At 65.4% G+C, this 57,131-nt stretch carries 51 protein-coding genes, 3 tRNA genes and 1 pseudogene (1 of these 55 running past the window's edge); 35 read left to right on the top strand and 20 right to left on the bottom strand.

Translation table 11 applies throughout. The annotated features are described in order from the left end of the window. The 8 genes and pseudogenes from B0I08_RS14110 to B0I08_RS14145 form a co-directional block, all read left to right on the top strand. A pseudogene (locus tag B0I08_RS14110) lies at positions 1-480 on the top strand (L-rhamnose isomerase); the annotation flags it as partial. A gap of 61 nt (positions 481-541) precedes the next feature. Then, positions 542-2,014 (top strand): rhamnulokinase, encoded by a 1,473-nt coding sequence (locus B0I08_RS14115; protein ID WP_106213971.1) that lies wholly within the window; start codon positions 542-544, stop codon positions 2,012-2,014. Positions 2,015-2,102: 88 nt separating this feature from the next. Then, entirely contained in the window at positions 2,103-3,419 is a 1,317-nt protein-coding gene (locus B0I08_RS14120; protein ID WP_245884823.1) for an MFS transporter, read from the top strand. A gap of 103 nt (positions 3,420-3,522) precedes the next feature. Further along, positions 3,523-3,873, top strand: coding sequence for an L-rhamnose mutarotase (locus B0I08_RS14125; protein ID WP_106213972.1), 351 nt, complete (start codon positions 3,523-3,525; stop codon positions 3,871-3,873). Positions 3,874-3,981: 108 nt separating this feature from the next. Then, entirely contained in the window at positions 3,982-5,013 is a 1,032-nt protein-coding gene (locus B0I08_RS14130; RefSeq protein ID WP_106213974.1) for a LacI family DNA-binding transcriptional regulator, read from the top strand. Positions 5,014-5,022: 9 nt separating this feature from the next. Next, entirely contained in the window at positions 5,023-6,651 is a 1,629-nt protein-coding gene (locus tag B0I08_RS14135; RefSeq protein ID WP_106213976.1) for a circularly permuted type 2 ATP-grasp protein, read from the top strand. Continuing rightward, entirely contained in the window at positions 6,651-7,580 is a 930-nt protein-coding gene (locus B0I08_RS14140; protein WP_106213978.1) for an alpha-E domain-containing protein, read from the top strand. The genes B0I08_RS14135 and B0I08_RS14140 overlap by 1 nt, the downstream gene beginning before the upstream one ends. Next, on the top strand, positions 7,577-8,422 hold the full coding sequence (locus tag B0I08_RS14145) for a transglutaminase family protein (RefSeq protein WP_106213980.1): 846 nt from the start codon (positions 7,577-7,579) through the stop codon (positions 8,420-8,422). The genes B0I08_RS14140 and B0I08_RS14145 overlap by 4 nt, the downstream gene beginning before the upstream one ends. Positions 8,423-8,495: 73 nt before the next feature. Here the strand turns inward: B0I08_RS14145 and B0I08_RS14150 are convergent, their stop codons facing one another. Beyond that, complete coding sequence (locus tag B0I08_RS14150; protein WP_146134434.1) at positions 8,496-9,158, bottom strand: aggregation-promoting factor C-terminal-like domain-containing protein; 663 nt, start codon at positions 9,156-9,158, stop codon at positions 8,496-8,498. Between the two features lie 415 nt (positions 9,159-9,573). Here B0I08_RS14150 and chvE point away from each other — a divergent pair, with 415 nt between their 5' ends. From chvE to B0I08_RS14170, 4 genes are all read left to right on the top strand, one after another. Further along, positions 9,574-10,692 (top strand): multiple monosaccharide ABC transporter substrate-binding protein, encoded by a 1,119-nt coding sequence (chvE, locus tag B0I08_RS14155; RefSeq protein ID WP_106213984.1) that lies wholly within the window; start codon positions 9,574-9,576, stop codon positions 10,690-10,692. A 187-nt stretch (positions 10,693-10,879) separates the two neighbouring features. After that, a complete protein-coding gene (mmsA, locus tag B0I08_RS14160) occupies positions 10,880-12,409 on the top strand; it encodes a multiple monosaccharide ABC transporter ATP-binding protein (protein ID WP_106213986.1) in 1,530 nt (509 codons plus the stop codon). Between the two features lie 5 nt (positions 12,410-12,414). Next, positions 12,415-13,608 (top strand): multiple monosaccharide ABC transporter permease, encoded by a 1,194-nt coding sequence (gene mmsB, locus B0I08_RS14165; protein WP_106213987.1) that lies wholly within the window; start codon positions 12,415-12,417, stop codon positions 13,606-13,608. A 108-nt stretch (positions 13,609-13,716) separates the two neighbouring features. Continuing rightward, entirely contained in the window at positions 13,717-14,928 is a 1,212-nt protein-coding gene (locus tag B0I08_RS14170) for an ROK family transcriptional regulator (protein ID WP_106213989.1), read from the top strand. Between the two features lie 16 nt (positions 14,929-14,944). Here B0I08_RS14170 and B0I08_RS14175 read toward each other — a convergent pair whose 3' ends face one another. Both B0I08_RS14175 and B0I08_RS14180 read right to left on the bottom strand, forming a co-directional pair. After that, complete coding sequence (locus tag B0I08_RS14175) at positions 14,945-16,291, bottom strand: MFS transporter (RefSeq protein WP_245884824.1); 1,347 nt, start codon at positions 16,289-16,291, stop codon at positions 14,945-14,947. Positions 16,292-16,296: 5 nt separating this feature from the next. Further along, a complete protein-coding gene (locus B0I08_RS14180; RefSeq protein WP_245884825.1) occupies positions 16,297-16,716 on the bottom strand; it encodes a MarR family winged helix-turn-helix transcriptional regulator in 420 nt (139 codons plus the stop codon). Positions 16,717-16,813: 97 nt separating this feature from the next. Here B0I08_RS14180 and B0I08_RS14185 point away from each other — a divergent pair, with 97 nt between their 5' ends. Then, positions 16,814-17,707, top strand: coding sequence for an alpha/beta hydrolase (locus B0I08_RS14185; RefSeq protein ID WP_106213993.1), 894 nt, complete (start codon positions 16,814-16,816; stop codon positions 17,705-17,707). An 11-nt stretch (positions 17,708-17,718) separates the two neighbouring features. After that, positions 17,719-18,768 (top strand): lipoate-protein ligase LplAB, encoded by a 1,050-nt coding sequence (lplAB, locus tag B0I08_RS14190; RefSeq protein ID WP_106213995.1) that lies wholly within the window; start codon positions 17,719-17,721, stop codon positions 18,766-18,768. 79 nt (positions 18,769-18,847) lie between these two features. Here the strand turns inward: lplAB and B0I08_RS14195 are convergent, their stop codons facing one another. Together B0I08_RS14195 and B0I08_RS14200 are read right to left on the bottom strand one after the other, a co-directional pair. Further along, the gene (locus tag B0I08_RS14195; protein WP_106213997.1) at positions 18,848-19,441 is read right to left on the bottom strand and encodes a hypothetical protein; all 594 of its coding nucleotides are present in this window, start codon (positions 19,439-19,441) and stop codon (positions 18,848-18,850) included. 48 nt (positions 19,442-19,489) lie between these two features. Further along, the gene (locus B0I08_RS14200) at positions 19,490-20,251 is read right to left on the bottom strand and encodes a FadR/GntR family transcriptional regulator (RefSeq protein ID WP_245884826.1); all 762 of its coding nucleotides are present in this window, start codon (positions 20,249-20,251) and stop codon (positions 19,490-19,492) included. A gap of 274 nt (positions 20,252-20,525) precedes the next feature. Here B0I08_RS14200 and B0I08_RS14205 point away from each other — a divergent pair, with 274 nt between their 5' ends. The 7 genes from B0I08_RS14205 (at position 20,526) to B0I08_RS14235 (ending at position 26,953) form a co-directional block, all read left to right on the top strand. Continuing rightward, a complete protein-coding gene (locus B0I08_RS14205) occupies positions 20,526-21,827 on the top strand; it encodes an MFS transporter (RefSeq protein ID WP_106214269.1) in 1,302 nt (433 codons plus the stop codon). A gap of 56 nt (positions 21,828-21,883) precedes the next feature. Then, positions 21,884-23,623, top strand: a complete 1,740-nt coding sequence (locus B0I08_RS14210) for a dihydroxyacetone kinase family protein (protein ID WP_106214001.1) — start codon at positions 21,884-21,886, stop codon at positions 23,621-23,623. Further along, positions 23,624-24,094, top strand: a complete 471-nt coding sequence (locus B0I08_RS14215) for a ribose-5-phosphate isomerase (protein WP_106214003.1) — start codon at positions 23,624-23,626, stop codon at positions 24,092-24,094. It begins immediately after the preceding gene. After that, positions 24,094-24,876, top strand: coding sequence for a triose-phosphate isomerase family protein (locus B0I08_RS14220; RefSeq protein ID WP_106214005.1), 783 nt, complete (start codon positions 24,094-24,096; stop codon positions 24,874-24,876). The genes B0I08_RS14215 and B0I08_RS14220 overlap by 1 nt, the downstream gene beginning before the upstream one ends. Beyond that, entirely contained in the window at positions 24,873-25,664 is a 792-nt protein-coding gene (locus B0I08_RS14225) for a sugar phosphate isomerase/epimerase family protein (RefSeq protein WP_106214007.1), read from the top strand. The genes B0I08_RS14220 and B0I08_RS14225 overlap by 4 nt, the downstream gene beginning before the upstream one ends. Continuing rightward, a complete protein-coding gene (locus B0I08_RS14230) occupies positions 25,664-26,518 on the top strand; it encodes a phosphogluconate dehydrogenase C-terminal domain-containing protein (RefSeq protein ID WP_106214009.1) in 855 nt (284 codons plus the stop codon). The genes B0I08_RS14225 and B0I08_RS14230 overlap by 1 nt, the downstream gene beginning before the upstream one ends. Before the next feature lie 132 nt (positions 26,519-26,650). Next, entirely contained in the window at positions 26,651-26,953 is a 303-nt protein-coding gene (locus B0I08_RS14235) for a hypothetical protein (RefSeq protein WP_106214011.1), read from the top strand. A gap of 13 nt (positions 26,954-26,966) precedes the next feature. Here the strand turns inward: B0I08_RS14235 and B0I08_RS14240 are convergent, their stop codons facing one another. The 5 genes from B0I08_RS14240 to B0I08_RS14260 all read right to left on the bottom strand — a co-directional run bounded on the left by B0I08_RS14240 (position 26,967) and on the right by B0I08_RS14260 (position 32,863). Then, the gene (locus tag B0I08_RS14240; RefSeq protein ID WP_245884827.1) at positions 26,967-27,989 is read right to left on the bottom strand and encodes a LacI family DNA-binding transcriptional regulator; all 1,023 of its coding nucleotides are present in this window, start codon (positions 27,987-27,989) and stop codon (positions 26,967-26,969) included. A 36-nt stretch (positions 27,990-28,025) separates the two neighbouring features. After that, on the bottom strand, positions 28,026-29,477 hold the full coding sequence (locus B0I08_RS14245) for a GH1 family beta-glucosidase (protein ID WP_245884828.1): 1,452 nt from the start codon (positions 29,475-29,477) through the stop codon (positions 28,026-28,028). Continuing rightward, positions 29,477-30,397, bottom strand: coding sequence for a carbohydrate ABC transporter permease (locus tag B0I08_RS14250; RefSeq protein ID WP_106214013.1), 921 nt, complete (start codon positions 30,395-30,397; stop codon positions 29,477-29,479). Before B0I08_RS14250 ends, B0I08_RS14245 begins: the two co-directional genes overlap by 1 nt. Next, positions 30,394-31,464 carry a carbohydrate ABC transporter permease gene (locus B0I08_RS14255; protein WP_425433007.1) on the bottom strand — a complete coding sequence of 357 codons (1,071 nt, stop codon included), beginning with the start codon at positions 31,462-31,464 and terminating at the stop codon, positions 30,394-30,396. Before B0I08_RS14255 ends, B0I08_RS14250 begins: the two co-directional genes overlap by 4 nt. Positions 31,465-31,552: 88 nt before the next feature. Beyond that, positions 31,553-32,863 carry an ABC transporter substrate-binding protein gene (locus B0I08_RS14260; RefSeq protein WP_425433008.1) on the bottom strand — a complete coding sequence of 437 codons (1,311 nt, stop codon included), beginning with the start codon at positions 32,861-32,863 and terminating at the stop codon, positions 31,553-31,555. A 225-nt stretch (positions 32,864-33,088) separates the two neighbouring features. Here B0I08_RS14260 and B0I08_RS14265 point away from each other — a divergent pair, with 225 nt between their 5' ends. Both B0I08_RS14265 and B0I08_RS14270 read left to right on the top strand, forming a co-directional pair. Next, entirely contained in the window at positions 33,089-33,976 is an 888-nt protein-coding gene (locus B0I08_RS14265) for a M15 family metallopeptidase (protein WP_245884829.1), read from the top strand. A 90-nt stretch (positions 33,977-34,066) separates the two neighbouring features. Further along, positions 34,067-34,996 (top strand): amidase domain-containing protein, encoded by a 930-nt coding sequence (locus B0I08_RS14270; RefSeq protein WP_181243426.1) that lies wholly within the window; start codon positions 34,067-34,069, stop codon positions 34,994-34,996. 41 nt (positions 34,997-35,037) lie between these two features. Here B0I08_RS14270 and B0I08_RS14275 read toward each other — a convergent pair whose 3' ends face one another. After that, positions 35,038-35,904, bottom strand: coding sequence for a bacteriorhodopsin (locus B0I08_RS14275; RefSeq protein ID WP_181243427.1), 867 nt, complete (start codon positions 35,902-35,904; stop codon positions 35,038-35,040). Between the two features lie 153 nt (positions 35,905-36,057). On the opposite strand from B0I08_RS14275, the gene B0I08_RS14280 reads away from it, so the two are divergent. After that, positions 36,058-36,546, top strand: coding sequence for a MarR family winged helix-turn-helix transcriptional regulator (locus B0I08_RS14280; RefSeq protein WP_106214021.1), 489 nt, complete (start codon positions 36,058-36,060; stop codon positions 36,544-36,546). Here B0I08_RS14280 and pgm read toward each other — a convergent pair. Further along, a complete protein-coding gene (gene pgm / locus B0I08_RS14285; RefSeq protein WP_106214023.1) occupies positions 36,543-38,171 on the bottom strand; it encodes a phosphoglucomutase (alpha-D-glucose-1,6-bisphosphate-dependent) in 1,629 nt (542 codons plus the stop codon). The genes B0I08_RS14280 and pgm overlap by 4 nt on opposite strands. Positions 38,172-38,271: 100 nt before the next feature. Here pgm and pheA point away from each other — a divergent pair, with 100 nt between their 5' ends. Further along, positions 38,272-39,231 (top strand): prephenate dehydratase, encoded by a 960-nt coding sequence (gene pheA / locus B0I08_RS14290; RefSeq protein ID WP_106214025.1) that lies wholly within the window; start codon positions 38,272-38,274, stop codon positions 39,229-39,231. Here the strand turns inward: pheA and B0I08_RS14295 are convergent. After that, positions 39,228-40,226 carry a diacylglycerol/lipid kinase family protein gene (locus B0I08_RS14295; RefSeq protein ID WP_106214027.1) on the bottom strand — a complete coding sequence of 333 codons (999 nt, stop codon included), beginning with the start codon at positions 40,224-40,226 and terminating at the stop codon, positions 39,228-39,230. The two genes, pheA and B0I08_RS14295, sit on opposite strands and share 4 nt — an antisense overlap. Before the next feature lie 62 nt (positions 40,227-40,288). Here B0I08_RS14295 and serS point away from each other — a divergent pair, with 62 nt between their 5' ends. From serS to B0I08_RS14335, 8 genes are all read left to right on the top strand, one after another. Next, the gene (serS, locus tag B0I08_RS14300) at positions 40,289-41,554 is read left to right on the top strand and encodes a serine--tRNA ligase (protein ID WP_106214029.1); all 1,266 of its coding nucleotides are present in this window, start codon (positions 40,289-40,291) and stop codon (positions 41,552-41,554) included. Then, positions 41,551-42,375 carry an HAD family hydrolase gene (locus tag B0I08_RS14305; RefSeq protein ID WP_106214031.1) on the top strand — a complete coding sequence of 275 codons (825 nt, stop codon included), beginning with the start codon at positions 41,551-41,553 and terminating at the stop codon, positions 42,373-42,375. Before serS ends, B0I08_RS14305 begins: the two co-directional genes overlap by 4 nt. A 73-nt stretch (positions 42,376-42,448) precedes the next feature. After that, a tRNA-Ser gene (locus B0I08_RS14310) sits at positions 42,449-42,533 on the top strand. Between the two features lie 105 nt (positions 42,534-42,638). Then, positions 42,639-42,729, top strand: a tRNA-Ser gene (locus tag B0I08_RS14315). Between the two features lie 384 nt (positions 42,730-43,113). Next, positions 43,114-45,942 (top strand): helix-turn-helix transcriptional regulator, encoded by a 2,829-nt coding sequence (locus tag B0I08_RS14320; protein ID WP_181243428.1) that lies wholly within the window; start codon positions 43,114-43,116, stop codon positions 45,940-45,942. A gap of 50 nt (positions 45,943-45,992) precedes the next feature. Beyond that, the gene (locus B0I08_RS14325) at positions 45,993-46,394 is read left to right on the top strand and encodes a DUF3592 domain-containing protein (protein WP_106214035.1); all 402 of its coding nucleotides are present in this window, start codon (positions 45,993-45,995) and stop codon (positions 46,392-46,394) included. Between the two features lie 48 nt (positions 46,395-46,442). Then, positions 46,443-47,744 (top strand): LCP family protein, encoded by a 1,302-nt coding sequence (locus B0I08_RS14330; protein ID WP_106214037.1) that lies wholly within the window; start codon positions 46,443-46,445, stop codon positions 47,742-47,744. A gap of 105 nt (positions 47,745-47,849) precedes the next feature. Beyond that, positions 47,850-47,922 (top strand) — tRNA-Arg (locus B0I08_RS14335). 63 nt (positions 47,923-47,985) lie between these two features. Here the strand turns inward: B0I08_RS14335 and B0I08_RS14340 are convergent. Genes B0I08_RS14340 through B0I08_RS14365 form a run of 6 tightly spaced genes read right to left on the bottom strand, consistent with a single transcriptional unit; the run spans position 47,986 to position 54,323 of the window. Next, entirely contained in the window at positions 47,986-49,317 is a 1,332-nt protein-coding gene (locus B0I08_RS14340) for a Dyp-type peroxidase (protein ID WP_106214039.1), read from the bottom strand. Positions 49,318-49,319: 2 nt separating this feature from the next. Then, a complete protein-coding gene (locus tag B0I08_RS14345; RefSeq protein WP_106214041.1) occupies positions 49,320-50,003 on the bottom strand; it encodes a hypothetical protein in 684 nt (227 codons plus the stop codon). Between the two features lie 17 nt (positions 50,004-50,020). After that, positions 50,021-51,031 carry a tetratricopeptide repeat protein gene (locus tag B0I08_RS14350; RefSeq protein ID WP_106214043.1) on the bottom strand — a complete coding sequence of 337 codons (1,011 nt, stop codon included), beginning with the start codon at positions 51,029-51,031 and terminating at the stop codon, positions 50,021-50,023. Then, positions 51,028-52,170: a DUF4331 family protein gene (locus B0I08_RS14355; protein ID WP_106214045.1), complete on the bottom strand. Its 1,143-nt coding sequence runs from the start codon at positions 52,168-52,170 to the stop codon at positions 51,028-51,030. Before B0I08_RS14355 ends, B0I08_RS14350 begins: the two co-directional genes overlap by 4 nt. Beyond that, positions 52,163-53,179, bottom strand: coding sequence for an alpha/beta fold hydrolase (locus B0I08_RS14360; RefSeq protein WP_106214047.1), 1,017 nt, complete (start codon positions 53,177-53,179; stop codon positions 52,163-52,165). Before B0I08_RS14360 ends, B0I08_RS14355 begins: the two co-directional genes overlap by 8 nt. Positions 53,180-53,186: 7 nt before the next feature. After that, positions 53,187-54,323 (bottom strand): molybdopterin-dependent oxidoreductase, encoded by a 1,137-nt coding sequence (locus tag B0I08_RS14365; RefSeq protein ID WP_106214049.1) that lies wholly within the window; start codon positions 54,321-54,323, stop codon positions 53,187-53,189. Positions 54,324-54,469: 146 nt separating this feature from the next. Between B0I08_RS14365 and B0I08_RS14370 the strand changes: the two genes are divergently transcribed. Both B0I08_RS14370 and B0I08_RS14375 read left to right on the top strand, forming a co-directional pair. Then, complete coding sequence (locus tag B0I08_RS14370; protein WP_106214051.1) at positions 54,470-55,459, top strand: energy-coupling factor ABC transporter permease; 990 nt, start codon at positions 54,470-54,472, stop codon at positions 55,457-55,459. Between the two features lie 106 nt (positions 55,460-55,565). Beyond that, positions 55,566-55,856 carry a DUF4287 domain-containing protein gene (locus B0I08_RS14375; RefSeq protein ID WP_106214053.1) on the top strand — a complete coding sequence of 97 codons (291 nt, stop codon included), beginning with the start codon at positions 55,566-55,568 and terminating at the stop codon, positions 55,854-55,856. A gap of 36 nt (positions 55,857-55,892) precedes the next feature. Here the strand turns inward: B0I08_RS14375 and B0I08_RS14380 are convergent, their stop codons facing one another. Next, a protein-coding gene (locus B0I08_RS14380; protein WP_106214055.1) for an MFS transporter crosses the window boundary here: on the bottom strand, positions 55,893-57,131 show its 3' portion. It continues 234 nt past the right edge of the window; only the last 1,239 of its 1,473 coding nucleotides appear in the window; its start codon lies beyond the right edge, outside the window — the gene reads right to left on this strand; the stop codon is at positions 55,893-55,895.

A 57,131-nucleotide genomic window follows, 5' to 3' on the forward strand; every position in this document is an offset into this window, starting at 1 on the left:
CAGCTGTTGCGTCTCGGCAAGCTGGGGTCGTTCGACTTCAACTCCCGTTTCTACGCCGATGACGACCTCATCGTCGGGGCAGCGGACCCGTTCCAGCTGTTCCGTATCCTCTACGAAGTCATCCGTGGCGGTGGGCTGGCTGAAGACTCCCCGGTCGCGTTCATGCTCGACCAGTGCCACAACGTCGAAGACAAAATCCCCGGGCAGATCCGCTCGGTCCTGAACGTGCAAGAAATGACCGCCCGGGCCCTCCTCGTCGACCGGGAGGCACTGACCGCGGCGCAACTCGCCGGCGACGTTCTGGGGGCCAACGGGATCCTGATGGACGCGTTCTACACCGACGTCCGACCCGACCTCGCGACCTGGCGACAGTCGCGGGGACTCGAAGGCGACCCGATGGCCGCCTACGCGGCATCCGGCTACCAACAATCCATCGCCGACACCCGCGTCGGGGGCCAACAAGCCTCCTGGGGCGCCTAACCCACACGCCCGGCCACCCGACTTCCACCACTCATTCATTGACACAGACAGGACCGGCACAATGACGAGCCGACACCCCGCGGGCACGGTTGCCGCGGTTGACCTGGGGGCGACGAGCGGTCGCGTCATGCTCGGCCACGTTGCCCCCAACGAACTGCGCATCACCTCGGTCGCGCGCTTTGCGAACGGACCCCTGCAGCTCAATGAGAACGGGCGCCCGGCGCTGCACTGGAACATTGTGGAGCTCTACCGCAACGTTGTTGCCGGGTTGGCGACCGCGGTCGCCGCCGCTCCCGACATCCGCAGCGTCGGGGTCGACTCCTGGGCCGTGGACTACGCGCTGATGCGCGGGGGCCGCCTGACCCAGCTTCCCTACCACTATCGTGATGCCCGGTGCCTCCCGGCGTCCGACCAGGCGCACAGCCGCCTCGCCGCCACCGGATTCACCGCCGCCGACCTGTACGCCGCTAACGGACTGCAGTTTCTGCCGTTCAACTCGTTGTACCAACTGGAGGCTGACGGTGTTTCCGGCTCGCTGGAGACCGCGGACACGCTGCTGCTGATCCCCGACCTGCTGAATTACTGGCTCAGCGGTGCTGTCGTCGCCGAGCGCACCAACGCCTCTACGACGGGACTCCTCGGTGTGCACAGTCGCACTTGGGACGACGACCTGATCACGCGCCTCGGGCTGCCCGCACAGCTTCTGCCGCCCCTCATCGATGCCGGCGAGCCCATCGGAACGCTCCTTCCCTCCGTCGCCTCTGAGATCCAGGCCCCGGGCGAGATCACCGTCACCGCCGTCGGGTCACACGACACCGCGTCGGCCGTGGTCGCCGTTCCGAGCGACCGCGACGACTGCGCCTACATCTCGTGTGGAACCTGGGCGCTGGTCGGCGTCGAACTGAATTCGCCGGTGGTCAGCGACAGCGCCAGACTCGCGAACTTCACGAACGAGGGCGGCGTCGATGGTCGTGTGCGTTTTCTGCACAACGTGATGGGCCTCTGGCTGCTGAGCGAATCGGTGCGCACGTGGGAACGCGAGGGACTCCCCATTGACCTCACCGAACTGCTCGCGCAGGCCGCCGCCGTTCGCGGCCAAGTCGCGGTCTTCGACGCCGACGACCCGTGTTTCCTCAGCCCCGGCGACATGCCCAGCCGAATCGCGACCTACTGCCGCGAGCGTGACCTGCCGGTGCCACGAACACCCGCAGAGTTCACCCGCAGCATCCTCGAAAGCCTCGCGGACGCTTTTGCCCGTGGAATAGCGCAGGCAGAAGACTTGTCCGGACACCCCATCTCGGTCATCCACCTGATGGGAGGCGGATCGCAGAACCGCCTGCTCTGCCAGCTCACCGCCACCCGGTCCGGCTTACCGGTGCTTGCGGGCCCCGTCGAGGCGACCGCGATCGGCAATGTGCTTGTGCAGGCGCGAACCGCGGGAATGGTGACCGGCTCGCTCGAGTCGCTGCGGTCGCTCGTGGCACGCACCTTCGAGCCCATCCGCTACGAACCGGCGAGGTCCATGGCCCAATAACTCCCGCAGCGCTGCATCACATCGAACGCCGCACCCCAGACGAGGGCGCGGACCTCTGCATCAAAGACGAACGCAAAGGAGGACCCCAGTGGTCCGATTTGGAAAAACCATAACAACGGGGACAAAAGCCACGGTCGCCGTGGCCATGTCCAACTACATCGAGGCGGGCTCGATCATCGCGATCGCGACGAGCCTCTCGCTCTGGCAAAAAGAATTCGGGTTCGACAACTTCCTCGTTGGCCTTCTCGCTGCACTGTCGGCCAACGCCTTCGGCGCTGCGGCAGGCGCGCTCATCGGCGGCCCGCTCTGCGACCGGTACGGCCGCAAATTCATTTATACCTACGACCTGATGCTTTACATGGGTGGTGTGCTGCTCGCCGTCTTCGCCGGAAACTTCTGGATGCTGCTCATCGCCTTCGTGCTCACCGGAATCGCAGTCGGCGCCGGTGTTCCCGCGTCGTGGACCTACATCGCCGAGCAGGCGCCCGCAGGGCAACGCGCCAAGCACGTGGGTATGGCCCAGCTGGCCTGGTCGGTCGGCCCGCTGGTGGGGTACCTCCTCGCTGTGCTGGTGCAGCCCCTCGGATTGCTGGGCAGCAGGCTGATATTTGCCCAGCTGTTTGTGGTCGCTTTTGTCACCTGGTGGATGCGCCAGGGGCTGCCTGAGTCGGCGATCTGGAAGGACGAAAAAGTCAAGGCCCCGTCCGCCTCCCTCGTGCAGGGCCTCCGCGCGCTGTTCAGTAAAAAGGCTAATATCACAGCGCTGCTGTTCCTCGTTGGTGTGTACGCGTTCTGGAACACGGTCGCCGGCCAGGCCGGCATCTTCATGCCTCGCGTCTACGAGGCGGCCGGTGTCGAGAGCGAGACCGAGCAATACCTGTTGCAGGCGCTGGTCTGGGGGCTGACCGTTCTCACCACGTACTTCGTGTTCATGAAGCTCGCTGACAAGTACAGCCGCCGGATCCTCTACATCGTGGGCGCGCTGCTGGGGATCGCCGCGTGGGCGGTGCTGGTGTTCGCTGAGCCGACCCTTCCCGCACTGCTGTCCTTCGCCGTGCTCTGGGGTGTCGCCTCGGGAATCGGCGCCCAGGCCTTCTACGGCGTGTGGGCGAACGAGCTCTTCGCGACGCAATACCGAGCCAGTGCGCAAGGGATTCTGTTCTTTGTCGCACGGGTGATGGTGGGCCTGCTCAGCGTCTGGTTCCCGATTCTGCTCACCTCAATCGGGCTGTCGTGGCTCGGGCTGCTCCTCATCGGGCTGCTCGCGGTCGCGCTGGTTGTGGGCGGGGTGTGGGCGCCTCGAACCCAGGGCAAAACGCTCCAGGAAATCGAGAAGGAACGGTATCCCGAGAACCGCGTCGCGTCCGCGTCCGAGTCTGAGCGCGTTACCCTCCCGATGCGCTAACGCACCACAGCAACTATCGACGGGGGATGTCGCGCCAACAGCGTTGCTGGTGCCGCGACATCCCCCATATTTCTCATCGATTTTCCCCAGAAGGATGCGCGTCATGACACGAATCTGCTTCGAACTTCAGGTCAAACCCGGCCACCTCGATGCCTACCGCGCCAGCCACGCCGCGGTGTGGCCGGAAATGTTGGAGGCCCTCGAGAGCACGGGATGGCGCAACTATTCGATCTTCACCCGCCCCGACGGCCTGGTGATTGGCTACTTTGAGACGGACGACCTCGCGGCGTCGCTCGCCGGTATGGCGGCAACCGAGGTCAACGCGCGGTGGCAGGAGGCAATGGCCGACCACTTTATCGACAGCGCGCTGCCCGCCGACCAGACATTCGAATACCTCTCCGAAGCGTTCAACCTCGGGGACCAGCTGACGCGCACCCGAACTGCGCCGGCGTAACCGAACCGGAAGAAACCGACCCCACCCGGTCGGACTCGGTACAGTGGTGAATCGTTCCAGACCGTACTCGGCTCGCCCCGCTGATCGCTGGACGAGGACGGAGAACTCATGGTCACCGCGAATATCCGCGACGTTGCGGCCCTCGCGAAGGTCTCGGTCGGCACGGTCTCCAATGTGCTCAACAAGTCGAAAAAGGTGTCGCCGGCAACGGAAAGCCGGGTGACCGATGCCATCGAGGCACTCGGGTTTGTGCGCAACGATGCCGCGCGACAGCTGAGGGTGGGCCAGAGCCGCACGGTCGGCATGATGGTGCTCGACGTGCGCAATCCCTTTTTTACGGATGTCGCGCGGGGGGTAGAGGAAACCCTCGCCGCCCACGCCCGATCTCTCATCCTCGGCAACAGTGCTGAGGACGCGCAGCGGGAGCTCGACTACCTCGACCTGTTCGAGGAGCAGCGGGTTTCCGGACTGCTGATCACCCCGGTGGGCGACGTCGCCCCGCGGCTGGAACGGCTGCGCAAACGCGGCTCGCCTGTGGTATTGGTCGACCGTTACGAGGGTGCAGCGAACTTCAGCTCCGTCTCGGCCGATGACCGTCGCGGTGGAGCGCTCGCGCTCGAGCACCTGATCGGCATCGGCCGGGTCCGCACCGCCTTCGTGGGCGGACCTCAGGCGATCATGCAGGTGCGGCACCGCCTCGAAGGAGCGCGCACCGCCCTCGAAGCGGCCGGGGGCGGTCCGCTGCGCGTTGTCGAGATGCCCACGATGTCGGCGGAGGCCGGGCGTACCGCCGGCGAGCAACTCCTCGACCTTCCGATCGGCGACCGCCCCGACGCGATCTTCGCGGCCAACGACCTGCTCGCCCTCGGTGTGCTGCAGGCACTTACCCACAGCGGCCTCTCCGTGCCGGACGACATCGCCCTCATCGGATACGACGACATCTACTTCGCCGCCTCCTCCGCCATTCCGCTCTCGTCCATCCGGCAACCCGCCCAGGCCATGGGCCGCGCGGCGGCCGAATTGCTGATTGCCGAGATCGAAGACGGCCCGCCGGCCCACTACGAGCACGTGTTGTTTCAGCCAGAACTGGTAATTCGTGACAGCACGCGCCGAAACAACGCCGCAACACGCGCCGAGTAGGCTTCCTGCATGGGCGACCTGTTCGATGGATATGGCACTGCGGCAACCCGCGGGGCGGGTGCGGTCGCGTTCGACGAGATGTTCTCATCACCGGGTACCGCGCGGCCGTCCTACAAAGAAATTCACGCCACTCTCGCGCGAATGACGCAGGAAGAGTTGCGCGGTCGCACCGACGCACTCGCCAGCAGCTACCTCGCGCAGGGGGTCACGTTCGACTTCGCGGGCGAGGAGAGACCGTTCCCGCTCGACGCCGTTCCGCGCGTCATCGACCAGGCCGAGTGGCAAAAGGTTGAAGCCGGGATCAAGCAGCGCGTCACGGCACTCGAGGCTTTCCTCGCTGACATTTACGGCGGCCAGGCCGCGGTGCGCGACGGGGTCATCCCGGCCGGATTAATCACCTCCTCCAGTCACTTCCACCGCGAAGCTGCCGGGATCGTCAGTGCCAACGGCGTGCGTATCCAGGTCAGTGGCATTGACCTGATCCGCGACGAGGCCGGTACCTGGCGGGTTCTCGAGGACAACGTGCGGGTTCCCTCCGGCGTCAGCTACGTCATCTCCAACCGCCGCGTTATGGCCCAGACCCTGCCCGAACTCTTTGTCAGCATGAAGGTGCGGCCCGTGGGGGAGTACCCGCAGAAACTTCTCAACGCGCTGCGCGCCAGCGCTCCCGATGGAGTCGACGACCCGACCGTCGTCGTCCTCACCCCCGGGGTGTACAACTCCGCCTATTTCGAACACACCCTGCTCGCCCGCCTGATGGGTGTCGAACTCGTCGAGGGCCGCGACCTGTTCTGCTCGGGTGGCCGGGTCTGGATGCGCACCACAGCCGGTCCCACCCGGGTGGATGTCATCTACCGCCGCGTCGACGATGAGTTTCTCGACCCGCTGCAGTTCCGTGCCGATTCGATGCTCGGCAGCCCCGGGTTGTTGCTCGCCGCGCGCCTCGGCAACGTGACGATCGCCAACGCCGTGGGCAACGGTGTCGCCGACGACAAGCTCGTCTACACGTACCTGCCTGACCTGATCCGCTACTACCTCGGCGAAGAACCGAAGCTGGCGAACGTGGACACCTGGCGGCTCGAAGACCCGCTGGCGCTCGAGGAAGTGCTCGACCGTCTCGATGAGCTCGTGGTTAAACCTGTGGACGGCTCCGGTGGCAAGGGCCTGGTCGTCGGCCCCGCGGCATCCCGCAAGGAATTGGACGAACTGCGGGTTCGCTTGCTTGCCGACCCCCGGGGATGGATTGCCCAGCCGGTTGTTCAGTTGTCGACGATTCCTACGCTGGTGGATGATGGGATCCGGCCACGCCACGCGGACCTGCGCCCGTTCGCCGTGAACGACGGTAAGGACGTCTGGGTGCTTCCCGGCGGCCTCACCCGCGTCGCGCTTCCCGAGGGTGAGCTCGTGGTGAACAGCTCGCAGGGCGGCGGGTCGAAGGACACCTGGGTTGTCGGCCAGGTGCCGCTGCAGGTCTCGCGGCACAGCATTCAGGGTCTCGTGGCCGACCAGGCGGCGCCCACCTCGTCGATCCCGATCATCACCGGGGACCACACGCAGGATCACTCGCCGCTCGATGGGCCGCGCTCCGACCAGGACCAGCAACAACAGCAGCAACAGCAGCAAGGTGAGGAGGCCTGATGCTCTCACGGATTGCCGAGTCCCTGTTCTGGATTGGCCGCTACATTGAGCGGTCTGACGGCACGGCGCGCATTCTCGATGTGCACCTCCAGCTGCTGCTCGAGGACCCGTGGATCGAGGAGAACCTGGCCTGCCGCTCGCTGCTCAGTGTGATGGGCGCGGACATCCCCGATCAGCGCGAGCTCACCCGGGCAGACGTGCTGAGCATCCTCGCCGTTGACCGTACCGAGCCGGCATCCATCGCCTACTCGCTGGGCGCCGCACGCGAGAACGCCCGTCGCGCTCGCGAGGTGATCAGCACCGAACTGTGGGAGGCCCTCAATACGACGAGGGCGCGGATGCCGCGGCGGGTGTCCGAAGACAAGGTGCACGAATTCTTTGGCTGGGTGCGCGAGCGGTCGGCGCTGGCCGTGGGCATCATCGAGTCGGCAACGAGTCGGGATGAAGCGTGGAGCTTCTTCACCCTCGGTCGCAGTATCGAGCGGGCAGACATGACCGCCCGGCTGCTGTCTACCCGGTCGCTGACCGAGGCGAGCGGCCCGTCGTGGACCACCATTCTCCGCAGCGTCGGCGCCTACGAGGCGTACCTGCGCACCTACCGGGGCATGCCCAGCGCCCGCAACGCGGCTGAGTTTCTGCTGCTTGACCGGCTCTTTCCCCGCAGCATCCTGTTCTCGGTCTCGCGCGCGGAGCAGTGCATGCGCGACATCGAGCCGCGCACCGACCGCGTCGGCGTCAGCGACCAGGCGCTGCGCCTACTTGGCCAGATCCGCAGCGAGCTGGAGTTCCGCCCGATCGCCGAGATCCTCGAGGACCTTCCCCGCCACATGGACAATGTGCAACTGGCCACCAGCGCCGCCTCCGAGGCGATCCGTCAGCGCTACTTCCCCACGAACGCGGCTCCGAGCTGGGTACGAGAGAACACGTGAATCGTCTACGCATAAAGCACTCCACCGGGTTCCGCTACGAGGGCGAGGTCACCGCCTCCTACAACGAAGCGCGGATGCTCCCGGCGAGCTCCGACGGGCAGCTCGTGCTGTTCTCGAACCTCGACATCCTTCCCATCTCGAGCCAGCACTCCTATGTGGACTACTGGGGAACGCGGGTTGCCTCCTTCGAGATCCTCACCCCGCACAAAGAACTCGCGCTCACCGCGACCAGCCTGATCGAAGTGCGGCACCGCGAGCACCCGGACCACGAAGTGTCGTGGGAAGAGCTTGCGGGACTGGTGGATGCCGGCACCGAGACGGTCGAGCAGCTGAAGCAGACCCGGCGCACTGACCCCCCGGTCGAAGTAGCCGAGCTTGCCCGCGAGATCCGCGCGCGCTCGGAAAACCCGTGCGACGCAGCCCTGGAGATCTCCCGCACCATCGGCGACGCGGTCGAGTACATGCAGGGCGTCACCGGCGTGCACACCACCGCCGCGGAGGCCTGGTCTGGACGCCGCGGCGTGTGCCAGGACATTGCGCATCTGACCCTGGGGGCTCTTCGCTCGGTGGGCATTCCCGCGCGCTATATCTCTGGCTACCTGCATCCGCTTCCCAACGCCGCGATCGGGCAGACCGTCGCAGGTGAATCGCACGCCTGGGTCGAGTGGTTCTGCGGCACCTGGCGCGGCTTTGACCCCACCAACCTCATCGACATCGGTGACCGCCACGTCGCCGTCGGGCACGGCCGCGACTATAACGACGTCGCGCCACTGCGCGGCGTTTACGCGGGATCGTACGGCTCGCAGCTCTTCGTCAAGGTGGAGATCACGCGCGAGGCCTAGCGCAAGGCACAGCGACCGAATCATGCAGTAGCTGGCGCAAGCCCCTCAGAATCGCCGGTGAAAATAGCGCGGGTCAATACGAGCCCTTGGCTTGTGAGTTCGTCCACGCCCCGCACGGGGTCGAGTAGCGTCCGGCGATGTAGCCGATGCCCCAACGAATTTGTGTTGCTGGGTTGGTCTTCCAGTCCGCGCCGGCTGATGCCATCTTGTTGCCCGGGTAGGACTGGGGAATTCCATAGGCGCCACTGGACTTGTTCTCGGCGAGGTGGTTCCAGCCCGACTCCTTCGTCCAGAGCGACACGAGGCAGTCGTACTGGTTGGCATCCCAGCCCTTTGCGGTGACCATCTCCAAGGCAATCGCCTTGGCTGAACCTGGATCGGGTTTGCCCGACGCGGGGCTGGGGGCCGGGGGCGGTGGCGGTGGCGGCTCAGTGATTGTGTATGGGTCGTAAGAAATTGGGGTGTGCAGCGCGTCGACCACCGTAAACGACTGGGTATCTGTGATCGTTTCCCACTCCGAGGGCGGGAGCGCGTCGGCGTAGGCGCCGGAGTAGGGGTCCACCACGATGACCATAACGAGCGCCGTGGCGCCGAATGCAGCGAGAAACCGGGTGACACGAGCCGGACGCCGCCACGTTCTGGGTGAGGGCTGGTTTCGGGTTGACGGTGTGGCACGAACGCGTTGGACGTCGAGCACAGATCCCGCGCGCGAGGCCCCCGCTGAATGTTTACCCATCAGATGGTCAGAGTACCGCAATGAACAGAGCACGAACGGAACGAGGTGACCTCGGCGGTGAACGGGTGGGGCCGCTGGCCACCGGGTGCGCAGCGCTGGTCCTAGAGTCCGGTTTGTGGGCGCTCGCCGTCGCTGTTCGCCGCGGCATTCGCCTCGTGATTTGGCTATCGCGTGACCAGCAGATTCCTCAATTAATCGCCCGCAATCCCCTAGACACCGTTCGACGGCCGGGTATATGTTCGCGGAGTCATCATAAGTAGCACGTGACTGATGCATCGTTACAAAGAGGTAGCGGAGTCAGCCCGTTTTTTGCGCGCCCTGTCGCGCCCGAACTGGCGCATTTTGTTTCCTCTGAAAGACCGCGAGACGTCGCGAGTCAGCTCAATTCGCAGCACTTCAGAGAGGAAAAGCAATCATGTCAATGAAGAAAATGTTCGCTGTCCTGGCGACCGGCGCGGTGGCGTTGTCGCTCGCGGCCTGTGCGAGTGACAGCCCAGAGGCCGAGGGTGGCGGAGGGGAAGGCGCTGCAGAGTGCAACGTCGGCATCTCGATGCCCACGAGAAGCCTCGAGCGCTGGATCAACGACGGCGAGCAGCTCCAGCAGCAGTTGGAGGACGCGGACTGCACGGTCGACCTCCAGTACGCAGACAACAAAACCGACCAGCAGATCAGCCAAATTCAGAACCAGATCGCCGGGGGCGCGAAGATCCTGGTGATCGCCGCGGTCGACGGCGAGGCACTGGCACCCGTGCTCGAAGAAGCCAAGGGCCAGGACGCAACGGTGATTGCCTACGACCGCCTGATCAACGGCTCGCCGAACGTCGACTACTACGCCACCTTCGACAACTACAAGGTCGGAACCCTGCAGGGTGAGTACATCGAATCGACCCTCGGCCTGGCCGATGGTGCCGGTCCGTTCAACCTCGAGCCCTTCGCGGGCAGCCCCGACGACAACAATGCAAAGTTCTTCTTCGCTGGCGCGTGGGACGTTCTGCTGCCCTACGTCGAAAGTGGCCAGCTGGTCGTGCCGAGCGGCAAGTCGCCCGCCGACAACGACGAGTGGGCGAGCATCGGTATCCAGGGCTGGGCGTCCGACAAGGCGCAGGCTGAAATGGACAACCGCCTGTCGTCCTTCTACGGTGACGGCAGCCAGGTGAACGTGGTGCTGTCTCCCAACGACAGCCTCGCCATTGGCATCGAGGCGTCGCTGAAGTCGGCCGGCTACGTGCCCGGCGCCGACTACCCGATCATCACCGGGCAGGACGCAGACAAGGCGAACGTGCAGGCGATCCTCGCCGGCGAGCAGGCGATGACGGTGTGGAAAGACACCCGCACCCTGGGCGACCAGGTGTTCGCGATGATCGAGTCGATCAATGCCGGTGAAGAGGTCGAGGTCAACGACACCGAGACGTACGACAACGGCGAGAAGGTTGTGCCGTCGTTCCTGCTGACCCCGGAGGTTGTGGTGGAAGAAGACGTGCAGACGAAGCTCATCGACTCCGGCTTCCTCGAGGCATCCGACGTCGGTCTCTAGGGCATCGGTCTAACAGACCAATCGTCACCAGCTCGACCGTCACCAGCTCGAACGGTGCCGGCGCCCGGAACTCCGAGCGCCGGCACCCCGGTTTCAGCGACACAGTCACGCACGGCAGTAACGCAAGGCAGCCACGCACGGCAGTAACGCAAGGCAGCCACGCACCGCAGCAACACAAGGAGAGAACATGAGCAACGTCATCCTGCGGATGGTCGACATATCGAAGGACTTCAGCGGGGTCAAAGCTCTCGACGGGGTCTCGATGGAGGTGGAGCGGGGCAAGGTGCACGCGATCTGTGGTGAGAACGGCGCGGGCAAATCGACCCTGATGAAGGTGCTCAGCGGCGTCTATCCCGCAGGGAGCTTCGACGGGTCCATCGAGTTCGAGGGCGAGCCGGTGGCGTTCCGCTCCATCAACGACAGCGAGCACCTCGGCATCGTCATCATCCATCAGGAGCTCGCCCTCAGCCCCTACCTTTCAGTCGCCGAAAACATCTTCCTGGGCAACGAGATCCAGAACCGCGGACGCATCGACTGGAACAGAACCAACCGCGAGGCGCAGCTGCTGCTCGCGCGGGTGGGGCTCGACGAAAACCCCGCAACCAAGATCCTCGAACTGGGAGTCGGCAAGCAGCAGCTCGTGGAGATCGCGAAGGCGCTGTCCAAGCGGGTGAAGCTGCTGATCCTCGATGAGCCGACCGCGGCACTGAACGACGAGGATTCCAGCCACCTGCTCGGACTCATCGAGCAGCTACGCAGCCAGGGCATTACCTGCATCATCATTTCGCACAAGCTCAAGGAAATCCTCCGGATCGCGGACACCGTCACCATCCTTCGTGACGGCAAAACCATCGAAACGCTCGACTCGCACAGTCCGGATACGACGGAGCGACGAATCATCCGTGCCATGGTCGGTCGCGATCTCAACAACATGTTCCCGCCTCGCGAGCCGCACATCGGGGAGGAGATGTTCCGGGTCGAGAACTGGACCGTTCATCACCCGGTGGATGTCGGGCGCACAGTGGTGGACGACGCCTCGTTCAGCGTGCGTGCCGGCGAGATCGTCGGATTCGCCGGCCTGATGGGCGCGGGGAGGACGGAGCTGGCGATGAGCATCTTCGGGCGCTCCTACGGCACGGACATCTCCGGCACCGCCTACAAAAACGGCAGACAGGTCAACCTGCGCACCGTCGACGAGGCGATCAAAAACGGCCTCGCCTACGCAACGGAAGATCGCAAACGCTACGGGCTGAACCTGATCGGCGACATCACCGTCAACGTCTCCGCGGCCGCGCTGTCGCGGCTCACCAAGCTGGGTGTCATCGACCGCAACCGCGAGTACAAGGTGGCGGATTCGTACCGCCACAAGATGAACATCAAGGCACCCACCGTCGCGTCGATAACCGGCAAGCTCTCCGGTGGCAACCAGCAGAAAGTGGTGCTGAGTAAGTGGATCTTCTCCGGCCCCGACATCCTCATTCTCGATGAACCCACCCGAGGTATCGATGTCGGCGCCAAATACGAGATCTACGGAATCATCAACGAACTGGCCGCCCAGGGCAAAGCCGTGATCGTCATCTCCTCTGAGCTGCCCGAGATCATCGGCCTCGCGGATCGCATCTACACGATCTCCGAGGGCCGCATCACGGGCGAAGTCGCGCGCGAAGACGCGACCCAGGAAACCCTTATGCACTACATGACCGCCGGAAGGAACTGAACACCATGAGCCAAACCACTGCTCCGTCGCGACGGAAGCTTCCGAAGCTGTCGATCAATCTCCGCCAATACGGCATCCTCGCCGCCCTCGTGGTGATCATCATCTTGTTCCAGATCCTCACCCAGGGGCGCCTGCTGCTGCCCGGCAACGTCAACAACCTCATCCAGCAGAACGCCTACGTCATCATTCTCGCCATCGGAATGGTGATAGTCATCATCGCCGGGCACATCGACCTGTCCGTGGGCTCGGTCGTCGCGCTGGTCGGGGCGGTGGCCGCCATCTCGATGCAGACGTGGGGATTGCCCTGGTGGGTCGCGATCATCCTGTCGCTCGCAACCGGCGCCGCCGTGGGTGCGTGGCAGGGGTTCTGGGTAGCGTTTGTCGGCATACCCGCCTTCATCGTCACCCTTGCGGGCATGCTGATATTCCGGGGGCTGACCCTGGTTCTGCTCACCGGTGGCACCATCGCCGGGCTGCCCCGCGAGTTCACCGCGGTCGGCGCCGGATGGTTGCCGCCCGCGTTTGGTGAGCTCGGCGGCCGCGACCTGCTCACCCTCGCGATCGGGGCTGCCGCGTCGGTCGGGTTTGTCGTGCAGCAGCTGCGCGCGCGGGCGGCGCTGCGCCGACTCGAGCTGCCCCGCGAGGTGGGCGGCTCCTTCATCGCCAGAATGGTGATCGTTGTTGTCGCCATCATGGCGCTCTCGTGGGCGCTCGCCGGCTACAGCGGCATGCCCATCATCCTGATCATCCTCGCCGGGCTGATCCTGCTCTACACGTTTGTGCTCAACCAGACGGTGTTCGGTCGCCACGTCTACGCGATGGGCGGCAACCTCTTCGCCGCCCAGATGAGCGGAGTGAAGACCCGCTGGGTGAACTTCTTCATCTTCGTGAACATGGGATTGCTCGCCGGGCTCGCGGGCGTCGTCAGCACCGCTCGTGCCGGCGGGGCGGTCGCCGGGGCCGGGCAGAACTTCGAGCTCGATGCCATCGCCGCAGTGTTCATCGGTGGCGCTGCGGTGCAGGGCGGGGTGGGCACGGTCGTGGGTGCCGTTGTGGGCGGCCTGGTCATGGGAGTGCTGAACATGGGGCTGTCGATTTTGTCGGTGGATGCCGCGTGGCAGATGGCCATCAAGGGACTCGTATTGCTGCTCGCCGTGGCCTTCGACGTGTTCAACAAGCGCCGCGGTGGCTCTCGCTAGCATTGCTGTAGCTTTTTGACCACAGCGAGCGATTTGATCACAGCGAGCATTTGACTATGTCGTGCTTTTTGAGCACGGCGAGCGAGAAGGGTGCGCCCCGGCGGTCCAGTGACGACGACAGGCGGCACCCCGAGAGCGCTCGTCGCCGGGGCACACTCGAGCAACGACTTCATGCGCCAGCGCAACCTGTCGGCGGTGCTGACGATGCTGCACCACGACGGGCCGCAGTCCCGGGCCGATCTGGTGCGGCGCACAGGCCTCACCCGCTCGACCATCGCCGTGCTCGCCTCCGAACTCGAGGAACTCGACCTCGTGCGCGCCCTCGGAGCGACAGCGGTTCCCGGCCAGGTCGGACGCCCGAGCGCGCTGCTCGAGGCCAACGCGCAGGTTGCGGCAATCGCCATCCACCCCGAGACCGACGCCATTACCGTCGGCATCGTGGGGCTCGGGGGTGAAGTGCTGCGGCGGGTGCGCTACGACACCGCCGAACCGGCCACGGCGCGGGAGACGGTGCGAATCGTTCGCACCATCGTCGACGGAATGCGCGCCGACCTCGGTGCGGAGTGCCGGATCGTCGGAGCCGGCATTGCCGTGCCCGGCATGGTCAACACGAGCGATGGGCGCGTGCTGTTGGCGCCACACCTCGGCTGGAAGAACGAGTCCATCGCCGCGGCGCTGACACGAGCGCTCGGCGTCTCGGTTGTCGCCGGCAACGACGCCAGCGTCGGAGCGACCGGAGAATTCGCGTTCGGCGCGGCCCGCGGGGTGCAGAACCTCGTCTACGTCAACGGCACCCCGAGCGGAATCGGCGGCGGCGTCATCATCGACGGAGTGCTGCTGCGCGGCATGGGCGGTTTCGCCGGAGAAATGGGCCACACCCTCGTCAACAGCTCGGGCACGCGGTGCCATTGCGGGCGCATCGGCTGCCTCGAAACCGAAGTGAGCCTCGAGCGCCTGCTGCCGTACCTCGGCCGGGAGCACATCGACGAAGACGAACTCGACATCGCGCTGGGTCTCGGCCGCGACCCCGCGCTGCTGCGCGAGTTGGCGCACCAGGTCGACTTTCTCTCCGAGGCCCTCACCAATTTCGTGAACCTGTTCAGCCCCGACACCGTGGTGTTGGCGGGCTACCTCGGGTCGCTGCTGTCGGTGAGTCGAGAGCGGTTGACGGATGCCGTGCGCCTCAGCCCCCTCGGTGGGCACGTGCGCTCGATCCGACTGGAGCGGGCACAGCTGCGTTCGCGATTGATGCTGGTGGGCGCGGCCGAACTGGTTTTCGAGCGCACCGTGTTGCCGGTGCTGCCGAGCGACCCTGGCTAGTCTCCAGCGACGTTGCTTAGCCTCGAGCGACCGTCGCGGCCGAGACTTCGGCGGCGGCAGCGGCCGGAGAAACCTCGGCGCGGGGATTGCCGCGCTGGTCATCGTCGCGCCGGTCGCCGTCATACCTGAGGGAGAAATGCGCTGTCGCGTCGCGATCAAACCGCAGCCGCAGGTGCCGCGACACGTACATCCAGGTGAGGGCGATTGCCCCGGCAATGATTCCCGCAGCGGCGGCAACCCCGAGCGCCCAGCGGGGGCCGAAGGTGTTGGAGACCCACCCCACCAGAGGTGCACCCACCGGAGTTCCGCCGGCGAGGATGGCCATGTACACCGCCATAACCCGGCCACGCAGCGCCGGCGTCGACGTTGTCTGTACATACGCGTTTGCGCTCGTGAGCAGGGTCATCGAACACAGCCCAACAACAACCAGCGAGAACGCGAACGACCAGAGCGTGGGCATCACCGCGGCCGTGAGGCAGGCGAGCCCGAAGGCGAGGGATGAGAAAATGACGACTGCCATCCGCGGGCGGTCGCGCCGCGCGGCCAGCAGGGCGCCGGTCACCGAACCGACCGCGAGAATCGACGAGAGGGCGCCGTAGGTGCTCGACCCCTGCCCGAACTCGACCGTCGCCATTGTCGCGGTGAAGATAGTGAAGTTCAGGCCGAACGTGCCGATGATGAAGACGATGACGAGGATCACGACAATGTCTGGACGGGATCCCACGTAGCGGAATCCGGCGCGAATCTGCCCGCGCTCCCGCGGCGCGCGCTGTGACGGCTGCAGGTTTTTGATGTGCATCGCCTTGAGCGCGACCAGCATCGCGACAAAGGTCGCCACGTTGAGCAAAAACACCCAACCCGATCCGATCGCCGCGATCAGAACGCCCGCCAGCGCAGGTCCGATCAGCCGGGCACCATTGAACGACGCCGAGTTCAGTGCGACGGCGTTGGGGATGCTGCGTTCGGTCACCAACTCGGACACAAAAGCCTGCCGTGCCGGGGCATCAATTGCCGAGACCACGCCGAGGCCCAGCGCGAAGGCGTACACCTGCCACAGCTCGGCGACACCGAGGACCATGATCAGGCCGAGGCCGAGGGCGAGCAGACCCATCGCGCTCTGGGTAATCATCAACAGGCGGCGGCGGTCTACCCGGTCGGCAATCAGGCCCGATATCGGCAGCAGCAGCAATTGCGGGCCGAACTGCAGGGCCATGGTGATGCCCACCGCGACGGCATCGTGGTCGGTGAGTTCGGTGAGTACGACCCAGTCCTGGGCGGTACGTTGCATCCACGTCCCCACATTCGACACGAGCGCGCCGGCGAACCACAGGCGGTAATTGACCACGCCAAGTGAGCGGAACATTGCACTCACGAGTCGGCGAGCTCCCGCAGGATCGGCGCGGCCGCGGCGAGGCTCTGCCGCTGGTCATCCGTCAATTCGGCCAGCCGACGCGAGAACCACGCGTCGCGACGCTGGCGGGTCTCCTCGATCATGCGTCGTCCCTCAGCTGTGAGATCAATAACCACTTTGCGACCGTCTTCGGTGGATGCCACGCGCGAGGTGTAGCCGGCATCGACCAGCGCCCCCACAGTGCGGTTCATCGACGGGGGAGTGACGCGCTCGCGCCGACTCAGCTCGCTCAGGCCGAGCGGCCCGTCCTTCGCGAGCGCCGCGAGCACGGACAGCTGACCGTCACTGATGGTCTCGTCGGCCCGCTCGGCTCGCAGCCGCCGCGAAAGTCGCTGAATCGTCATCCGCAGGTCGCTGTCAAAGTTGTGGTCCGTCACAATCTCCCAGCCTACCAATCGTTAGCATTGTAAATTAGCCGAGCTAACAGAAATTTGGGGACGGGTAGCGGTCGTATTATTGCTGAAGGAGGCTTCTGTGCCGAAATTCACCACGTTCCGTGATGACCTGACGTTTGTCGACGCTCACGGTGTCACGATTCATTACTACGCCTGGCGGGCGGCGAAACCGGTCGGTGTCGTGCAGATTGCGCATGGGCTGGGCGAGTACGCCGGCCGCTACGAGAACCTCGCGCAGGAGCTCGTGAATGCCGGGTATTCCGTCTACGCGGACGACCACCGCGGCCACGGCCGAACCGGCCTTGAGCAGCACAACGGCGACGCGACCAAGCTCGGGCGGCTTGGGCCGGGCGGGCTCCGCGCCGCGGCTGACGCGATCCACCAGCTGAGCGGGATCATCCGTAGTGAACTTCCTGGTGTGCCGCTCGCCGTCGTCGGCCACAGCTGGGGCTCGCTCATGGTGCAGTGGATTCTCAACAAACACGCGGCGGACTACGACGCTGCGGTCCTGACGGGAACGGCGTACCGCGTGCCCGGGCAGATGAAGAGCGGCCCGCTGAATGCCGCGCACAAACACCTCGGCAGCACGGGTTACGAATGGCTCAGCCGCGACCCGCTCGTCGCCCAGGCGTTCCTGGAGGATCCGCTCACGTTCTACGCCGATGCGCGCAAGCTGTTCGGGGTGCGCGACGGGCTGCATCTGTACGGGTTACCGTCCCGCACGCTCGGGAACGATCTGCCGCTGTTGATCATGATCGGCAGCGAGGATCCGCTCGGAGGTGAGCGCAGCGTCCGTGAGCTTGCCAACGCCTACATCCGTCGTTCCCACCTCACCGACGTAAAGGTGACCGTCTTCGCCGGGGCCCGGCACGATATTTTCAACGAGACCAACCGCGACGAGGTGATCGCGGACCTCATCGCCTGGCTCGGCGAGCACCTGGGCGATTCCACACCCGAACACGACGACAAGTAGGGCATCCCGTAATGCATGGTGAATTCAAGGTTCCGGGCGGCAAGCTGGTTGTTGTCGACCTGGAGGTTGCTGAGGGTCTAATCGCCGAGTTCCGCCTCGCGGGCGACTTTTTCCTCGAGCCGGACAGCGCCCTCGACGCGATCAACTCCGCGATCATCGGCCTCCCCGCCGACTCCGAGGCGAGCCGCTTCAGTGCGGCCATCACGCAGGCGCTTCCGCGCGATGCCGTGCTGCTCGGGTTCACCGCGGATGCGGTCGCAACGACAATCCGGCGTGCTCTTTCGCAGGCGACGAGCTTCCACGACTACGAGTGGGAACTGATCCACGGCAAAGCAGAGACGCCGCTGATGCAGATGGCGCTCGACCAGGTTCTCGCCGAAGAAGTAGGAGCGGGTCGCCGCAAGCCCACACTGCGCATCTGGGAGTGGGACAGCCCCGCCGTCGTCATCGGCAGCTTCCAGTCGGTGCGCAACGAAGTCGACCTCGACAATGCCGCGAAGTACGGCTTCGAGGTGGTGCGGAGGGTCAGCGGCGGAGGCGCGATGTTCATGGATGCCGGGTCGGTTATCACCTACTCGATCTACGCACCGAGTGACCTCGTGCAGGGCATGAGCTTCGCCGATTCGTATGCCTTCCTTGACGAGTGGGTCATCGTTGCGCTGAAGGATCTCGGGATCAACGCGACTTACCAGCCCCTCAACGACATCACGAGTCCGACCGGCAAGATCGGCGGCGCCGCCCAGAAGCGGCTCGGTGCCGGCGCGGTGCTGCATCACGCCACCATGAGCTACGACATGGACGGCGAGCGAATGGTTGAGGTGCTGCGTATCGGCCGCGAGAAGATGAGCGACAAAGGAACCAAGAGCGCGGCGAAGCGCGTGGATCCCATCCGCAGCCAGACCGGATTGCCGCGGGCCGAGATCATCGAGAAGATGAAAGCGACCTTCACCGGGCTCTATGGCTCGACATCCGGCGAAGTGACACCGGAGGAGACCGCCAAGGCGCGCCAGCTGGTGGCCGAGAAGTTCGGCACTCCGGAGTGGCTGCACCGCGTTCCCTGAACCGCCGAATCCGTGCCCGCAGAACCGCCGGTCAGCTGCACCGCTGATCAGCTGCACCGCTGGTCAGCTGCACCGCTGATCAGCGCGGCGCACCGGCAGAGTCCGGCAGCGCGCGCAGGAGGTCCAGCTGCATAAAGTCGTCGATCCGCTGCGCTCGCACGGTGTCGTAGTCCGCGTCCGCTGCTTCGGCGGAGGACGTGGTGGTCAGGCGCGCCTGGATGGCGCGAAACATGGCGTCGACGGCGTTGGTTTGGGCCTGAGCGACGAGCATCTCCACGTCTATATCTGATCGCGCGATGTTCCGAAGCGCATCGGCGATGAGCCGGTGGACCTGCGGCCGACGGCGCTGGTCCTCTCGCTTCTGCCGCGCCAGGTCTTCGTCCATGTCGGAGAGGAACTCGGTTGCCCCGGCCCCGCTGAGGCGATTGGCCGTTTCGTCGTTGTCGGCCGCGAGGCGCTGGAGCTCTGCGCGTGCGGCATCCCGGAGAACTTCGGGTTCGTAATCAGCGTGCTCGCCGAGCGCCGCGACGATGATGTGATTAGTGAGCGCCATCCGTGCGGATGCCACGTAGATGAGAGCCCCCTCGTCCACAATGCGTTCGGTGGGGGCAAGGGGCGCCAGCGGGGGATCAACATACGTGCCCACGTTTGCCCGGCGCTTCCTGCCGATCATTCCCGCTCCTCTCCGTGTGCGTTCGTCGCCGGTTGCGATCCCAGGGGTTCAGCCAGCGACGCCCTCGACCGTGGATTGTAGGAGTGTGCGCTCAAGGCGATGCCCCGCCGTCAACATGTGAGCACTCATCGCAGCTTCGACGGCATTGGGGTCGCGCGTGAGCAGGGCTTCATAGACACGACTGTGCTCATCGAGCGCCAGCTGGGCTTCTTCTTCTCTGGCCAGGCCGCGCTCGACCCAGACACGAAGCAACGAGCGGATGCTTTGCAGCAGGTCGAAGAGCACCTGATTGTCCGCGGCCTGGGCGATCAGAAGGTGGAATTTCAGGTCCGCTTCGATGAACCGCGTGCGGTCGCCAAGGTTCGATCGCATCGCGTCGATATGGTTTCCGAGCTGGTGCAGCTGCGCGTCGGTCATCAGCTCCGCGGCCAGGCGCGCGGCAAAGATCTCCAGCTGACTCCGGACGGCGATGAGCTCCTTCGTCCGAGGCGCGCCGAGCATAAGGCCCCAGTTGAGGGTCTCGGGGAGCAGCTCGGAAGCAGAACCGCGCAGGTAGGTGCCCGACCCGGGACGCACGTCGACGATTCCCAGGATCTCGAGTGCGGCCAATGCCTCGCGCACGGCGGAACGGCCGATTCCGAGCGACGATGCGAGCTGACGTTCCGCGGGCAGACGCGTCCCGGGTTCGATCGTGCCGCTGGTCAGGTAGTCGAGCAGACGTTTTGCCACGGCACTCACCGCTGTTCCCGTGTCGACGCGACCGATCGCTGCGGACATCGCGTCAGATGGACTTGCAGGGTAGGCGGGCACGAACGTCACGTTACCAACGAAACGGGGGTCATATCGGCCTATAGCGCATCTCGTAGGAAAGTGATAGATATTTTGGTCCACCAATTCTTTGTAAATTGGTCAACCGGTTGCTATGTTGTACGCGGGCCCCTCGTCGGGCCACTCGCACTTAGTCTTCGCCTGATCTAACAAAGGGGTTACCTTGGCAAACACCCGTGTGGAGACACCGGTCTCCAGCATCGAAAAATCGACTATCCGAAAGATATCGATCCGACTCGTTCCATTCGTTGCGCTGATGTTTTTCATCAACTACCTCGACCGCTCGGCCATTGGCTTTGCGGGTCCGAATGGTATGAACGATGACCTCGCACTCACCGTCACCCAGGTCGGATTCGCATCCGGCGTCTTCTTCATCGGGTACATCCTGCTGGAGGTGCCCTCGAACCTCGCCCTCGCGCGATTCGGGGCCCGCCGCTGGCTCGCCCGAATCATGGTCACCTGGGGCATCGTGGCGGTGCTCTTCACGTGGGTGGGCAGCTTCGAGCACCTCGCGATCCTTCGGTTTGCGCTCGGTGTTGCGGAAGCCGGGTTCTTCCCCGGTGCCATTCTGTTCCTCAGCCTCTGGGTACCTGCTCGGCATCGAGGGAAGATCCTCGCGCTGTTCTACCTGGCCCAGCCGCTGAGCACGGTCATCGGTGCCCCGTTCGCCGGTCTGCTGATCGGCGCCGATGGATTCCTCGGCCTTGAGGGCTGGCGCGTGATGTTCCTCGGCGTCGGACTGCCCGCAATCATCGTCGGACTGATCGCGTGGTTCTACCTCAAAGACAAGCCTGCCGACGCGAAGTGGCTGAACCGCGAAGAGCAGGAATGGCTCACCGCTGAACTCGCCTCCGAGAGGGCAAAGACCGAGGCGCTGCACGTCGTCAGTGGCAAGAAGCACGGCGGTTTCAAGCAGGCGTTCACCAGTGGTCGGGTCTGGATGCTCTCGCTGATCTACTTCGGGTTCATCTATGGCCTCTACACGCTCGCCTTCTTCCTGCCGACCATCATCGCCGGGTTCCAGGAGATCTACGGTGTCGAGTACAACGTCTTCGAGCGTGGTCTCATCACCGCGATCCCGTACGTCCCCGCGGCCATCGCGCTCTGGTTCTGGACCCGTGACGTGTCCAAGCGCGGCCTGAAGACCTGGCACATCGCCGGGCCTGCGGTCGTCGCAGCTGTTACCATCCCGCTCGCGCTCTTCGCCGGGTCGCCGGCCCTCACCATCGCGATCATCGCGCTGACGGCGATGGCGATCTTCGCGGTGCTGCCGAACTTCTGGACCCTGCCGACGCAGTTCCTCACCGGAGCCGCGGCCGCAGCGGGAGTGGCGCTGATCAACACCGTGGGAAACCTCGCGGGATTCGGAGCCCCGTACATCACGGGAGCGGTTGCCGATGCAACCGCAGACGCCGCCGGAAACCCGCAGTACTTCCTGCCCATGGGCATCGTCGGGTTCTTCATGCTGATGTCCGCCGTGCTGATGGTGCTCCTCGCCCGTGCCGGCAAGAAGAACGCACCGATCAACGGCGAGTCCGTTGTAACCGTCGCGCACTAACCCACTGGGGTCGCCGTGCCGCACGGCGGCCCCTCGCAACAGCTCTGGAGAACACCATGACCCGCCTCTATAACGATCCGGTCGACTTCGCCGATGAGATGATCGACGGCTTTGTCGCCGCGAACAAGAACCACGTCCGCCGGGTTTCCGGTGGGGTGGTGCGCAGCACCCGCACACCCGAAGGAACGGTCGCCCTTATTGTGGGCGGTGGTTCCGGTCATTACCCCGCGTTCGGCGGCATCGTCGGATCCGGCCTCGCGCACGGCGCGGCCATGGGTAACCTCTTCGCGTCACCGTCGGCCCAGCAGGTCGAGTCGGTTGCCACGGCCGCGAATCGCGGCGGCGGTGTTCTACTCGGCTACGGCAACTACGCCGGAGATGTACTGCACTTCACCCAGGCACAGGAGAAGCTGAACGCGGCTGGGATCCCCACACGTTCCATCGCGGTCACCGACGACATCTCCAGCGCACCGCTCGCGGAGAAAGAAAAGCGCCGGGGAATCGCTGGTGACCTGACCGTGTTCAAGGCGGCGGCCGCCGCCGCCGAGGCTGGCTACTCCCTCGACGACGTTGTCGGTGTTGCCCAGCGCGCCAACGAGCGCACGCGTTCATTCGGGGTCGCCTTCAGCGGCTGCACCCTGCCCGGTGCGGGGGCGCCGCTGTTCTCGGTCCCGGAGGGTCGGATGGCGGTGGGAATGGGAATCCACGGCGAACCCGGAATCGAAGAGACCGACATCTCTACCGCCGATGAACTCGCTGAACGCTTCGTTGCCGCGCTGCTTGAGGAACTCCCCGAGGGGATCGATACCGTCGCGGGGAACCGTGTCGGCCTCATCCTCAACGGCCTCGGCTCCGTCAAGTACGAAGAACTCTTTGTGGTTTACCGCCGCGTCTCGCAGCTGCTGGAGCAGGCCGGGCTCGTCATCGTCGACCCGGAGGTGGGCGAACTCGTAACCAGCTTCGACATGGCCGGAGCATCGCTCACGCTGTTCTGGCTCGATGACGAACTCGAGGGCTTCTGGCGCAAGCCCGCCGACACCCCCGGCTATCGGAAGGGCTCGGTTGCTGCCGTCGAACAACTCGAGGCAAGCGAGATCGCAGAAGCAGAGGCAGTGATCATTCCTGTGTCCAGCGCCGAGTCGCGCGCCGCGGGCTGGGTTGTCTACGAGGCGATCGAGGCGATCGCCTCCGTCGTCGACTCCAACGTCGACGAACTTGGTCGGATCGACGCCGTCGCGGGGGATGGCGACCACGGAATCGGCATGCAGCGCGGCGCGCGTGCCGGCGCCGCGGCCGCGCGGGAGGCGTTGGAGGCGGGCGCGGGCGCGAAAACCCTGCTCGACTCCGCGGCCGCTGCGTGGGCGAACCGCGCCGGTGGCACGTCGGGAGCGCTCTGGGGCGTGGCCCTGTCTGCGGTCGGCGCGTCCCTCGGCGACACGATGGAGCCGGGTCCAGCTGACGTCGCGGCCGGCGTCGCCGCCGCCCGGGACGCGATCATGTCGTTCGGTAAGGCGGACGTGGGAGACAAAACCATGGTCGACGCGCTCGTTCCGTTCAGCGCGACACTCGCAGACGAGATCTCCGGCGGGACCGAGCTCGCTACGGCCTGGCAGCGCGCCGCCGATGTCGCCACCGCGGCCGCAACCGCCACGGCGGACCTCCTCCCGCGGATGGGCCGGGCCCGACCACACGCGGAGAAAAGTCTCGGAACCCCGGACGCCGGCGCCTATTCGCTCGGCCTCATCGTGCAGTCCATCGCCGTTGTACTGGCGAGCCACAGAGAAGAAGAGAAGTAAATGACAAACAAGCTGCGTATTGCTATCGGTTCCGATGATGCCGGGTTCGACTACAAGGAGATCGTTCGGAAGGACCTCGAACTCAGCGACCTCGTCGAGTTCGTCACCGACGTGGGCGTGAACGAAGACGGCCACACCGCTTACCCGAAGGTGGCGATCGCTGCCGCCGAGTTGGTCGCTGCCGGCGAAGCCGACCGGGCACTGCTCTTCTGCGGTACCGGGCTCGGCGTCGCGATCTCTGCGAACAAGGTTGCCGGTATCCGCGCGGTCACCGCCCACGACAGCTTCTCGGTCGAGCGCAGTGTGCTGAGCAACAATGCTCAGGTCCTGACCATGGGACAGCGCGTAGTGGGTATCGAGCTTGCCCGCCGCCTCGTGCGCGAGTGGCTGACCTACCGCTTCGACGAGTCGAGCGCCTCCGCTGAGAAGGTACGCGTCCTCGACCAGTACGAGACCACCGGCTCCTGCTGATGGGCGCTCCCGTGGTGGTCGGCGTGAGCCTGAAGATGTACTTCGGGCATCGCCAGAGCCTCGACTGGTGCGCCAGCGTCGCCGAACTCAGCCGCTCACATGCGGCCGTGGCATCCGGGGCCGTCGAGCTCTTTGTGATCCCCGGCTACCTGTCGGTGCCCGCGGCGGCAGAGATCTTTGGCAGCGGCCCCGTGGCCGTGGGCGCCCAGGATCTTGCGTCCGAGGACACCGGCGCATTTACCGGCGAGGTGAGCGGTGTCGAACTTGCTGAGGTCGGTGTGCGCGTCGTCGAGGTCGGTCACGCCGAACGGCGTCGACTGTTCGGGGAGAGCGACGAGGTCGTCCGCAGCAAGACAGCCGCCGCCCTGCGCAACAACATGACGCCGGTTTTGTGTATCGGCGAGTCGGTCAAGTCCGACCCCGTCGATGCTGCCGCGGAAAGTATGCGCCAGGTTGTCTCCGCCCTCGAGGGTGCACCCGCCGGGCGCGTCATCGTTGCCTACGAACCCGTTTGGGCGATCGGTGCGGCTGAGCCGGCACCGGCCGAATACATCCGGGCGGTCTGCGCCATCCTGCGCGCGTCCGTCGCAGCCCTCTCTGGCCGCGACGGCAGCGCTGTGATCTACGGCGGCAGCGCCGGACCCGGCTTGCTCACCCAGCTCGGCTCAGACGTCGACGGACTGTTCCTCGGCCGCTTCGCCCACGACACCGCCGCGCTCGGACGCGTCCTCGACGAGGCCGCCGACCTCGCGGCTTCCCGCGGGAAGGAGTCTGAACGATGATCGGGCTCGGCACCTACTCGTTCTTCTGGCAGCACTCGAGCCTGGTCGCGGAGCCGCTGACGCTCGCCGATATGCTCCGCCGCACGCGCGAACTCGACGTCGAAGTTTTCCAGATCTGCGACTACCCGCAATTGTTGGACTACTCGGCGGCGGAGGCACGCGAGCTGCGTGTTGTGGCCGACGGCCTGGGAATCCAGCTCGAGCTGGGAACCCGTGGAGTGCAGTCCGACCACCTCGCCAGCTATCTCAGCCTGGCCGAGACGCTCGGCGCGACCGTGGTGCGCAGCATGATCAACACGGCTGACCACAAGCCGTCGCTCGACGAGGCCGAGGGGCTGTTGCGCACCGTCCTTCCGTCGTTCGAGGGCGCCGGAGTGACCGTCGCCCTGGAGACCTACGAGCAGGTTCGTTCGGCCGATCTCGTCGCGCTCATCGAAGCGGTTGCGAGCCCCAGCCTTGGCATCTGCCTCGACCCGGCAAACTCCGTGGCGGCCCTGGAGAATCCGGTTGAGGTCATCGACCGGTGTGCGCCCTACGTGGCGAACATCCACTCGAAAGACTTCGCGTTTACCCGACGCGGGGGGTGGGTGGGGTTCACCCTCGAGGGCGTCCCGCTCGGAACCGGCCTGCTCGACTACGACTACCTCCTCGAGAAGGTGCGGCCGGACGAGCGCGGAATCAACCAAATCATCGAGCACTGGCTGCCGCTCGGCGAAACCATCGAGGACACCATCCGTCTCGAGAACAGCTGGAACACATCCAACCTGCAGTATCTAAGGAGCAAGTAATGTCGAACCCAATCTCCATCGCCGTCATCGGTGCGGGCGGAAAAATGGGCACCCGAGTGTCCAACAATCTCGCGAAGACCAACCACACCGTGTACTACAGCGAAAACTCGCCCGCCGGACAGGCGCGAATGGCCGAGATTGGCCGCGTCGTCACGCCGAGCGAAGCGGCGGTTGTCGCCGCTGACGTCGTCATTCTCGCCGTGCCGGATCTCGCGCTCGGCCCGGTCTCGAGCGCGCTCGTTCCGCTCCTGCGTCCCGGCACGGTTGTGCTGACGCTCGACCCCGCCGCCGCCTACGCGGGCCTCCTCACCACGCGCGACGATGTGGTCTTCGCTGTCGCGCACCCGTGCCACCCGTCGGTCTTCCTGGAGCGCCACACCCCCGAGGAGTACGCGGACACCTTCGGCGGAATTGCCGCGCCGCAGGACGTTGTTGCCGCCATCGAAAGTGACGACGACGCGAAGCGGGAGATCACCGAGGCGACGATCCGCGCAATGTACGCCCCGGTTATCGACGTGCACTGGGTCACCGTCAAGCAGCTCGCCCAGCTCGAGCCGACGTTGGTGGAGACGATCGCATGCATGATCGGCGCGCTCCTCAAGGAGTCGCTCGATGAGGCCATCAACACCATGGGCGTCCCGGAGGCAGCGGCGCGAGCCATACTGCTCGGCCACACGCAGGTCGCGCTGGCCAACAGCCTCAAGGGTGACAACCCGTTCTCCGACGCCTGCCTCATCGCGATGGACTACGGTCGCTCCAACATCATCAAGGATGACTGGAAGAAGGTGTTCCAGGACGACGAGCTCGACAAGAACCTCGCCGCGATGCTGCACCTCGACGCGATCAAGCGGTAACACTGCGACTGGCCGTCTGACCTCGCGCTGAGGCCGTGTGCTTCAGATTTTGACGTCGCCCCTGGGTTCCGCCCGGGGGCGTCGTTTGTAGGCGGATGTCGGGGGCCACGGTCACGGCCGTAAGCTAGTGGGGTGAATGGCTGGCTGATCCTTGCGTTTGTGGCGGCCGTTGTGGCGCTCTGTTACCTGGGCTCCCTCCTTGGCTGGATCGACCTGTCCAACAAAAGTCGCAGCGGTGGCTCCGGAGGAATTGCGGGCATCGGCGACGAGGTGTTCAACCCGACGCGGCACGAGGCCCAGATCGAACTTGACCGCCAGACGGTGCTACCGGCGCCCGCGCCGGTGGCGGGTGACGGCGACCTCGGCATCTACGCCGGCGACGTGCGCATCGACCTGCGCGAACTCTCTGACCGCGAAGTGGCCGACCGCGACTAGCTCGCGCAGGCGCTCAGACCGAGTCGCGCTCAACCAGTTCGGTGGGGATCAGCGTCAGCTTCTCGACCTCTTCGCCGTTGATCAGCCGCACGAGCACCTCGGCGATTTTCGTGCCCTGCACTCCGGCCGGCTGGTCGATGGTGGTGAGCGGCGGGGTGGCGTTTTTCGCGAAGTAGTCGTTGTCCATGCTGGTGATCGCGACATCCGCCGGCACTGACAGGCCGTGGCTCCGCAGCGCGCCCAGCGCGCCGGAGGCCATCTGCGCCGAGGCGATGAACACCCCGTCGAAGGGCTCGCCCCGCGCCAGCAGTCGTTCCATCGCCGCGGCGCCTCCCTCGGGGGTGAAGTCGCCCTCCTCGAGCAGGTCGGAGTGCAGCCCCGCCTCGGCGAGTGCTGCGCGCCATCCCTCAACCCGGTCAATGCCGGCGGCCATGTTCTGGGGGCCCGCGATGGTTGCGAGACGGCGGCGGCCGTGGTCGAGGAGGTAGCGGGTGGCGACCGTGGACGCCGCAACGTTGTCGACGTCGACGATGAAGTTCTCCTCGCCCTCCTGGCTCATCGGCCGTCCGCCGAAGACGACAGGGAGCGAGCGGGCCAGCTGCACATACGACCGGTCATCGCGGTGGTGGGACAGGATGAGCGCGCCATCGACGTTGCCGCCCTGCAGGTAGCGCCGGGTCTTCTCCGGCTCCGCCTCCGAGGCGATGATGAGGGTCAGGGTGTAGTCGGTGCCGGAGAGATACATCGCGACGCCCTGCACCACCGAGGCGAAATAGGGGTCGGCGAAGAACTTCGCCGTGTTCTCGGGGATGACCAGCGCGATGGTGAACGTGCGCCGGCTGGCGAGGCTGCGGGCGGCCCGATTCGGAACGTACCCCAGCTGGTCGATCGCAGCGGTGACCGCCTTCAGTGCATCGGGCGTGACGCGGGGCGAGGCGTTGACCACGCGCGACACCGTCGAGCGCGATACTCCGGCGACGGCCGCGACCATTTCGAGGGTCGGCGTCACCCGAGCCGCCGTGGAATCCTCTGTCACCGGTATCTCCCGACCTATGTGCCTGACCTCTCCAGTCTAGATCGCAGCGCTCGTCACCCCTGATGCGGCGCGATGTTCTGCGATCATCCGGGCGAACTGGTGCCCGCTGTCCTTCACCGTGCGCACCTGGCTGGTGTAGTCGACCCGCACGATGCCGAACCGCTTGTTGTACCCCCAGGCCCACTCGAAGTTGTCGAGAAACGACCACACGAAGTAGCCGCGCACGTCTGCACCGTCAGCGATCGCGTCGGCAACGGCCTGCACGTGGGCGGCGATGTAGGCGCCGCGTTCCGGGTCGTGCACCGCGGCATCCCCCTGCACAGAATCATCGCCGGTCACCACATCGTCGTAGGCAGCACCGTTTTCGGTCACGTAGAGCGGCGGGAGCGTCGGGTACTGCTCGCCCAGCCGCACCAGCAGCGTGTGCAGCCCCGCCGGGTGTACCTCCCAGCCCATCGCCGTCTGGGGCAGGGAGCGCGACGGAAACGTCAGGTGCTCAGAGCCCACGAAGGGTGACGAGGTCGGCCGGTCGGTGGGGGTGAGGGATGCCTCGGCGCCCAGTGGCAGCGGATATCCGCTCACGTTATCGTCGTGATAGTGGTTCACCCCGAGAAAATCGAGCGGCGCGGAAATGATGTCGAGATCGCCAGGGTGGACGACGTCGCTGAGGCCGAGCCCCGCGACATCCCGCAACACGTCCTTCGGGTATTCGCCGAGCAGGAGCGGTTCGAGGAACATGCGGTTCCACAATCCGTCCAGGCGCCGGGCGGCCTCGAGATCCACCGGATCAGTGGGGTCGTTGGGCACCGCGTTGGTGAGGTTGAGCGTGATGCCGATGTTCTGCGCACCACGCCGGCGGAGCGTGCGGGTGGCGAGCCCGTGCGCGAGGTGCTGGTGGTGCACGGCGGCGAGAGCTGCGGCGGGTTCCTGTCGTCCGGGCGCGTGTTCGCCGCCGGCGTAGCCGATGAGCGAGGAGCAGAGCGGCTCGTTGAACGTGGTCCAGTGGTCGACCCGGTCGCCGAGGGCACCGTGCATGACTTCCGCGTAGTCACGGAACCGGTAGGCGGTGTCGCGGTTGGCCCACCCGCCCTTGTCCTCGAGCGCCTGCGGCAGGTCCCAGTGGTAAAGCGTGAGCCAGGGCAGGATCCCCGCGGCAAGCAGCTCGTCGACCAGTCGGCTGTAGAAGTCGAGACCCGCGGGATTCACCTCACGGTCGCCCGGCACAACCCGCGCCCAACTCGTCGAGAAGCGGTAGGACTGCAGGCCGAGCTGTTTCATCAGCGCAACGTCCTCCGGCATGCGGTGATAGTGGTCGACGGCGACCTGGGGGGAGTCGCCGCCGGCCACCGCACCGGGTACGCGCGCAAACGCGTCCCAGATTGAGTCCTCTTTTCCGTCTTCGTGCGCGGCACCCTCTATCTGTGCGGCGGCGGTCGCGGAGCCCCAGAGGAAATGAGGGGGGAATTGTGTTCCGAGGTGCATTGTCATCAGCCCTTCACTGCTCCCTGCATGATTCCGGAAATGAGCTGGCGCCCCGCGACGAAGAACAGGATCAGCAGCGGGAGGGTCGACAGCACCGCGCCGGTGAGGACGATCGAGAAGTCGACGTATCGGGCGGACTGCAGCTGCGACAACGCGGTCTGCAGGGTGGGGTTGGTGGCGTCGAGAACGAGCAGCGGCCAGAGGAAGTCCGTCCAGGCCGACATAAAGGTGAAGAGGCTGAGGATTGCCATTGCCGGGCGGGCAGCCGGGACGGCCACATGCCAGAAGGTGCCGATCATGCTTGCGCCGTCGACCCTCGCCGCTTCGATGAGCTCGTCAGGAATGACATCCACCAAATATTGACGCATAAAAAATACACCGAACGCGGTGACGAGAGTGGGCACGATGACGGCGCCGATCTCGCCGGTCCACCCCCACTGCTTCATGAGAATAAAGAGAGGAATGATGCCGAGCTGGGTGGGGATCGCCATCGTCGTGATCACGAAGACCATCAGGCCGTTGCGGCCCTTGAACTTCAGCTTCGCGAACGCGTAGCCGGCGAGGGTGGAAAAGAGCACCACCGAGACCGTGATCACGCCCGAAATGATGAGACTGTTGCCGAGCGCCTTCCAGAACGGGATGCTGTCCATCACCTCGCCGACGTTGATCCAGAAGTTTCCTCCGGGCAGAAGCGGGGGCCAATCGGAGCTCAGCGCCTGGTTATTGCGACTGCCGACCACCACAGACCACCACAACGGGTAGACGTTGATCAGCAGCAGCACGCCGAGGATGCCGTAGGTCAGGAAACCGGGACGACGGTCGAAGGTGCCGCCGCCGCCGCGACGGAGACGCGGCTTGCGCGGGTCGGGCGAGGTGGGTGGCGCAGCGAGGGGGACCGCCGCGGCGACCTCGGTTGTTGCGGTCATTTTGTCAGTCCTTTGCGGGTGCCAGTGCCAGTGCCAGTGCGGGTGCCTGTGCGGCCGATTTTGCCGCCGGGTTTGGCCGTACGTTCGGACCCGCCGATACGCGTGGTCACTAAGAAGTTCACGAAGCCGATGGCCATGATGATCAGGAACAGCAGGAAAGCGATTGCTGAGGCCTTGCCGAAGTCCAGCCGGAAGAACGCCATCTCCCACAGATAGAGCACGGTGGTCTGAAACTGGCGAGCGTTACCGCCTGCGGTGACCGGGTCAAAGAGGCGGGGCTCAGAGAAGATCTGCAGTCCGCCGATGGTCGCCGTGATGATGACGAAGATCAGGGTCGGCTTGATGCTGGGGATCGTGATCGACAAGAAGCGACGAATCGCGCCGGCGCCGTCGAGTGCAGCCGACTCATGGATGTCGCGGGGCACCGACTGCATGGCAGCCAGCAGTATGAGCGCGTTGTAGCCGGTCCAGCGGAAGTTGACCATCGTGGCGATTGCGATGTGGCTGGGGAGAGTTTCGGTTTTCCACGGAATCGCGTCGATACCGAAGTTGCCGAGGAAGTTGTTGATCAGGCCGTATTGCTCATTGAACATGTTGGTGAAGATCAGCGACACCGCAACCGGAGTAACGATGTACGGCAGCAGCACGCTCATTCGCCAGAACGTCTTGGCCCGCAGGTGCTGGTCGAGTATCGCCGCGATGACGATGGCGCAGGCAAGCTGGGGGATGCTCGACAACAAAAATATGCTCAGCGTGTTGCCCAGCGAGTTCCAGAAGAACCGGTCGCCGAGCACCGCAACGAAGTTGTCGAAGCCGATGAAATCGCCCTGTCCCTTGAGGAGGTGCCAGTCGTACAACGACACGACAAAGGTGTACAGCAGCGGGAACAGGCCGATCAGGCCGAAGAGAATAAAGAACGGGGAGATGTAGAGGTAGGGGGAGAGCTTCACATCCCACTTCCCGAGCCGTTGGCGGCGGGTCAGCCCGGTGAACGCCAGCGGTGGCTTCCGTTCGGGCTGCGGCGCGGTCGCCGCGGGGGGTGCAGGGGTCGTGGTTGTGGTCATCATCGTCCAATCGCTGTCGTGCTGGGGGAGGACCCCGGGCCATGCTGGGGGAGGACCCCGGCCGTGCAGGGCCGGGGTCCTCAGGGGCGTGTTAGCCGACGAGCTCGTCGGTCAGCTTCATCGCTTCGGCCCAGCCGGTTTCCGCGTTGAGGTCGCCGGATTGGATCTGGTCGATAACCGCCTGGAAGACGTTCTCCTGGATGACCGAGTCGTCCGGGCCCTTGTACTGCGCCGTGACGCCCTGGGCGCGGGACGCGAGGATCGCGCCGACCGGTGCCCCTCCGAACAGCTCGTTCGGGGCGGCTTCTGAGGCCAGCGTCTCCTGGGCTTCGATCGTGCTCGGGAAGGTGCCCGCGGCCTCGAACTGCTTGACCTGCTGTTCCGGTGCGGTCAACCAGGTGGCGAGGGCCGCAGCTTCTTCGGGGTGCTCACTCGAGCCCGCGACGGAGAGGAACGCACCGCCCCAGTTGGACGCCCCGCCGGGGAACACATCGGCGAAGTCCCAGCCGGTGGAGGCATCGCCGCCGCCGGTCTCGAGGTTGGTCTTGATGTTGCCGAGCATCCAGCCCGGGCAGACGAAGGTTGCGAAGGTGCCGTCAACGAATTCCTTGCCCCCGCCCCAGTCCCATCGCACGGAGCCGGCGCTGAGGTCGCTGGCGATCATGTCGTTGACCTGCGCCCAGCGCTCTTCCATCTCGGCATTGCCCTCGATGTTGAGTTCGCCATCGGCGGTGTAGTAGCCCTCGTCGAGCTGGTTGATCATCGAGTTCCAGACGAAGCTGGCCTGGTCGATCCAGGCCTTGCCCGTCGCGGCCTGGTACTGCTTGCCCAGCTCGATGTACTTCTCCCAGGTGGCGTCCTCGCCGCCGAACAGCTCTGCAACAGATTCACGATCGCTCGGGAAACCCGCCTCTTCGAACAGGGTCCTGTTGTAGCACAGGCCCTGCGGCCCGATGTCCGTTCCGTACCCGATGACGCGGCCTTCCGCGTCGGTGCCCTGCGCGAACTTCCAGTCCACCCAGTTGTCCTTGATGTCCTGCGCGCCGTAGTCGTTCAGGTCGACGAACTCGGAGGAAACCTCCTGGATTGCTCCGAGCCATCCCTCCTCGATCGCAACGACGTCGCTCAGCCCGCCGCTCGCGATCTTCTGGAACGCGTCGGTGCGCGCGTTGCCGCCGGTGTCAATGTTGTTGGGGGTGATGGTGATGCCCGGATTGGCGGCTTCGTACTCGGCGTAGAGGTCGTCGTACCCGAACGTGCCGAACGTCGTGATGGTGAGGTTGACATCGCCTTCACCGTCACCGCCTCCGGACTCTCCGCCGCCGGAACATCCGGTGGCGACGAGGATAAGCGCCGAGGTGCCAGCGATCAAAGCGGCTGTTTTGCGTCGTGAGAGTCTCACGGTCACTCCTTTGTGTGCGTGGATAGGATGCCGTGTGGGCGCGCTCCGATTCGACTGTGAGAGCGCTCTCACGGTGTTGGGCACAACACTGGCACCCCCCTCTGAGCTTGTCAAGGGTTTTGTGAGAGCGCTCTCACGATTTCTTCCGGAGTCTCGCCGGAGAGCGCCCATCCGCGGTGTCTATGCTGAATCGCGGGGGTGGTCACAGCGCGTATGGTCAGACGTGTGGCACAAGAGAGAAATACCCACGTCCTGTGGCGGCGGGTGATCGCCAGCGCGCTCGCCGCTGCTCTCCTCGGCACGCTGGTCGCCTGCGCGCCCGCTGCCGGATTCGCCGGTGGCGCCGGAACCACAGCGACACCGAGGCCGAGCCGCACCGCCCCAACCAACCTCACCCCGGCCACGACCGCCCCGCCCACGCCGACAGCTTTGCCCACACCGTCCGCACCCGCTCCGGAGGTCCCCGTGGTCGCACCGCCAGAACCTCCGCCCCCGGCCAGCTTCGACAGGGCCGCGCGGTCGGTGGACGACCCGACGAGCCTCTGGGTCGTGGCCAACAAGGTGCGTCCGCTCAACCCGGTCGACTGGGTGCCGCCGGACCTGGCGACCGTCCCCGTTGCGTACCAGAACCAGCAGCCGCTGCGCCTCGAGGCGGGCAACGCACTCGTGGCGATGTTTGCTGCGGCTGCGAGCGAGGGTGCGGGCGGGATGCAGATGCAGAGCGCCTACCGGTCCTACGACCGCCAGGTGTCGGTGTACGCCGGCTGGGTGTCGCGCCTCGGACAGGCTCAGGCCGACGCCCAGAGCGCCCGCCCCGGTTACAGCGAACACCAGACCGGACTCGCCGTCGACATCTCACCGATCCCGTTGAGTTGCGCTCTCGACGCGTGTTTCGGATCCACCCCGCAGGGCATCTGGCTGGCCGAGAACGCGTGGCGCTTCGGGTTCCTCCTGAGGTACCCGGCGGACAAGGTCGACGTCACCGGATACACCTTCGAGCCGTGGCACTTCCGGTACATCGGTGTCGAACTGTCGACCGAGATGCACACCGCAGCGGTGTCGACCCTCGAAGAGTTTTTTGGTCTCCCCGCCGCGCCGGGATACATCGGCTGAGGCGAGCGCCTAGGTTTGTCAGAGGCGGATCAGGTATGGTCCGTCAGTGATTGCCCGGGCGCCTGTCCCGGGGCACCGCCAGGAGTTCCGTTGTTCTTTGCCGCCCGTCCCGCCCTCCGCCCGCTCGTCGCCGGCGCTCTTGCCGTCGCACTCGTGGCGTCCCTCGCGGCGTGTTCGGGGGATGCCGGGGGCTCCAGCGACGGGTCGGGCTCGACCGGCTCCGGCTCAACCGACACCGGCGCGACCGGCTCTGATTCGACCGACACCGCACCTGCCGTAGAGGCCCTCAGCGCCGCGGACGGCTCGGTCACCGGCGGGAGCACCATCACGCTCACCGGGAGCGGCCTCGACGGGGTCACCGCCGTCTCTTTCGGCGCGAACGCCGCCTCTGCGGTGACCGCGGTCAGCGACGAGGAACTCACCGTGACGACACCGGCGGCGGTGAACTACGCCACTGGGCCGGTCGATGTGAGCCTGGCGGAGGGGGATGCTGCGGCCGTGGCATCCGGTCTGACCTACAACTACACCGTGGTCACCCCGGTCGACGCGCAAATGAACTACCTGCTGACCTATTGGCAGAACCGCAACGAGGCGGAGTACGGCTCCTACGGCGACAACGACTGCGTCAACTTCACCAGCCAGAGCCTGATCGCCCGCGGCTGGGTCGAGGACGACGAGTGGTACCACGAGGCATCCTCCACCGGCGAGCACTCGTACAGCAGCCCGTGGCTAAGTTCGACCTCAATGATGAAGTACTTCACCGCGCGCCCGGAGCTGGCGACCGCGCTGACGGACCAGCAGCGCGACCAGGTGGTCATCGGCGACATCGTGCAGTTTGACTGGGACAACAGCGGCGACCGTGACCACACCGGAGTAGTGACCCGCATCGAGGGCTCGGGCCCCGACCGGGTCATCTTCTTCGCCGGTCACTCGCTCGACTCCGACTTCCGCTCGGTTGACGTCGCGATCACCACCGACCACCCGGGCGGCACCGCCTACTACTGGCACCTCCAGAAGTAGCTGCTCCTCACCCCTTCGGTCCTGCGGCAGACGAGCTCGGGTTAGCTGCGCCTGCTGCTGCTGCTGCTGCTGCTGCTGCTGCCGCTGCTGCTGCTGCCGCTGATGGTCCGGTCGTCTCGAGACGATTCGACCTCGGCAAATGCAGCATCGTCGTCGAACGACTTGATTCGCGCGACCTGAAAAATGATCAGTGCGTATACGGCCTTGGCGACGATGTCGGCGATGGAGTATCCGACCTGTTTGCCCACCCACGCGTCAGCTCCGGCGATGTCAAGAAGCGGGAGCAGATAGGCGATGGGGTAGACGCCCCAGCTCAGCAGCAGGAGGTAGCGGAGATTGCCGAGGGTGCCCCGAACATTCGCCGGTTGGTTCTCCAGTGATTTGCTCAGCTGCACGAAGAGAACAAACAGGATGTACGCAAAGGGAATCGTCGAGAGGATCCCGAAGAGCCCGCGTACGCCGTTGTCGTCGCTGATCTCGCCCGGGTACCCGAGCGCGATCATCAGGGCCGCGGCGGGCACGAGGCGCACCAGCAGACGGGACTGCACCTTGCGCGCCAGCGCCAGTACGGCGACGAGCTCAACCAGCAGCAGCGGAACGGTCAGGAGCCAGTCGACGTAGCGGTATCCCTCGTTGAATGCGGCGCCCTCGGCCTGCGAGTAGGTCCCCGTGCCGCCGACCGATTCGCTCACGAATGCCTCTTTGAACGAGTCAAAAATGCGGAAGTAGTGATACGTGGCGATCCCGCAGACGACGATGGCCACGGTGATGGCCTGACGGTAGCGCGGCAAAATCCTCGGCAGCGATATGAGCAAAAAAACCGCCGTGAACAGCTGAGCGGCAATCACCAGTGACAAAAAGTTGTAGACGGTATCGAACTGACTTTGCGACAGGGTGTCAGGAATCACAGTGCCCTCCAGAGCATGACGGGCCGACGCGGGATGCTGCGGCTCCGGTCTTTGTAGTTCACAACCTAAACTGTCCAACGCGTGAACAAAAAGGGTGTTTTTTGCTCGGTTGGGCCGCTACGATTACTCAGATAAAAACACGGTGAGAACGTCATGGATGGGCCACGTAATTTGAGCGAACCCGAGAAGCACGTTCTCTCCGGGTTCCCCGATGCTGCTCTGCGATTCTTCCGAGTTCTCGAGCAAAATCGACGCCGGGTTGCGTTCGAACACGGGCTTTCAGAGATCGAATTGCGGGCATTCTTTCGGGTCGCGGCGGCTGGCACGATTACGCCGAAAGACCTCGCGTTCGAACTTTCGTTGACGAAAGGGGCGATCACCGGCGTTTCGACCCGGCTGGTGGCAGCAGGTGTTCTGAGGCGCGTCGAACACCCCGTGGATCGACGAAGCCTCCACCTCGAGCTGACACCGGCGGGTCATGACGAGATGCGCGTGATGCACGAGGATTTTCGCGCCATGCTCTCCTCGGCAGGCACCCAGCTCACCGAGAGCGATTTATCCCGGGCCAGTGAGGTGCTCGAGGAACTGTCGCGCACCATGGCCGAGCGACCTGACGGGGGCCAGGACCGGCTTCTCGGTTAGTTGCCGAGCGCCTCGTCGACGATGACCTTTGCCTCGGCCTGCACGCGGGCGAGGTGCTCCGCGCCGACGAATGACTCCCCGTAGATCTTGTACACGTCTTCCGTGCCACTGGGGCGGGCCGCGAACCATGCCTTGTCGGTGACGACCTTCACGCCGCCGACGGCTGCTCCGTTGCCGGGAGCCTCACTGAGGCGGGCGATGATCGGGTCGCCAGCGAGCTCGGTCGCGGTGATCGCGGAGCCGTTCAGCTTGCCGAGGCGCGCCTTCTGCTCTTTGCTCGCGACGGCGTCCTTGCGCTCGTAGACCGGCGAGCCGAACTGCTCGGTCAGCTCGACGTACAGCTGCGACGGAGTCTTTCCCGTGACCGCGAGGATCTCGCTGGCGAGCAGGGCGAGCAGGATGCCGTCCTTATCGGTGGTCCAGACGGTGCCATCCTTGCGGAGGAAGCTGGCTCCGGCGCTCTCCTCGCCGCCGAACGCGACGGATCCGTCGATCAGTCCGGGCACAAACCACTTGAAGCCGACGGGCACCTCCCAGAGGGTGCGGCCGAGCGACTCGGCGACCCGGTCGATCATGGTGCTCGACACGAGCGTTTTGCCGATGGCGGCCTCGGGGTTCCAGTCGGGGCGATGCGTGTACAGGTACTGCACCGCGACCGCGAGGTAGTGGTTCGGGTTCATCAGGCCTCCGTCGGGCGTGACGATGCCGTGACGGTCTGCGTCGGCGTCGTTACCGGTGAGGATGTCGAAGTCGTCCTTGTGCGCAAGCACGGACGCCATGGCCGACGGGCTCGACGGGTCCATCCGGATCTTCTCGTCCCAGTCGAGCGTCATGAATCCCCAGGCCGGGTCAACGTTCGGGTTCACGACCGTGAGGTCGAGTCCGTAGGTCTCGGCAATGAGCTGCCAGTAGTGCACGCTGGCGCCGCCGAGCGGATCGGCACCGATGCGCACGCCGGCCTTCTTGATGGCCTCCACGTCGATGATGTTGACGAGGTCCTCGACGTAATTGCGGCGAAAGTCATAGGTCTCGACGGCGCTCGGCTCGCCGCGCATGACGTCCTTCGAACCTGCGCTGATGATCTCGTTGGCGCGGTTCGCGATCCAGCTGGTTGCGTCGCTGTCGGCCGGCCCGCCGTGCGGGGGGTTGTACTTGAAGCCGCCGTCGCGCGGCGGGTTGTGGCTCGGGGTGATGACGATGCCGTCGGCCTGGTCGTCGTGGCCCTCGGCGTTGTACTTGATGATGGCGTGGCTGAGCGCCGGGGTGGGCACAAAGTCGTCGAACTCGTCGACGAGCACGCGCACGTTGTTCGCCACGAGAACCTCAAGTGCGGTGGTCTCGGCGGGGCGGCTGAGCGCGTGAGTGTCGCGGCCCATAAACAGCGGGCCGGTAATGCCCTGAGACGTGCGGTACTCCACGATCGCCTGGGTGATGGCGGCGATGTGGGTTTCGTTGAACGCCGCGTCGAGCGCTGAACCGCGGTGCCCGCTGGTTCCGAACGCGACCTTCTGGTCGGGATTGGTGACATCCGGAATCAGGTCGTAATACGCCCTCAGCAGTGCGGGCACATCGATGAGATCGGATTCCTGGGCGGGCGTACCAGCGCGCGTCGTCGTAGCTGTCATGCCTCCAGTCTGGCACCGGCGACGCCACTATGGGACTGCCTTGTGAGCGCTGCATCCAAGAAATATCTGGCCGAGAGGGTTTGTCGCTAGGCTTCGAGTCATGCCTGATACCGCTGCCTCCGAGACGTATTCCTACCTCGGACCGGCGGGCACGTTTACCGAGGCCGCGCTGGCGCAGGTGCCGCAGGCCGCGGGCAAGCCGTGGCGCTCGGTCAACAACGTCGGCCAGGCACTCGACGACGTGGTATCCGGGCGCAGCGTCGCGGCGATGATCGCGATCGAAAATACGGTGGATGGCGGCGTCAGTGCCAGCCAGGATGCGCTCGCCACAATCCCGAACCTGCGTATCGTCGGGGAGTATCTCGTCGACGTGAACTTTGTGCTCGTCGCGCGTCCGGGAACGACCCTCGCCGACGTCAAAACGATCAACGCGCACCCGGTTGCCTACGGCCAGACCCATCTCTGGGTCGAAGCGCACCTGCCTCACCACGGGCACCTTCCGGCGACGTCGAATGTGGCGGCCGCGGCATCCCTCTTAGAAAATGATCTGGCCGACGCGGCCATCGCGCCGCCCACCATCACCCGCCACCACGACCTCGATGTGTTGGCGACCAATATCGGTGACAACCCCAACGCGCAGACGCGGTTTGTGCTGGTGAGCCGCACCACCGCACTGCCCGGGCGAACCGGGTCAGACAAGACCAGCATCATTGCGGAATTGCCGGATAACCGCGCCGGCCGTCTTCTCGAAATGCTCGAGCAATTCGCTACCCGAGGGGTGAACATGAGCCTGCTGGCATCGCGCCCCATCGGCGACGCCCTCGGCAGGTACCGCTTTGTGATCGACCTCGATGGCCACGTGCACGATGAGCGGGTTGCCGACGCGCTGCTCGGGCTCAAGCGGTTCAGCCCGAACGTCATCTTCCTCGGGTCCTACCCGCGGGCGGACAAGCTGCCCATCACCGTGACTCCGCGCTACGAGAACGAGGCCTTCACCGACGCGCGTGACTGGCTGCGCGGGCTGATCAGCGGCGAACCCGACGAGGGCTTCGGCCGCTAAAGCGATGCGGGGATGCGCACGGTCAACGCCAGCGGGTCAACCGTCGCCTTGACCGCGATCGCTTTGCCGAACGAGTCGCCGTCGAGCTCGAACTCCTGCGGACTTTCGAGGCGCATCACCAGCTGTGCACCCTTCATGTAGCGCAGCGTGCGCACCTCCCGGGTGAGGCTCATCAGCTTGCGGCCGACCTGGCTGCGCCGCAGAACGCCGTTCTCCCAGACGATCTTGACCCAGATCTGCACCCAGCCAAAAAAACCATCGGGCCGCAGGGCGACGATGTCGAAGATGCCATCGTCCACGGCTGCCTCGGGCAGGAGGAGGATGTTGGCGGGCAGCGATCCGCAATTGCCGATCAACACCGTGTGTGCGTTGAGCGTTCGCGCGGGCTGCGAGTCGAGCTGGTAGCGAATGCGCAGGCGGCTGCTTCCCTTGAGGGAACGGATGATGGCGTCGACGTAGGCCAGCCAGCCGACGCGTGCCTTGAGTTTCGGGTTGGTGTTGGCGATCATGTCGGCATCGAGGCCAAGGCCGGCCATCACCAGGAAAACGTAGCTGTCCTTCGAGCCGTCGGGACGGCGGGCTTCGACCACGCCGAGGTCGATCTTGCGGTCGCTGCCGGTGAACGCGGTGCTCAGGGACTGGGGCAGATTGTCGAGGGTGAGCCCGAGGTTGCGCGCGAGGAGGTTTCCCGTGCCCGAGGGCAGCAGGGCGATCGGCACGGTGCTGCCGCGCAGGGCCTCGGCGACGGCGCGCACGGTGCCATCGCCTCCGGCCGCCATCACGATACGGGCGTTCGCCGCGAGCGCCCTGCGGGTCTGTCCGCCGCCCGGGTCTTCCTCGGATGTTTCGAACCAGAGGCTCGGGCCCCAGCCGGCCGCTTTCTCTGCCGTGGCAACCGCTGCGCGGAGTTTGGTCTCGTCGACCTTGATCGGATTGAACACGATCGCGGCGGTGTGGATTTCGGTAGTTGTCTCGCTCTGAGCGGGGTCTGCCATGCCCCCACGGTACGGCATCATCTCCCTCCGGCAGCGCCCGCCCTGCAAAGTAGACTGGGGCGGTGATCGACCCTCAAATGTTGCGAGACAACCCAGAATCCGTACGCCGTTCGCAGGAGGCGCGTGGTGACTCCGTCGGCCTCGTCGATGAAGCGATCGCCGCAGATGCCCTTCGCCGGTCCACGATCGGCGAGTACGAGAAGCTACGGGCCGAGCAGAACGCGTTCGGTCGCCACGTCGCGATGGCGCCGAAGGATGAGAAGAAGGCGCTCGTCCAGCAGGCCCAGAAGTTTGCCGGCCGGGTGAAAGAGGCGCAGGCCATGGCGACGGAGGCCGAGACCGAGTTCAACCGGATCGTGCGCGCGATCGCGAACCCGATCCTCGACGGTGTCCCGTCCGGCGGCGAGGAAGACTTCGTGCTTCTCCGCGAGGTGGGCGAGAAGGTCAGCTTCGACTTCGAGCCGCGCGACCACGTCGAGATCGGTGAGATCCTCAAGGCCATCGACATCACCCGCGGCACCAAGGTCAGCGGCAGCCGCTTCTACTTCCTCCGCGGAGTCGGCGCCCGCCTCGAGCTCGCCCTGATGAACATGGCGCTAGACAAGGCGCTCGCCGAGGGATTCGAACCGCTGATCACCCCCACGCTGGTGCGCCCCGAGGTTATGGCCGGAACCGGCTTCCTCGGTGAGCACGCCGACGAGATCTACTACCTCCCCGCCGACGACCTCTACCTGACCGGCACCAGCGAGGTCGCGCTCGCCGGATTCCACAGCGACGAGATCGTCGACCTGACCGACGGCCCACTGCGCTACGCCGGGTGGTCCACCTGTTACCGCCGCGAAGCGGGATCGGCGGGCAAAGACAACCGGGGCATCCTCCGGGTGCACCAGTTCAACAAGCTCGAGATGTTCAGCTACGTCCTGCCCGAGGAGGCCGAGGCGGAGCACCTGAGGCTCGTTGCCTTCCAGGAGGCGATGCTGCAGGCCTGCGAGCTGAGCTACCGCGTCATCGACGTCGCCGCCGGTGACCTGGGGTCCAGTGCCGCGCGCAAGTACGACATCGAGGCATGGGTGCCCACCCAGGGCACCTACCGCGAGCTGACCAGCACCTCGAACTGCACGACGTACCAGGCCCGCCGCCTTGACACCCGTTACCGCACCGAGTCCGGCAAGACGGCGCCGGTGGCGACCCTGAACGGCACCCTGGCCACCACGCGCTGGCTCGTGGCCATCCTCGAAACCCACCAGCTGGCCGACGGCTCGGTGCGGGTGCCCGTGGCGCTTCGCCCCTACCTCGGTGGGCTTGAGATCCTGGAACCGCGCAAATGAGCCCTCGCACCACCCGGCGCGAGCGTCTGCGCTGGCTGATCGCGCTCGACATCGACGGCACGGTGATGTGCGAAGACGGCACAATTCAGGATGATGTTCGCAGCCAGATCAACCGTGCGGCGTCCCTCGGGCACGAGGTGATGATCGCCACCGGCCGTTCCGTCGCGATGACCCTCCCCGTGGTCGACCGCCTCGGCATCACCCCGAAGTACATCGTGTGCTCCAACGGCGCCATCACCCTGAAGCGTGACCCGAGCGCGCCGCTCGGGTACGTGCGGGACCTTGTCGAGACCTTCGACCCAAGCGAGGTACTGACGACCGTGCGCGCCAACCTGCGGTCGGCGAACTACGCGGTCGAGGACGAAGACGGGCTGTCGCGCTACACCGGGTCGTTCCCGGATGGTGCGCTCGGCGCCGGAAGCGAAAAAGTCGAGTTCGATGACCTGCTCACGCAGCGGGCCACCCGCGTCGTCGTCATCTCGCCAGAACATGGCCTCGAAGACTTTCTCGAGATCGTCGACGAGATGGGGCTGCACAAGGTCAGCTACAACGTCGGCTGGACCGCGTGGCTCGACATCGCTCCCGACGGCGTCAACAAGTCGACCGCGCTGGAGCGCGTGCGCGGCTTGCTGAAGGTGCCGCGCAGCCGGGTTCTCGCCGTCGGCGACGGTCGCAACGACATCGACATGCTCGAGTGGGCGTCGGTGTCGGGTCGCGGCGTCGCGATGGGTCAGGCTCCCGACGAGGTGAAGGCGGCGGCCAACGAGCTGACCGCCTCCGATCTCGACGGCGGCGTCGCTCGTCTGCTCGAGCGACTCTAAGGCTCGAGCGGGCGCTGAGCAGCTCGTCCGGAGACGGGCGGCACCCGGCATCCGATACACTCACACTGTTACAGGAGGGCTGTCCGAGCGGCCGATGGAGCCAGTCTTGAAAACTGGTGGGCAGAAATGTCTCGTGGGTTCGAATCCCACGCCCTCCGCACAATGTTGCTCGCGCGAGCTGGTCAGCCAGCCTCGCGATCTCGTGCCAGGACCCGCGGATTCGGCTACCCGCCCCGCTACGGCTATAGTTACAGACGAACGATGGAGCTGTCGCATAGTTCGGCCTAGTGCACCACCCTGCTAAGGTGGAGAGGGGTTTATACTCCTCCGTGGGTTCAAATCCCACCGGCTCCGCATCTTCCGAAATAGCCCTGAGATCCTTGTGATCCCGGGGCTATTTCGCTTTCTCCGGTCTCTCCCTGAACGTTCCTTGTGGGGTTCCCAGCGCGGGATGTCATCCGCCGCACCCCTCGCCATGCCCGATCAGTGGCCCCCGCGCAAGGGCCACGCTGGCGCGTTGTGCGCTCTCAGGCGATGGGGTAGACAGTGAAAAGGCAGTCGTCATAGTCGACGGTGGCCTGGGCAGCCATGTACCCGACGTGGTTCGCCAGTGACTCCTCTCGAATCGACTCTCCAGGACCCGACTGTGATGGCGAATTCTCTCGTACGGTGTGGCGATGTGTCGCGCCTTCTGCCCGTTCCTCGTGTGAACACCACGCCTGCCGGGCGGGGTGCTCGATGAAGCTGATCGGACGGCGGGACGAGCTCGAACGTATCGTGCACGTCGCCAGCGCTCCGCGGGAGGGCGCCCTCCTCATCCTGGGGGAGCCGGGCAGCGGTAAGTCCTGGCTGCTCGAGCAAGCCCAGGCCGGCAGCCCGGTGCGGTCGATACTCACGCGGGCCCTGCCGACCGAGAAGTCGTGGCGACTGTCCGGCCTGGCCCGAGTGTTCGCCTTTGTCTCCGAGGTGGATGTCACGTCGCCGCGCACCGCGTCATGGCGAGATCGGGCGCCGCAGACGACCCCCGCGCCGCTGGGTGCGGGCTACGGCACTCACCAGTTCGACGACGGGGTCCCCGACGGCGGTACTCTCCGCGCGATCACGGCTCCGCCCGCGCTCACGGTGGCGGGAGACATCCGCGACGGCAGTGATCGATTCGCCGCCGCCCGCGAACTCCTGTCAGCCCTGCGCACCCCGATGACGGATCCGCTGTTGCTCCTTATCGATGACATCGACCAGATGGACGAGGAGAGCCAGCTGCTGCTCGGGTACATGGCAGAGGGGCTCGCCGGAACGGGCGTTCGGATAGTCGCTGCGGCGACGAGCATCGCGCCGTCGAGTCCGCTCGCCGCCTTCCGCAGAATCGGACTTGGATCACTCTCCACCTCCGAAAGTCGGGCGCTCGCCGCGGTGGCGCTCGGTTCAGACGGCGACCCCGGCGTCGCCCGCATCCTGGCCGATACGTCGGCAGGCAGCCCCGCAACGATTGTGCGGGCCGCGCAGGCGCTCAGTTCCGGCCAGCGGCAGGGCCGCGAACCGCTCACTCTTCCATTGCGGCCCCCCGAGTCCAGCGACCGGCTGGCGGCGCAGCGTCTCGGCCACGCCGACGCCCGCGAGCTGCGCCTACTCGAATACGTGTCGTTGGCAGCGTGCGCCCACACCGCCGCGTTGCTCGATGCGATCGGGATGTCGGATCCTGGCCAGTCTGCCGGGGAGGCCAGCTCGATAACCGATGCCGACCGCCTGGATGATTTGGAGTACGCCGGGCTGGTCATCAGGCACGGGCACTCGGTGCGGATTGCCGACCCACGGGTGCGCTCCTGGCTGTACTGGAACATGGGGCCGGGCGCACGCCGTGAGCGTCACCGGCTGATGGCCGCCGCCCACCACGGCGTTGATGCGCGAATGGAGCACTGGCACCAGAGCTTCGCGGAGTACTCGCGGGAGCTGGTGGACGCGGTGCTGGCCGCGGCAAATCAGTGCGCCACCTCGAGCGACCGCGCCGCCGCGGTCGAGTTTGCCGAACGCGCGCTCCGTCTCGCCGCGAGTGCGGCCGACCACCAGGTGCGGCTCCGGGAGTTGGCGACTACTTTCCTCGTCCATTCCGATCTGGGACTCGCCGCGCGCTACGCCCGGTGGGCGGCCACCGAGACCGGGTCCCCGCAGGCGGCGGTGGATGTCGCGACCCTGCGCATCGCAATCGAGTACGCTCGCACCCACGTGGTGCCCACCCACGACATTGACGCCGTCGTCGGTCTATATTCCGCGAACGGTATGGCCGAGGTGGCCAACCTGATGTCTCTCGCTGCCGCCTGCCACGCGGAGCGGTGGGAGACGGAAGAAGCCCGCCGGCAGCTCGTCCCCGGAGAGGCACAACTGACACAATCCGACCGGGCTGTCCGCGACGGGGTTTCTGGCCTCGTTGACGCTCTCGAGGGAGTACCCATCGGGGCTGCTCAATCCCCGTCCGAGGTGGCCTCCGCTGGCGACGTGCCCGCGGCCGCTCTCGCCGAGATGCCCGTGCACTCGTTGCTCCTGCTCGGCACCACCCTCAGCTACCGCGAGCACTACGCGAGGGCACGCCACATCTTCGCGTTGGTGACCACCCAGCCGACGATGAACACCCCGCTGTGGCTGGAGCTGGCGCGGTACCACCTCGCTGTCAACGAAATTCGCTCTGGCCGATATCACTCTGCCCGGCTCGCGGTCGAGGAGTGGATGGCTAGTGCGCCGCCAGCGACTGCCCGCACGTCATCCCGCATGTATTTGAGGGCGTGGTATTTGCAGTCCACCGGGAACTCCGCGGAGGCGAACGCTCTGTTCGCTGAGTGTATGGATCGAACCCTCGCCGAACGAACCCCAGCGGTCGCCGCGAACATTCTGGCGACACAGGGCGGTGCCGCTCTCGCTGCGAACGATTTCAGCGAGGCGACTCGCCTCCTTGAGCTCGCGGAGGTCATCGGTGGCCGCTTCGCGAATCCTGCCCTGCTGCGCAGTTCCATCGATCTGATCGAGGTCTACGTCAGTACCAACCGGCTGCGGGAGGCGCGCGGGGTGCTCGCAGGGCTGGAGGTGGCCCAAACGTCGTCCCCCTCACGCTGGCTCACCCTGGCGGTCGCCCGTGGTCGCGGGCTCACGGCCGCCGATGACCGCAGTCTGGCGCTGTACCAGCGAGCGCTCGAGTTGTACACGAGCGAGGACTCGCCGTTCGAGCGCGGGCGCACGCTGACGAACCTGGCGGCCGCCCAGGCGCGTCTCGGATTCGTGCGGGAGAGCGAGAAGTCACTGGCGGCGGCGCATAATGCCTTCGGCAACGCAGGGTCGTCGTCGTGGGCGCACCGGGTCAGGCACGGCGGAATCACCGATCCTGAGCCGGGCACCGCGGCGGCGGGCATCCTCACAGAAGAGGAACAGCTCATTGTCGAAAAGGTCCGCGAGGGATATCGCAACAAGGAGATCGCTGCTGAGCTCTACATCTCGTTGCGCACCGTCGAATTGCGCCTGACCCACATCTACCGCAAGGTGGGCGCCCGATCCCGGTCCCACCTCGCCGCGCTGCTGAACTGACCGATGGCAAGCGAGGACCCAGTTGATAGCCGACGGGTTAATATTGCCCAGTGACCATCCGCGACCTCATCGATCTGCTTGCCGAGCTCTTCGGGTGGTTTGGAATCCTCGCTGCCGCCGGCTGTTTCCTGGTGGTGGCGATTCTCCGACTGAGTCGAGGTCACTGGGAAGAGACCGAGGCCGTCGTCGTCGACAACGCGGACAGCAGCCAAATTCGGTGGATGACCGCGGAGGGTGTTTTGCACACCCGCACCCTCGATCCGCACGATCGGGCGGCCATTGCCGACCCGGAGGAACTCCACATCTATTACAGCCGCAGGGCTCCCGACCACATTCGCTTCGACGTTGCGGGCCACGGAGAGAAGGTTCTGCGGGCGCTCGGATTCAGTTTTCTCGGCCTCGGCATCGTGGCGTTCGCGATCTCGCTGATCGCCCTGTTTGTGCCGAGCTAACGCCTCTGACACCGGGCTGCTATCCGCATTCTCTATACTTACGGCACGATGACGGACAGTAACCCACCCGCGCCTGCCGCCTCGCGGAGGCGAGACCGCCGTTCGCTGTACGCAACCCCCCGGCACAGTCGCCATGGCGGCGGGTCCGCTACGGCCTTCATTTTCAAGCTCATCGCCGCGGCTCTCGCTGTGGTTCTGGTGAGCGGCGCATCCATTGCCGTGGTCAGGGTGTGGAGCCTCGGCACCGCCATCAATAACAACGCAATCGACATCTCGAACCCGGATGACAGTACGCCCCCGCAAATCGGAGCCATCACCGGCAGCTTCAACATCCTGGTCGTGGGCGTCGACAACGATGAGGAACAGAGTGAGGCGTTCGGTGAACGCGACGCGACGCTGAACGACGTCAACATCCTCCTCCATGTGTCCGAGGATCACACCTCCGCCACCGTGGTCAGCCTCCCTCGAGACCTCATCACCGCCCAGCCCGCGTGCACCGACCCGGAGAGCGGTGAAACCTCCTCAGCGCAGAGGAACGTTTCCCTCAACACGGCGTTTGCGCGCGGAGGATTGACCTGCGTTGTCAGCACCGTTGCCGATCTCACCGACCTGGAGATCGACTACGCAGCCCAGATGTCGTTTAACGCTGTCGTCCAGATGACCGACGCCGTCGGCGGCGTCTCGGTGTGCCTGGCCGAACCGATCGAAGACGATTATTCCGGGCTCGACCTTCCCGCGGGCACGAACGTGATTTCCGGCCAGACCGCTCTCGCCTTCCTGCGCACCCGTCACGGAGTCGGCGACGGCAGCGACCTCTCGCGCATCTCGTCGCAGCAGGTCTACATGTCTGCGCTGCTTCGCCAGCTGCAGAGCGACGAAACCCTGACCAACTTCACGCGGCTCTACCGGCTGGCAAACGTGGCGGCGACCAACGTACGGTTGTCGACCTCGCTCACGTCCATCGACACCATGGTCTCGATGGCCCAGAGCCTGAGCACCGTTGACCTGTCGACGATGGCCCTGGTGCAGTACCCCGGCACCACGGGCGACCCCGACTTTCCGGGCAAGGTGATGCCCGACGAGGACGTCGCCGAAGAGCTGTTCGCCGCCATTGCGGCCGACGAGCCCATCACCCTCGGCGAGGACTCGCTGGGTAGCGGCTCGGTGCTCGACGGCAGCGTGCCGACCGAGGAGCCAGTGGCGACCGAGACGCCGGTCGCTCCGGTCGCAACGGAGGCGCCCACGGCGACGGATGGCGCGACACCAGCCCCCGAGCCCACCTCGGCGGCGATTGAAGGCCTCACCGGCCAGACCGCGGCGCAGCAGACCTGCTCCGCAGCTTCTGGCTAACTTCTCGCTTAGCTCGTGTGTGTTCGCGACGATGCCACCCGAAGTGGCGCCAGTCGTGCCTTCAAGCTGGTATAGTCGTCAGGTTGGGTTTTGGCCCTACAGGATGCGCCCGTAGCTCAGCGGATAGAGCAATTGACTACGGATCAATAGGTCGGGGGTTCAAATCCCTCCGGGCGCACAGACGAAAAGCCCCGCAATCTCAGTGATTGCGGGGCTTTTTCGGGTCGTGGGTGCTTTCGTCTCACAGCTCCGATATCCACTTGAGTGCACTGAGGCTCGGCACGAACAGGTATTCACCGCCCCGGTTGACGACGAAGGTCGGCAGTTCGGTGAGCCGTCGGCGGATCGGCTTGTGGGGGATTGTGAACTGTTCGCTCCCGCTATTCGGGCCGACGAGCGGATCCTTTTCGTCGGGCGCGCCGAAAAAGAGCCCCTCGTTGATCCATTGCGTCTTCACGAACTCGAATTGGCGGTCGATGCGCGCCATCGCGGCGACGAAGATGATGCCGCGGTCGACGCCATCGTCCTCGAGAACGCCATCGGGCAGCATCGGGCCGTAGCTCGTGCTGCGGCGCATCAGGCGATGGAGTCGAGGAACGCCGATGATCGAGGCATCGCGCGGGTTCATACGTCGTGCGTGCGCGCCCACCGGGCACTTGATTCCTCGCGGGTCATCGGCCTCGTACATAAACGCATTGCTCCGCTCGATATCGCCGCCGAGCGCGGGGTCGTCCGCGTCTGGAGAGAGGACCAGGGGTGCACCGCTGGTCCATCGACCAACCATCTTCGCGGCGAGCAGCTCCTCATCCGCGCGATCTTTAGCGCGATCCCGCAGGTACTGCCGGTAGGCCGCGACTCGCGTGTGAAGTTTGCGAACCACGAGGAACGTGCCGTTGCGGCCCAGTACCTCGGGCTGCGGCGTTGGGCTGATCTCACCCACTTCGTTCGGGTACCCCAGCAGAAACTCTCCCGCCTTGACGGGTGCTTCGTGAGGGTTGGTGCCGGGGATGCCGCTGCCTTCTACCGCCGGATTGCTCAACCCGTCCTTGAATCCGAAAGAGGTCTTCTCGCCTTCCTGCGCGTACACCTCCTGGCGCCAAATTACCTCGACGCCGGCGTAGTCCCGGTACGTTTCCCGAGCACTCTCGACGACGGTTGCCAGTCGCTCGGTATCGGGAGACAGCGCGGAGAGGGCGATGTGTACGTCCCCGGTTCCCAGTGGCGCCTCCCAGTGCTCTGGCGCACTCTCGCCGACATCACCAAGGGATTCGGCGCGAGCGGCCATCCCCTCCTGGAACTCCTTGGGGAACGTGCGCAGCGATTGCTCGGGCACGCCGAGCACCCTGAGGCCTTCAAACGAGATACCGACAGTCACCCACGCCTGCTTGTCTCGTCCTGCGGGATCACTGGCGGACGCGACCACGGGCAGCAGCCGTCCCAGCAGTTGTCGCCCCTGCCGTGGGTCGTCGACCCGCAAGAGGATGTAGACCCCGACGTAGGGGGTCGGGCGCGGGTGCAGCGCGCCGTTCTGGATGTCTGCGAGCTCCAGGGTGATGGCCTCCGCGGTGCTCATGGTCACTCCGATGCCAGGTCGAGCAGTGGTCGCAACGCGGGATGGGAGAGAGCCTCGGCCGCATCGGGATGATCCAGTACCTCGTCGAAGGCCTTCTTCAGCTCCTTCATCTTGTACTGCTCAACGACAGTGTCGCCGAAGGAGCGAAGGTAGGCCGTCGCTGTCACACGGTTCTGGTTGAACAGCACCTTGATGTCGTTCGCGGTCGGGATGTTGTCGGGGCCGAAGTCTCCGGCCTCCTCGAGGTGCTGCATCCAGTTCGCGTAGATTCGGCGCTGCTTCTCGGTCGGCACCGAGTCATCGATATACGGGTCCCAGTCGGTGTCGAACTCGGTGGTGTGCAGATACCGTGTGTCGTTGTCGAACAGCGTGCACGTCATTGTCTGGATGCCTGTCGCCACGATCGCGAGTTTGCTGTTGCGCTCTTCGCTCTCCTTGAACTTGCGCAATTCCTCCTTGAGCGCTTCGGCGTGCCCGGGCTTGACGTGGAAGAAGAGGCGCAGCTCGGTGACGTGCCCGACCTTGAGACCCATTTTCGCGTCATAGTTCTCCGGAAACTCGTACTCGCGGTTCCGCTTGTCCACCGCGTCCTGTTGCGTCGCGCGGAGTTGGCCAATTTTCTCGACGAGGTCATCCGTACCGGCGTTCGACAGGGCCGCGTAGTCGATGTTGATGTCGTCCGACATGGTTGTTCCTTCCTTCGTTAGCGCGTGGCTCGAGCCACGAGGTTCGCGGCACGGCCGGTCGGCCGCACCTCGAAGTTCTTCACGGCGAGCGGAAGCGCTCGCTTCAGATCGCCCGCGTCGAGCCAGAATTCCGCGGCGTGATCGGCGAAGGCCTCGACATGGCGCTCGACCAGCTCGTCGTAGCGAGCCGCGGCGACGTTGCGCCAGTAGCGGGACTCCTCGCGCTCGTGCCTGCCGTCGAAGATGTGGGCGAGTTGGGCGGCGTAGTCAGGATCGTCCGATGTGGTGGCGAGGGGTAACAGCCTCGCGATCGCCGAGTCCGTTTCGCCCAACGCGGCCTCGACTTCGGCCAGGTGGCCGACCGCCGGGGCGTACGCGGGCAGCCGACGCACAGCCGACTCCAACCAGGCGCGGGCCCGCCCCAGATTGCCCGCGGCGATCCACATATGCGCGCGCTTGAAGTCGAGTTGCGCGACGGGAATCGGCGAGACGCCGCGGTAGCGTTCCCGACTCGCGGCGAAGAGCTCTTCGGCGGTCGCGGTGTCGCCGCGGTCGGCGTGCACCGTCGCGAGGTTTCCCAGCGAGGTGAAATCCGAACGGAGGTCGTCCGCAGAGATAAAGATTGCCAGCGCTTCGTCATAGCGCCCGACGGCCTGGAGAACCACCGCGCGCTCCCCGTCGACCTCGCGCGGGTCCCCACCGAGTCGTGTCGCCTCCTCGAGCTCGGCGAGGGCATCGCGGAAGCGATGGAGCGTCGCCCGAGTGCGCGCGAGGGCGAGGTGCGCGTTCCCGTCGTCCGGGGTCTCGACAGCCAGCTGTTCTGCCAGTGCGGTTGCCCACTCGTAGTCGCTTACGCGGCCGAGGAGGTGGCCGCGCAAGAGGATGAGCTCGATGAGCCCGGACTCGCTGCGCGCCGGGAGACGTCGCGCCGTGGCATCCCGCAGCATGCCCTCGATTTGGGCGCGCAGGTTATCCATTGCGAGCGCACCCGCCGTGGTTCGAAGGTCGGAGTCGAGTGTCTGTGTCATCGCCCGGTCTTTGCTTGCCCCAGTGACGGCAGCTTGGGGGTGGGCGGGTTGAGCTCTGGCGGCACCAGGTACGGGAACTCGTCTGAGGCAGGAACCGCGGGTCCATCGATGCCGTGCGTCAATTGCGGGCCATTGCCTGCGTTGACGAACACGTTCATAAATGTGCCCATGCAGTCGTCGTTCGGGGCGCGGCCGCCACAGGTCGCGTGCGTCGCGCCGTTCTGCATCGCCCGCTCGATCTCGAAGAAGGTGCCGTCGCCCGAGAAGGGTTTCGATACGTCCACGACCATGAAGTCGGCGAGCAGGAGCTCGGTGAGCGGATGAGCACCGTCGGCGCTGAGGGGCCAGTCGACCTTTCCGTCCAGGCCATCCCAGAACGCGAGGTTGGCGTTCATTCGGGAGTGGAACGCGCCGAGGTAGGCGGGGCCAAGCGCGAACGCGTCCTCCTCGTTGTAGAGGTCGCGGATCTCCAGGTCGCTGTTGACCGGGTCGAAGCCTTTGGGAAACAGAACAACGTTCTTGATGTCTGGACGTCCGTAACGTTCGAGTCGAAATTGTGGCGCGCCCGCGATTGCGGTCTCACCGACGACGGCGAACAGAGGCCCTTGGTCGTCGGGGAACATCGCCGATCGGTCACACTCGATCACGATGCTCAGAACGTTCTGATGCGCCACGGTGCTATAGCCAGGGTTCGTGAACGCAAGCTGCCGCGTCATGATCGAACGGATCACCGCGGGCCCGTCGAAGAAGAACGGATCCATGCGCTGGCCAGCGAAAACCCGGTAGCTGTCGCCCGCTGTGCCCTCCTCCCCGACGCGAAATGTCAGCGATTCTCCGTTCGGTGCGATGCACGTGCCCTCCTGCACGTCGCCGCCAGCGGGCGCGTTGAAGACGCAGCTGAACACGTACTCGGTATCGCCGACGTCGAACACCCGCGCGGATGGGTCGACGGACACCGGTCGGATGCGAAACCGGTAGTCGACGACGTCGGAGAACCGTGCTGTCGGACCCGCGAACGGGAACACGTTGAGCACGAGAACGAGCGAGCCCGAACGTTCCGGGCTCGGAAACACGAACATATCCGTGATGTCGAGCGCCGAATCCGAAAACGCCCGCGGGCCGGAGCCGTGGTCAGACATCGCCTACGCTCCGCAGAAAATCCACGAGGGCAACATTCACATTGGCCGGGTCTTCGTCGGGCGGCGAGTGCCCAACGCCCGGGAGAGTGATGATCCCCTGCAGGCCGGGAAATGTCGTGTACAGTCCCGCCAGCGCCGCCGCCTGGCGATCGACGCCGAACAAGGGCTTCGCCGAAGGGTCGCGATCGCCGGTGAGGAACGCTGCCGGTTGCGTGACCGTGACTCCGCTGAGAAACGAGGTGTTCCGCCACGTCGCGTCCTGGGCTGCGTACCAATTCAGTGCACCCTGGATGCCGCGGCGATCGAACTCCGCCACGGCGTAGTCGATCACCCGGTCGTTCAGAAATGGCGGGAGCACGAGGGGAACGGTGTACGTGTCCTCGAACCGCTCCTCGCCCTTTTTCCAGAACGCGCGCCATTGCTCGTCATCGGTGCACGCCCCCGATACGGAGTAGTAGACGCCCGTGATGTAGCCGCGGATGTCTCTCATGATGGCGTCACCGGAGTCGGGTCGCGCGAAGTACTCCTGATAGAACTCAAGGTCCTCCGGAAGTTTTGCGAAACTCTCCACCGGGCTGACCGGCGGGCGCGGCGATGGGGGCGAGCACATCATAAACAGCGCCCGGAACAGGTCGGGCCGCATCGCGAGGGCGTGGTACCCGACCGACGTCCCAAAGTCGTGCCCCACGAGGATCGCCGTCTTCTCGCCCAGCGCGCCCAAAAGGCCGACGAGGTCGCCCACGAGGTGAGTCTGGTCGTAGTCGTTCACGTCGGCCGGGGCATCCGTCTGTCCATAGCCGCGCTGATCGGGCGCGACCACCCGAAAGCCGGATGCCGCAAGCACCTTGATCTGGTGCCGCCAGAGGTACCAGAGGAACGGAAAGCCATGCAGCAGGATGACGAGCGGACCTTTGCCCTCGTCGACGTAGTGCATTCGGAGGCCGTTGACGTCGGCGAACTGATGGTGGAAGACCCGAGGGTCATCAACATCGACGTCGAGCAGCGACATGACGCGCTCAGCTCACCGTGATGGGGGTTTTGAAGACCCCGGTCCATTCGTAACCGTTGGGGTTCCAATTCACCGAACCGTCGAGCGGCTGGCTGCGCCCGAGGTAGTCAATGGCACGCGCCCAGATCTCATGCTCGCCGGGATCCAGCTGCACCTGCGTGCTCCAGAGGTACCAGGCGTAGGGACTGTCCGGAGTGTCAAACTGTGTCGGCTGCCACGTCTCGCCCCGATCCACCGACACCAGCACGGCCTCGAGCCGAGCCATGCCGTCGTTGTAGGCGACCCCACTCACGGTCACGGTGCCGCGGGCAACCGTCGCGTGGGGAGCGGGCTCCAGCACGTAGCTCATCAGTTTGATGAGCCAGGTTGGCCGACTGTTGTCGAGGGTGAATTCGAAGTCGTCGCCGGGCTTCACGGGCGACAGCGGCACCCGGTACTCGACCGCATGATAAAAACACGTCGACTCCGACACCTCGAATCGCAGGCGCGCGAGCCACTTCAACTGCATGGTCCCGAAGAACCCGGGGGTGATGAGGCGAACCGGCCCGCCGTGGATACCGGGAAGCGGCTCGCCGTTGAGCCGCAGGGCGATGATGCTCGTCGCGAGCACGTCGGCGACGGGCAGGCTGTGCTCGAGGTCGGATAGCTCCGGCCCCATCGCGCCCTCGCGCCCCTCGGCGGTGACGTACCTGACCTGCGGGTCGATGATCACGCCGTGCTTCTCGAGCACCGCCGACAGTGGCACACCTGAGAAGACCACATTCGCGACGCCGCCCTGGTTCCACGGGGTACCGGGGATGCTCGGATACATCGCCCGCCCGTTGCCTGAGCACTGGAGCACCATCTCGTACTCGACCTGCTCCATGTCGAGCAGCTCTTCGGCCTGGATGACAATTCGCGACGGTGTCATCAGGCCGACGAGCTCGATCTCCCACCCCTCGATCGGCCGAGCCGCGACAGTGTGCGCCTCGGGGAAGTCCTGGATGTTGCGGATGAAGATGCGGTCCGTGGTCGTGATGCGCTGCCCCGCCATGAGGGCGATGGGCGTCGCCGCGACCAGCGGCTGCGGTGACAGCACTTCGAGGTCGGGGTGCTTTCCCTCGACCCAGAGGTCACCGATGTCCTGTGTTGTTAGCTCCACCACGATGTGTCCTCACGTTGGCACCAGTGCATCTCCCCGCTCTCGAAAGGTACGTCGAATGGATGTCGTGAGGCCTCACCCCTAGCGGATGAAGCACTTCGGACCGCACTCCATGACCCTGAACATGGCGGCCTGATCTCGGAGGATCCATGCATGTACCGGACGGATTTTTGGACACACCCACCTCGATCGGCACGGCTCTCGTCGCCGCGGCAGCACTCGCGTTCGCGCTGAAACGTGCGCGCAGCGAGCACCCCGGAACGCGCCTGGCGCCGGCAGCAGGCGGTGTCGCCACGTTCGTGTTCGCGGCGCACCTGGTGAACTATCCGATCGGCGGCGGCACGAGCGGCCACCTTCTGGGTGCCGCGCTTGCCGCTGTGCTTGTTGGACCGGGGACCGCCATCGTTTGTATCAGCATCGTCCTCGCGGTGCAGATGCTCCTGTTTGCTGACGGCGGCGCCACCGCGCTCGGTACGAACGTTTTGCTCATGGCGGTCATCGGCGTCCTGGTGAGTTGGGGCGCCTTCCTTTTCGTTCGACGAGCGTTGCCCCGCGGCATCCCGTCCATCGTCGTTGCTGCAGCGATCGCCGGGCTTCTGTCCGTGCCGACGGTTGCCCTCGCGCTCGCGGGGCTTTACGCGTTTGCCGGCAACACGCCCGTTGATGGCGGCATGCTCTTCGCCGCGATGCTCGGGCCACACGTTCTCATCGGTGTCGGCGAGGCCGTGATCACCACCGCGGCCGTCGCCGCGGTGATAGCCCTCCGTCCCGACCTTGTGTACGGAGCGCGGAGCATTCCGCTGGAGCCAGCCGTTGCGACCAGGCGATCGTCGGCGTTCGCCCTGCAGGCGGGGACGGTCGGTGTCACGGTGCTTCTGGTCGGCGGGATCGCGCACATCGCGTCCGGACATCCCGACGCGCTGGAGCGCGTCGCCGGCGATCTCGGGTTGGTCGACACGGGGCTCGCGGTTGTGGCCAGCCCGTTTGCCGGATACCTGGTTACGCAGCTGGGTGACTCATGGCTGTCATCGACGGTGGCGGGTTTCGTCGGATGTGCGGCGGTACTCGCTATCGCGGCCCTGACTCGGCTTACAGCTGACGCGACTTCGTCTCGTAGGGCAGCGCCGCTTCGGCTGTAGTCGGCGGGTCAAACGGATCATTCCCCTGGCGGCGATGATCTGGTTCAGTGGAGCGTCTGACAGGCGCGAAGACGCCCACCAACCACCGAACAGGGGAAATGAACCTATGTCGTTCCAGGCCTACCTCGACACCATCGAAGACAAGACCGGGCTCACGCCTCGCCAGTTGCTCGACATCGCCTCGAGCAAGGGCTTCGATGATGAGAAAATCACCGCAGGCGAGATCCTTGAGTGGTTGAAGTCTGACTATGGTCTCGGGCGTGGTCACGGCATGGCGCTTGTTCACGTCATCAAAAAGGGTCCCCGGATCGACAGCAAGCACGTGGGGACAGCGGGATCGCACCGCGACGAGTCGGCAACGCTCTGGCTCGACGGAAAGGCGAGCAACCCCGGATAGCCCTCTCGTCCTCGTTTGCGGACTCGGGCGTGCGGGCTACCGCGTAGCGTCTCGAGGGATCATTTCGTCGGCGGAACCGTCGGCATCGGCCGAGTCGGCCTGCGCAAGGTACTGCGCCGAGATAATGCGATACGACCGGGTGAAGAAGGCGCCGATGGCGGCGATCACCATTACTATTCCGGCGACCAGGAACACGAGCGCGATTCCTCGTGCCTGGCCGTCGCCAAGCAGCCATCCGAGACTGGCGCTCCCGGCATCCGAATTCATATAAGGGATGATCAGGAACTCGGCGATCGGCGCAATGAGGAATGCGGTAACGGGTGCGGCGGCCGACTCGAGCGCCGCGGCGAAGCCGAACACGCGACCCTGGGTGCGGAAGGGCACCACCTTCTGGATGACTGTTTGTTCGGCCGCTTCGACCGCCGGGATCAACGTCATGTAGACCCAGATTCCGGCGGCGTAGAGCCACCACCACTCGCGGATTGTGAAGAGGGCTCCGAGAACGCCCATGAGTATGACGAGCAGCAGCAGGGTGCGGATCGGATTGCGTCCGAGGCCGAACTTCGCGATCAGGAGACCGCCGACAATGAACCCGGTCGATGAGACGCCCAGAACGATGCCCCACCACTCGACGGGGAAGAGCTCGAGGCCGTACGGATCCATCAGCGCCAGGTAGACGCCGCCGATCAGGTTGTTGAACGTCGAGAAGATGATGAGAGCGAACAATCCCGTCGCCGCTCGCACCGCGGTGATGCTGCCGCGGAGATCGATTAGGGGGCGCCGCTCGCCGTCGTGGTGCGGCCGCTCTTCGGGGATGCGGAGGAACAACAGGTGGGCGAGCGCCGCCGCCGAGAGGGCTATCGCAAGGACCAGGGTCCAGCCCATGCCCAACAGCCCGATCGACAGACCGCTGAACACGCTCGTCACCATAAACGCGAGACCCTGCACGGTGCCGACGAGCCCGTTGGCGTTGGCATGCCGTTCGGTCGGAATGAGCAGCGTGACGGTCGTGGACAGCGCGATGTTGCGCATGTTCTCGATGACCGCCCCAAAGAGGATGATGCCGCTGAACAGCCAGAACATCGGCCCGCTGAGGTCGAGCAGGGTGGACTCGGGAAAGGCCAGGTAGAGGCCGAGACTGATCGCGAAGGCGATCAGGGTTACCGCTCCGGCGAAAACCATCACGGAGTGTTTGCGATGCCGGTCGACGATCGTGCCGAAGGCCATGGAGCACACAGCGACGAGCAGCATGTACGCGCCGCCGATGATGCCGGT

The organism is Glaciihabitans tibetensis (assembly GCF_003003265.1).
Classification (GTDB): Bacteria; Actinomycetota; Actinomycetes; order Actinomycetales; family Microbacteriaceae; genus Glaciihabitans; species Glaciihabitans tibetensis.

Excerpts from the sequence above, each read along its gene's own strand:
- B0I08_RS14115 (WP_106213971.1), top strand. The coding sequence starts at position 542 with ATGACGAGCCGACACCCCGCGGGCACGGTTGCCGCGGTTGACCTGGGG.
- B0I08_RS14125 (WP_106213972.1), top strand. The coding sequence starts at position 3,523 with ATGACACGAATCTGCTTCGAACTTCAGGTCAAACCCGGCCACCTCGAT.
- B0I08_RS14130 (WP_106213974.1), top strand. The coding sequence starts at position 3,982 with ATGGTCACCGCGAATATCCGCGACGTTGCGGCCCTCGCGAAGGTCTCG.
- B0I08_RS14135 (WP_106213976.1), top strand. The coding sequence starts at position 5,023 with ATGGGCGACCTGTTCGATGGATATGGCACTGCGGCAACCCGCGGGGCG.
- B0I08_RS14140 (WP_106213978.1), top strand. The coding sequence starts at position 6,651 with ATGCTCTCACGGATTGCCGAGTCCCTGTTCTGGATTGGCCGCTACATT.
- B0I08_RS14150 (WP_146134434.1), bottom strand. The coding sequence starts at position 9,158 with ATGGGTAAACATTCAGCGGGGGCCTCGCGCGCGGGATCTGTGCTCGAC.
- chvE (WP_106213984.1), top strand. The coding sequence starts at position 9,574 with ATGTCAATGAAGAAAATGTTCGCTGTCCTGGCGACCGGCGCGGTGGCG.
- mmsA (WP_106213986.1), top strand. The coding sequence starts at position 10,880 with ATGAGCAACGTCATCCTGCGGATGGTCGACATATCGAAGGACTTCAGC.
- mmsB (WP_106213987.1), top strand. The coding sequence starts at position 12,415 with ATGAGCCAAACCACTGCTCCGTCGCGACGGAAGCTTCCGAAGCTGTCG.
- B0I08_RS14175 (WP_245884824.1), bottom strand. The coding sequence starts at position 16,291 with ATGTTCCGCTCACTTGGCGTGGTCAATTACCGCCTGTGGTTCGCCGGC.
- lplAB (WP_106213995.1), top strand. The coding sequence starts at position 17,719 with ATGCATGGTGAATTCAAGGTTCCGGGCGGCAAGCTGGTTGTTGTCGAC.
- B0I08_RS14195 (WP_106213997.1), bottom strand. The coding sequence starts at position 19,441 with ATGATCGGCAGGAAGCGCCGGGCAAACGTGGGCACGTATGTTGATCCC.
- B0I08_RS14205 (WP_106214269.1), top strand. The coding sequence starts at position 20,526 with ATGTTTTTCATCAACTACCTCGACCGCTCGGCCATTGGCTTTGCGGGT.
- B0I08_RS14210 (WP_106214001.1), top strand. The coding sequence starts at position 21,884 with ATGACCCGCCTCTATAACGATCCGGTCGACTTCGCCGATGAGATGATC.
- B0I08_RS14215 (WP_106214003.1), top strand. The coding sequence starts at position 23,624 with ATGACAAACAAGCTGCGTATTGCTATCGGTTCCGATGATGCCGGGTTC.
- B0I08_RS14220 (WP_106214005.1), top strand. The coding sequence starts at position 24,094 with ATGGGCGCTCCCGTGGTGGTCGGCGTGAGCCTGAAGATGTACTTCGGG.
- B0I08_RS14225 (WP_106214007.1), top strand. The coding sequence starts at position 24,873 with ATGATCGGGCTCGGCACCTACTCGTTCTTCTGGCAGCACTCGAGCCTG.
- B0I08_RS14230 (WP_106214009.1), top strand. The coding sequence starts at position 25,664 with ATGTCGAACCCAATCTCCATCGCCGTCATCGGTGCGGGCGGAAAAATG.
- B0I08_RS14245 (WP_245884828.1), bottom strand. The coding sequence starts at position 29,477 with ATGACAATGCACCTCGGAACACAATTCCCCCCTCATTTCCTCTGGGGC.
- B0I08_RS14250 (WP_106214013.1), bottom strand. The coding sequence starts at position 30,397 with ATGACCGCAACAACCGAGGTCGCCGCGGCGGTCCCCCTCGCTGCGCCA.
- B0I08_RS14255 (WP_425433007.1), bottom strand. The coding sequence starts at position 31,464 with ATGATGACCACAACCACGACCCCTGCACCCCCCGCGGCGACCGCGCCG.
- B0I08_RS14280 (WP_106214021.1), top strand. The coding sequence starts at position 36,058 with ATGGATGGGCCACGTAATTTGAGCGAACCCGAGAAGCACGTTCTCTCC.
- pgm (WP_106214023.1), bottom strand. The coding sequence starts at position 38,171 with ATGACAGCTACGACGACGCGCGCTGGTACGCCCGCCCAGGAATCCGAT.
- pheA (WP_106214025.1), top strand. The coding sequence starts at position 38,272 with ATGCCTGATACCGCTGCCTCCGAGACGTATTCCTACCTCGGACCGGCG.
- B0I08_RS14295 (WP_106214027.1), bottom strand. The coding sequence starts at position 40,226 with ATGGCAGACCCCGCTCAGAGCGAGACAACTACCGAAATCCACACCGCC.
- B0I08_RS14305 (WP_106214031.1), top strand. The coding sequence starts at position 41,551 with ATGAGCCCTCGCACCACCCGGCGCGAGCGTCTGCGCTGGCTGATCGCG.
- B0I08_RS14320 (WP_181243428.1), top strand. The coding sequence starts at position 43,114 with ATGAAGCTGATCGGACGGCGGGACGAGCTCGAACGTATCGTGCACGTC.
- B0I08_RS14330 (WP_106214037.1), top strand. The coding sequence starts at position 46,443 with ATGACGGACAGTAACCCACCCGCGCCTGCCGCCTCGCGGAGGCGAGAC.
- B0I08_RS14340 (WP_106214039.1), bottom strand. The coding sequence starts at position 49,317 with ATGAGCACCGCGGAGGCCATCACCCTGGAGCTCGCAGACATCCAGAAC.
- B0I08_RS14345 (WP_106214041.1), bottom strand. The coding sequence starts at position 50,003 with ATGTCGGACGACATCAACATCGACTACGCGGCCCTGTCGAACGCCGGT.
- B0I08_RS14350 (WP_106214043.1), bottom strand. The coding sequence starts at position 51,031 with ATGACACAGACACTCGACTCCGACCTTCGAACCACGGCGGGTGCGCTC.
- B0I08_RS14355 (WP_106214045.1), bottom strand. The coding sequence starts at position 52,170 with ATGTCTGACCACGGCTCCGGCCCGCGGGCGTTTTCGGATTCGGCGCTC.
- B0I08_RS14360 (WP_106214047.1), bottom strand. The coding sequence starts at position 53,179 with ATGTCGCTGCTCGACGTCGATGTTGATGACCCTCGGGTCTTCCACCAT.
- B0I08_RS14370 (WP_106214051.1), top strand. The coding sequence starts at position 54,470 with ATGCATGTACCGGACGGATTTTTGGACACACCCACCTCGATCGGCACG.
- B0I08_RS14375 (WP_106214053.1), top strand. The coding sequence starts at position 55,566 with ATGTCGTTCCAGGCCTACCTCGACACCATCGAAGACAAGACCGGGCTC.